At 37.2% G+C, this 43,681-nt stretch carries 37 protein-coding genes, 2 tRNA genes and 2 pseudogenes; 33 read left to right on the top strand and 8 right to left on the bottom strand.

The genetic code is table 11. The features are described from left to right. The 6 genes from LACPOB_RS13145 to LACPOB_RS0109880 all read left to right on the top strand — a co-directional run. On the top strand, positions 1-1,088 hold a 1,088-nt coding region (locus LACPOB_RS13145; protein ID WP_040533109.1), incomplete at its 5' end, for a lipid II flippase MurJ. Between the two features lie 115 nt (positions 1,089-1,203). Further along, the gene (locus LACPOB_RS0109860; protein WP_017868655.1) at positions 1,204-1,605 is read left to right on the top strand and encodes a hypothetical protein; all 402 of its coding nucleotides are present in this window, start codon (positions 1,204-1,206) and stop codon (positions 1,603-1,605) included. 210 nt (positions 1,606-1,815) lie between these two features. Next, entirely contained in the window at positions 1,816-4,398 is a 2,583-nt protein-coding gene (locus LACPOB_RS0109865; RefSeq protein WP_017868656.1) for a type I restriction-modification system subunit M, read from the top strand. After that, complete coding sequence (locus LACPOB_RS12775) at positions 4,398-5,639, top strand: restriction endonuclease subunit S (protein WP_017868657.1); 1,242 nt, start codon at positions 4,398-4,400, stop codon at positions 5,637-5,639. The genes LACPOB_RS0109865 and LACPOB_RS12775 overlap by 1 nt, the downstream gene beginning before the upstream one ends. Positions 5,640-5,686: 47 nt before the next feature. Next, positions 5,687-8,773: a type I restriction endonuclease subunit R gene (locus LACPOB_RS0109875; protein ID WP_017868658.1), complete on the top strand. Its 3,087-nt coding sequence runs from the start codon at positions 5,687-5,689 to the stop codon at positions 8,771-8,773. Between the two features lie 151 nt (positions 8,774-8,924). After that, a complete protein-coding gene (locus LACPOB_RS0109880) occupies positions 8,925-9,857 on the top strand; it encodes a site-specific integrase (protein ID WP_017868659.1) in 933 nt (310 codons plus the stop codon). On the opposite strand, the pseudogene LACPOB_RS12045 reads toward LACPOB_RS0109880, so the two are convergent. From LACPOB_RS12045 to LACPOB_RS0109895, 3 genes and pseudogenes are all read right to left on the bottom strand, one after another. Then, positions 9,854-10,363, bottom strand: a pseudogene (locus LACPOB_RS12045) (restriction endonuclease subunit S); the annotation flags it as partial. The gene LACPOB_RS0109880 and the pseudogene LACPOB_RS12045 overlap by 4 nt on opposite strands. Before the next feature lie 276 nt (positions 10,364-10,639). Next, a complete protein-coding gene (locus LACPOB_RS0109890; protein ID WP_017868661.1) occupies positions 10,640-11,479 on the bottom strand; it encodes an NAD(P)H-hydrate dehydratase in 840 nt (279 codons plus the stop codon). Between the two features lie 17 nt (positions 11,480-11,496). After that, the gene (locus tag LACPOB_RS0109895; RefSeq protein WP_017868662.1) at positions 11,497-12,393 is read right to left on the bottom strand and encodes an alpha/beta hydrolase family protein; all 897 of its coding nucleotides are present in this window, start codon (positions 12,391-12,393) and stop codon (positions 11,497-11,499) included. Between the two features lie 255 nt (positions 12,394-12,648). On the opposite strand from LACPOB_RS0109895, the gene LACPOB_RS0109900 reads away from it, so the two are divergent. The 5 genes from LACPOB_RS0109900 to LACPOB_RS0109920 all read left to right on the top strand — a co-directional run bounded on the left by LACPOB_RS0109900 (position 12,649) and on the right by LACPOB_RS0109920 (position 15,736). Further along, positions 12,649-12,733: transfer RNA gene (locus tag LACPOB_RS0109900), tRNA-Leu, on the top strand. A gap of 419 nt (positions 12,734-13,152) precedes the next feature. Next, on the top strand, positions 13,153-13,449 hold the full coding sequence (locus tag LACPOB_RS0109905; protein WP_017868663.1) for a hypothetical protein: 297 nt from the start codon (positions 13,153-13,155) through the stop codon (positions 13,447-13,449). Positions 13,450-13,538: 89 nt separating this feature from the next. Then, a complete protein-coding gene (locus LACPOB_RS0109910) occupies positions 13,539-13,988 on the top strand; it encodes a universal stress protein (RefSeq protein ID WP_017868664.1) in 450 nt (149 codons plus the stop codon). 63 nt (positions 13,989-14,051) lie between these two features. After that, a complete protein-coding gene (locus LACPOB_RS12050; protein ID WP_017868665.1) occupies positions 14,052-14,405 on the top strand; it encodes a hypothetical protein in 354 nt (117 codons plus the stop codon). A gap of 176 nt (positions 14,406-14,581) precedes the next feature. Next, positions 14,582-15,736, top strand: a complete 1,155-nt coding sequence (locus LACPOB_RS0109920; RefSeq protein ID WP_026142825.1) for a glycerate kinase family protein — start codon at positions 14,582-14,584, stop codon at positions 15,734-15,736. 202 nt (positions 15,737-15,938) lie between these two features. Here LACPOB_RS0109920 and LACPOB_RS0109925 read toward each other — a convergent pair whose 3' ends face one another. Beyond that, the gene (locus LACPOB_RS0109925; RefSeq protein ID WP_017868667.1) at positions 15,939-16,496 is read right to left on the bottom strand and encodes a nucleotidyltransferase family protein; all 558 of its coding nucleotides are present in this window, start codon (positions 16,494-16,496) and stop codon (positions 15,939-15,941) included. A 163-nt stretch (positions 16,497-16,659) separates the two neighbouring features. On the opposite strand from LACPOB_RS0109925, the gene LACPOB_RS0109930 reads away from it, so the two are divergent. Continuing rightward, complete coding sequence (locus tag LACPOB_RS0109930) at positions 16,660-17,859, top strand: acetate/propionate family kinase (protein WP_026142826.1); 1,200 nt, start codon at positions 16,660-16,662, stop codon at positions 17,857-17,859. A 161-nt stretch (positions 17,860-18,020) separates the two neighbouring features. Then, on the top strand, positions 18,021-18,224 hold the full coding sequence (locus LACPOB_RS0109935; RefSeq protein WP_017868669.1) for a hypothetical protein: 204 nt from the start codon (positions 18,021-18,023) through the stop codon (positions 18,222-18,224). A 161-nt stretch (positions 18,225-18,385) separates the two neighbouring features. Here LACPOB_RS0109935 and LACPOB_RS0109940 read toward each other — a convergent pair whose 3' ends face one another. After that, positions 18,386-19,120, bottom strand: a complete 735-nt coding sequence (locus tag LACPOB_RS0109940; RefSeq protein ID WP_017868670.1) for a deoxynucleoside kinase — start codon at positions 19,118-19,120, stop codon at positions 18,386-18,388. A gap of 323 nt (positions 19,121-19,443) precedes the next feature. Between LACPOB_RS0109940 and purB the strand changes: the two genes are divergently transcribed. The 11 genes from purB (at position 19,444) to LACPOB_RS0109995 (ending at position 31,578) form a co-directional block, all read left to right on the top strand. Further along, positions 19,444-20,739 (top strand): adenylosuccinate lyase, encoded by a 1,296-nt coding sequence (gene purB, locus LACPOB_RS0109945; RefSeq protein WP_017868671.1) that lies wholly within the window; start codon positions 19,444-19,446, stop codon positions 20,737-20,739. A gap of 129 nt (positions 20,740-20,868) precedes the next feature. Then, entirely contained in the window at positions 20,869-21,744 is an 876-nt protein-coding gene (locus tag LACPOB_RS0109950) for a LysR family transcriptional regulator (RefSeq protein ID WP_017868672.1), read from the top strand. Positions 21,745-21,950: 206 nt separating this feature from the next. Next, a complete protein-coding gene (locus LACPOB_RS0109955; protein ID WP_017868673.1) occupies positions 21,951-23,324 on the top strand; it encodes an MATE family efflux transporter in 1,374 nt (457 codons plus the stop codon). Between the two features lie 124 nt (positions 23,325-23,448). Then, positions 23,449-23,658 (top strand): hypothetical protein, encoded by a 210-nt coding sequence (locus tag LACPOB_RS0109960; protein WP_017868674.1) that lies wholly within the window; start codon positions 23,449-23,451, stop codon positions 23,656-23,658. A 47-nt stretch (positions 23,659-23,705) separates the two neighbouring features. Next, positions 23,706-23,776: transfer RNA gene (locus LACPOB_RS0109965), tRNA-Gly, on the top strand. Positions 23,777-24,203: 427 nt separating this feature from the next. Next, a complete protein-coding gene (gene argS, locus LACPOB_RS0109970) occupies positions 24,204-25,898 on the top strand; it encodes an arginine--tRNA ligase (protein ID WP_017868675.1) in 1,695 nt (564 codons plus the stop codon). Between the two features lie 300 nt (positions 25,899-26,198). Then, on the top strand, positions 26,199-26,912 hold the full coding sequence (locus LACPOB_RS0109975; protein ID WP_017868676.1) for a cyclic nucleotide-binding domain-containing protein: 714 nt from the start codon (positions 26,199-26,201) through the stop codon (positions 26,910-26,912). 129 nt (positions 26,913-27,041) lie between these two features. Beyond that, positions 27,042-27,497 (top strand): arginine repressor, encoded by a 456-nt coding sequence (locus LACPOB_RS0109980; protein ID WP_017868677.1) that lies wholly within the window; start codon positions 27,042-27,044, stop codon positions 27,495-27,497. 197 nt (positions 27,498-27,694) lie between these two features. Continuing rightward, a complete protein-coding gene (locus tag LACPOB_RS0109985; RefSeq protein WP_017868678.1) occupies positions 27,695-29,842 on the top strand; it encodes a PBP1A family penicillin-binding protein in 2,148 nt (715 codons plus the stop codon). Positions 29,843-29,930: 88 nt separating this feature from the next. Next, positions 29,931-30,269, top strand: coding sequence for a YlbF family regulator (locus tag LACPOB_RS0109990; protein WP_017868679.1), 339 nt, complete (start codon positions 29,931-29,933; stop codon positions 30,267-30,269). Between the two features lie 340 nt (positions 30,270-30,609). Further along, entirely contained in the window at positions 30,610-31,578 is a 969-nt protein-coding gene (locus LACPOB_RS0109995; RefSeq protein WP_017868680.1) for a 3'-5' exoribonuclease YhaM family protein, read from the top strand. A 66-nt stretch (positions 31,579-31,644) separates the two neighbouring features. Here the strand turns inward: LACPOB_RS0109995 and LACPOB_RS0110000 are convergent, their stop codons facing one another. From LACPOB_RS0110000 to LACPOB_RS0110010, 3 genes are all read right to left on the bottom strand, one after another. Further along, a complete protein-coding gene (locus LACPOB_RS0110000) occupies positions 31,645-32,565 on the bottom strand; it encodes a peptidylprolyl isomerase (protein WP_017868681.1) in 921 nt (306 codons plus the stop codon). A gap of 131 nt (positions 32,566-32,696) precedes the next feature. Continuing rightward, complete coding sequence (locus tag LACPOB_RS0110005; RefSeq protein WP_017868682.1) at positions 32,697-32,984, bottom strand: hypothetical protein; 288 nt, start codon at positions 32,982-32,984, stop codon at positions 32,697-32,699. 5 nt (positions 32,985-32,989) lie between these two features. Beyond that, the gene (locus tag LACPOB_RS0110010; protein ID WP_017868683.1) at positions 32,990-33,418 is read right to left on the bottom strand and encodes an HIT family protein; all 429 of its coding nucleotides are present in this window, start codon (positions 33,416-33,418) and stop codon (positions 32,990-32,992) included. A 314-nt stretch (positions 33,419-33,732) separates the two neighbouring features. On the opposite strand from LACPOB_RS0110010, the gene LACPOB_RS0110015 reads away from it, so the two are divergent. The 9 genes and pseudogenes from LACPOB_RS0110015 to LACPOB_RS0110055 all read left to right on the top strand — a co-directional run bounded on the left by LACPOB_RS0110015 (position 33,733) and on the right by LACPOB_RS0110055 (position 43,531). Next, positions 33,733-34,458: an ABC transporter ATP-binding protein gene (locus tag LACPOB_RS0110015; protein ID WP_017868684.1), complete on the top strand. Its 726-nt coding sequence runs from the start codon at positions 33,733-33,735 to the stop codon at positions 34,456-34,458. Between the two features lie 10 nt (positions 34,459-34,468). Next, positions 34,469-35,689, top strand: a complete 1,221-nt coding sequence (locus tag LACPOB_RS0110020) for an ABC transporter permease (protein WP_017868685.1) — start codon at positions 34,469-34,471, stop codon at positions 35,687-35,689. Positions 35,690-35,780: 91 nt separating this feature from the next. Further along, entirely contained in the window at positions 35,781-36,575 is a 795-nt protein-coding gene (locus LACPOB_RS0110025; protein ID WP_017868686.1) for a phosphotransferase family protein, read from the top strand. Between the two features lie 226 nt (positions 36,576-36,801). After that, positions 36,802-37,446, top strand: a complete 645-nt coding sequence (gene trmB, locus LACPOB_RS0110030; protein WP_017868687.1) for a tRNA (guanosine(46)-N7)-methyltransferase TrmB — start codon at positions 36,802-36,804, stop codon at positions 37,444-37,446. Positions 37,447-37,602: 156 nt separating this feature from the next. Continuing rightward, positions 37,603-37,923, top strand: coding sequence for a thioredoxin family protein (locus tag LACPOB_RS0110035; protein WP_017868688.1), 321 nt, complete (start codon positions 37,603-37,605; stop codon positions 37,921-37,923). Between the two features lie 32 nt (positions 37,924-37,955). After that, positions 37,956-38,598, top strand: a pseudogene (gene ytpR, locus LACPOB_RS12055) (YtpR family tRNA-binding protein). Between the two features lie 82 nt (positions 38,599-38,680). Beyond that, positions 38,681-41,176, top strand: a complete 2,496-nt coding sequence (locus LACPOB_RS0110045; RefSeq protein WP_017868691.1) for a DNA translocase FtsK — start codon at positions 38,681-38,683, stop codon at positions 41,174-41,176. An 86-nt stretch (positions 41,177-41,262) separates the two neighbouring features. Then, positions 41,263-42,594, top strand: a complete 1,332-nt coding sequence (gene murC, locus LACPOB_RS0110050) for a UDP-N-acetylmuramate--L-alanine ligase (RefSeq protein WP_017868692.1) — start codon at positions 41,263-41,265, stop codon at positions 42,592-42,594. Positions 42,595-42,829: 235 nt separating this feature from the next. Further along, positions 42,830-43,531, top strand: a complete 702-nt coding sequence (locus LACPOB_RS0110055) for a Bax inhibitor-1/YccA family protein (protein WP_017868693.1) — start codon at positions 42,830-42,832, stop codon at positions 43,529-43,531. Positions 43,532-43,681 lie beyond the last annotated feature (150 nt).

Consider the following 43,681-nt stretch of genomic DNA (forward strand, 5'->3'; position numbering starts at 1 on the left):
CATACCTGATCATGAAAATTATGAATGGGCACTATGAGTTAGGTGTAGTTCATTCGACGCTTGGGGCATTTTTTGGTGCGATCGGTGGGATCGTGTTGTTAGCTTTTTACTATCTGAAGCAAAGAAAAAAATATGACAGTTTAGCAGAGAATAGTGCAAACATACTTGAGGTTTCCGATGGACAGTTGATCAAGGAGATCATTTATCAGTCGATCCCGTTTATTTTCGTCAGCATTTCGATGACCCTATATAATTTGTTTGACCAGTATACTTTCCAACCGATCATGCAAAAGGTCACTGATTTCACCTTAGATAGTATCAACGCCCAGTATGCGTTATTTGCAGGTAATGCTAACAAATTAGTGATGATCATTGTTTCGCTAGCGATCGCGATGGCAACTACGGCGATCCCTTTGCTATCTGAGTCAGTAACTAAAGGCGACCAGAAAGGTACACGTGATCAGATCACTGATACCTTAGAGTTGTTCTTCTTTATCATGTTGCCTGCCGCACTGGGGATGGCTGCTGTGGCACGTCCGTTATATGTTTTGTTTTATTCCTACGAACATATGGGAATTTACGTCATGAGTGTTTCGGCTTATACTGCTTTGGCACTCGGGCTATTTTCGTTGATGTCTTCTGTCCTACAGGGGGTATATAGAAATAAGATCGCAATCAAATATACGGTCATCGGTTTAGTCATCAAACTGATCTTACAGTTCCCGATGACAGTTTGGCTGCATGGTTATGGTCCTGTCTTAGCAACGGGCATTGGAACAGGGATCTCAGGTGTTTTGATGATCCGTTATGCCTATTATGAATTTGGGTTAGACCTTGAGCGGCTACTTAAGAGTTTTAACCAAATGATGGTCTTTTCTTTAATCATGTTTGTCGTTGTCTTAGCAATTGTCTTTGGACTAGGGCTCTTCTTAAGTTCGTATAGTCGTTTAATGTCAGTCGTTGTTTTGGCCCTTGCCGTCTTAGGCGGTGCTTATGTGTATGCTTGGTTAGCATTGAAAACCAGAGTAGCAGATAAGGTACTCGGAGACAAAGCGGGTTCTTTAAGAAGAGTGTTACGCATTAATTAAATATAAATGAAGCGAGTTCTCTTTTAAATGGGACTTGCTTTTTTGATACAATGAATTTGAATTCTTTAATGTTTTTAGAAGTTAGCTATGGATTAAATTTATAAGGAGGAGCCAAATGGAACTTTATACGTATCAGGACTTCGAGAAAAAGAAAAGTGGTTTAAAGTTTGAAGAGGCAGACCAAATTTATAACGAATTAGTTGGTTTGATTGAAATTGCTGGTCCCAAGGTAGAAAATTATTGGTCAGATTTTTTGCAGGCGTCTGTGACATACGCAGCAATGCGTGGAAAATGGTTGTTATTGTCAAATGAACAACGAGCTGAGATCGATGATCAACGAACAAGTCAGCATGATAACGTCATTCATACGCTAAACTTAGTCAAACGTTATTTGGATGGGCATGACTTAGAAAGTAGCTGGTATGAAGAATTGACGTTTAACTCTGTGCAAGCGCGTAAAAGGATCGGTGACTTCGCTTGTTATGTGTCGTATGTATATGGGGTTAATGCTAGATGAGCATATCTGTATTCAGATTAAGTATTTAAATGAGCAATAGCAATTGTTGTTCTTGATTTAAGAAGCATCTCTGGCAAGATAAATACCAGAAGGTGCCTTTTTTGAACGAAATTCACTATTTTAGCTGATATCAAAATGCTAAAATAAAAAATAGGTGTATATTTTTATTTACATGAGAAATAATAGCTTGATACATGGAGGAAATACATAATGATTACTACTTCAGAAGAAATTAAACGTCGTTTATGGGACGGTGCTAATGATCTACGTGGTTCGATGGATGCTAGTCGCTATAAAGATTACATGTTAGGTCTGATGTTTTACAAATTTTTGAGTGATCAGACATTGGCAACATTTCGATCGACAGCAGGAGTTTCCAAAAGCGCAAATAATGTTCAGAAATACGAAGAGGCCTATCAACAACTAGGAGATACCTTGACTGGTATGATTCAAAAAGTTTTAGGTTATTATGTTTTACCAGAACATTTATATCAAACATGGGTCAAAGATATCAGAAACGGTGACTTTGAATTACAAAAGGTCATGGATAGCTTGAACTCTTTTGAGCGTAATATCGAGATCAAAGGCGATGCCGACGATTTTAAGGGTCTCTTTTCAACTTCCATCATTGATTTGACAGATTCAGCGTTAGGAAATGATTTAAATAAACGTAGTAAAAACATCAAAGACTTGATTTTGCTTTTTGCAGATCTGGATATGGTTGATTTGCAAAATGGCGATGTTTTGGGCGATGCTTACGAGTATTTGATCGGCCAATTCGCATCTAGTGCTGGCAAAAAGGCAGGAGAATTTTATACTCCTCGTCAAGTCAGTGAAGTTTTAGCACAGATCGTGGTTAAATCGTCAGACATTTCCTCAGTTTATGATCCCACAGTTGGTTCGGGTTCATTACTATTAACAGTGGGTAAGCATTTAAATAAGAATGCGCAACGTGACTTGCATTATTATGGCCAAGAATTCATTACGGAAACATATAATTTAACGCGGATGAATCTTCTGTTGCATGGTGTTCGACCAGAAAATATGGATATTAAAAATGGAAATACATTAGCTGAGGATTGGCCTGAAGATCCAGAAAGGCCAGAAGAAGGCGTACAATTCGATGCAGTCGTAATGAATCCACCTTACTCTGATTCTAAGTGGAATAAGCATGAAGATAAGCCGCTTAAAGTTAGTGATCCGCGTTTTGCTGATTTTGGGATTTTACCTCCAGATTCTAAAGGTGACTTTGCTTATTTGATGCATGGCTTATACCATTTAGGACAAAAAGGGACAATGGCGATCGTCTTACCTCATGGTGTCTTATTCCGTGGTGGTACAGAAGGACAGATCCGTAAGCGTTTGTTAGAGAAAAACTATATTGACGCGGTTATTGGCTTGCCTAGTAACATGTTTACAAATACCGGCATCCCAGTTTGTGTTATGATTTTAAAGAAAAATCGAGAATTGTCTGATCCAGTATTGTTGCTTGACTCATCGGAACATTTTGTAAAGATTGGTAAACAAAATGTTTTACGAGAAAAAGATATCGCACAAATCGTTGATACTTATGTTGATAAAACAGAAGTAACTGGTTACAGTCATTTAGCAAATCGAAAAGAAATCATTGAAAATGAATATAACTTAAATATCCCGCGTTATGTAGAAGCTATTGATAGTGAAATTCCTCAAGATGTTGATGGGCACCTGTTAGGTGGGATACCAATGAAAAATATTGCTGACTTGAAAGTTTTGAACTCGATCGTTAAAGATGTATTAGATAATGCTCTAACTCCATTACGTGAAGGCTATGTTGAATTGAATGAGTCAGTAGATGATTTGACAAAAGAAGTTTTAGCTGATGAGAGAGTTAAAAACAAGTCTGCTGAAGTTGAGGGTAAAGTTACCGAATATCTACAGAAATATTGGGGTAAACTAATTAGTGTCGACAGTGAAACAGAGCTAGAAGACTTACGTGACGAAATGTTGACAGAGATAAAACAAATATTGTCAAAGTTTGATTACCTAGATGCTTATGCTGGTTATCAAATTATTGCCGAAATTTGGAAAAATACCTTGTTCAATGATACAGAACTAATTGTGGGGATGGGCTTTTATACTGCTGGACGCACACGTGAGCCCAATATGGTCACCAAAGGTACAGGGCAAAAGAAACATGAAGAGCAAGACGGTTGGATTGGTGCGATCGTGCCAAATGATTTGATCGCTAAGAATTTATATTCTGAACTGGTTCAAAAAATCGCTGATAGTAAAGAGCAGTTAACTACAACAGAAAGTGAACTTAGCGAGTTAGTTGAGGCAGCTAAAGTTGAAGATAGTGACGAAAATAGTATTCTATATGATTCTATAAAGAAAAACAAAGATGATGAACCACAAGATTCTTTCGACAATAAAAAAATCAAAGCTGAACTTAAAGCGGCAGAAAAAGAGTCAGACGAATATCAACTGTTACACAAAGTTTCGACCTTAATGAAGCAAAAATCAAAGCTAAATACGGGGATAAAAAATCAAGAAAAAGAGCTCCAAAGTACTGTTTATGACCGAATCGAAAACTTGACTAATGAAGAAATAGATAATCTGGTTTATGAAAAGTGGTTCGGTGGTATTGAAACTAAAATACTTAATTTAGTCGAGGCTCCTTTGAAAGATGAATTGCAAATTCTAGAAACGTTAAATGCTCGTTATTCAACTACTTTATCTGATCTTGAAAAAGAAACTGAGCAAGTTGAAAGTGAATTTGAAAGTCTTTTAAGTGAATTGGTGGTGAAATAATGACCGAGAAGCGGAAAAATGTGCCTTATAGACGTTTTAAGGAGTTCGAAAATGCAGACGCTTGGGAACAGCGAAAGCTTGGAGATATCGTTTCATTTTTTTCTGGATTAACCTATACACCTAAAGATGTGGTTTCAAAACCAGGAACTTTCGTTTTACGATCTTCTAATGTTAAAGATAATACAATAATAAATGCTGATGACGTATACGTTAAATCTGAAGTTGTAAATTCGGACAATGTTCAAAAGGGCGATATTATCGTTGTTGTCCGTAATGGCTCACGTAATTTAATTGGTAAACATGCTGAAGTTAAAAAGGAAATGGCAAAGACTGTTATAGGAGCCTTTATGACAGGCGTTAGGTACGATACACCTAATTTTGTCAATGCACTATTTGATACAAAAATGTTTAATAGAGAAATTAGTAAAAATTTAGGAGCTACTATTAATCAAATAACTACTGGTAATTTTAAAAATATGCTTTTTAAATTTCCTACTGATAAAAATGAACAAGTTAAAATTGGAGAATTTTTTTCTCAATTGGATCACCTTATCACCCTTCATCAACGTAAGTATGATAAGTTAAAAAAATTAAAATCTGCTTATTTAACTGAAATGTTTACTGCGGAAGGAGAGCGTAAGCCGAAACGAAGATTTTCTGGATTTACTGATGATTGGGAACAGCGAAAGGTAAAGGACTTTGCAACATTTGCAAAAGGGAAAGGCTATTCTAAAAATGATTTGAGAAAAAAAGGTACTCCGATTATATTGTATGGAAGTTTATACACTAATTATCAAACTTCTATTTTTGGAGTAAGTACCTTTGTCAAAGAAAAAAGTAATTCTGTGTTTAGTAATGGAAATGAAGTTATAGTTCCAGGATCAGGCGAAACTGCCGAAGATATTGCACGCGCTTCTGTTATAAAAAAACCAGGAATTATAATAGGTGGGGATTTAAATATAATATATTCTTCTTCAAAAATTGATCCTGAGTTTTTAGCAATTTTGTTGTCAAATGGAGCCCCTCAAAAGGAATTGGCTAGAAAAGCACAAGGAAAATCAATTGTCCATATTCACAATTTAGATATTGAAAAAGTGAAAATTTTATTTCCTAAAATAGAGGAACAAAGAAAAATTTGTTACCTTCTACAAAGAATAGATCACCTTATCACCCTTCATCAGCAACAGTTAGAAAAGCTGAAAAATTTGAAACAAGCATACTTAAATGAGATGTTCGTTTAAATTTAGCGTAAGTATATTCGAAAGTTTTAAAAAAGGGGGACAATGAAGTGAGTGAAGTTGCTAAAGATGCTTCTGAAAGGACATTTCAACAAAACTTTGTTGAGGCCTTAGCTGAATATAAGTGGGATGCCACGGAAGAATTAAATGGTAATACGCATGAAGTTACAGTCGCTGATTTAATAAAAAATTGGCGAGTGCAATTGAACCGTATCAATGCTGATCAGTTGGAAGGTGTACCGCTAACGGACGAAGAATTCGATCAAGTGTTGGCTAAAGTTAGTCAGATCAGTAATAGCTACGAAGCTGCTAAGCTTCTGTCGATCGAAGAATCAACTGGGAAGATTGATGGGATATATAGAGACGACAATTTAAATGTTACTCGAAGGCAAATTACACTGACAATTTTTAAAAAGGCAGAAGTACGTGGGGGCGATTCTTCTTACCAAATTGCACGTGAAGTTAAAACACCTAATAATAATCGTTTTGACATTGTTTTGTTGATCAATGGTTTACCTTTGATCAACATTGAGCAAAAACGAACCGATAAAAATTTAGATGAAGCCTTTGGTCAGTTTAAACGATACTATCGAGATGGCGAATATAGCAATAATTTTATGGCTTTTTCTCAAATGATGGTGATCACTTCCGAAATTGAAACACGTTATTTTGCGACTCCGAAATCAGTTGATGATTTTAATCCCAGCTTTGTTTTTCACTGGGCAGATGAAGATAATCAACCAATTAATAATTGGAAAACAATTACTAAAACATTATTAAAAATTCCAATGGCACACCAAATGGTTGGTGATTATTTGGTGATCGATGAAGCTAATGATCAAGAAAATCAAAAGCATATGTTAATGCGACCTTATCAGGTTTATGCTTTACAAGCAATCGAGGCAGCTGCATTCGGACGAGATGATAAAGGTGTTGGACCTCACGGAGGTTTTATCTGGCATACTACTGGCTCAGGTAAAACCATCACTAGTTTTAAAACTGCTTTATTTCTCTCAACTCGTGGAGGTTTTGATAAGGTAGTTTTCTTAGTTGATCGGCGAGAACTTGATAGTAATACTTCTGATAGCTTTAAGGCATATTCTGCTTATGAATCAGTTGACGTTGATGATACTAATTCGACATATCAACTAAAAAAACAGTTACGGTCGTTAAGGACTGGAATTATTGTTACGACGACTTTTAAATTAAATTCATTAGTGAAAGAGCTTAATGAAAATCATGATCAGAGTTTGGCTGAAAAAAAGATGGTTTTTATTATTGACGAAGCTCATCGAACAACTATGGGCCAAATGATGGGTGACATCAAGTATTATTTCAGAAAATACGGTTTATTCTACGGGTTCACAGGCACGCCATTGTTTGAAGAAAATGATGTGAAGGGCAAAGTTAATAAAAAAAGCGAAGTTATTAATACGACAACAAAGCTTTTTGGTCCTGAATTACATCGTTATACGATCGAAGAGGCTATTAAAGATGGCAATGTTTTAGGCTTTCATGTGGATTATATTAATACTGGTGAATTTACAAGCTATGAAGATTTACGTGAACAAATAATCGAGCAACAGAAATTAGAACATCCAGACCTATCTGATCGCGAATTAGAACGTTCAGTTCAGGTTTTATCTGATTTACAGGTTGAACAACAAGCGGCTGAAGATGGTGTTTTGATCTATCAAGATGAGACGCATATTCCACGGGTAGTTACAGAAATTTTAGATAATTGGGAAAATCAATCGCAGTTAAAACAGTTCAACGGTATCTTAACAGTTGCTTATAAAAACAGAGTTATTGCATATTATCGCGAGTTTAAAAAACAACTGGAAAGTCGGGATAAGCAAATTAACGTCGCAATGACTTTTAGTTTTGGAAACGAAAATGATCCGGATAATGTTGCTCCTGAAGTAATCAATGAAATGTTTGCAGATTACGAGGCATTTACAGGATTACATTTTGAAGCTGGTAATCAAAAGCAGGGCGGAGATGGCTATTTTGAAGATTTAACAGAACGCGCAAAACGCGGAGGTAGTGGCAGAAATCTGAAAAATATTGATTTAGTTATTGTAGCTGATCAGTTATTGACCGGATATGATTCAAAAAGACTGAACACCTTGTATGTTGATCGTTCATTGGAACTTCAAGGATTGATCCAAGCTTATTCTAGGACTAACCGTGTTTTTGGCGCAGATAAAGAGTTTGGGACTATTATTAATTTTCAATACCCTAAAATCACGGAAAACACAGTGGATACTGCTTTGAAACTATATGGTAGTGGAGGAACAAGTAATAAAGCAATCGTTGATGTTTATAAAAATGCAGTTAAGAAGCTTGAACTCGCTGTAAAACAAATGAAACCAACCTTACCAGATCCGACAGATTGGCAGAAATTAAAAGATGACGAAACGGGAAAAGTAAATTTTCAAGAAAATTTCAAGGCTACTGCTGACAAAGTTAATACTGTTGAGCAATATTATGAGTTTAAGTGGGATGACGATGCTTTTGGTATCACAGAACATGAGTGGTTACAGTATGTTGGTGCATATAAGAACCTTTTTACAGGTGCTGGTCCAGATGATGCCCCACCAATTGAAATTAAACAACTTACTGGAAGAACCAAGTTATCTGGTACTCAGGTTATTGACGCAGCTCACATCTTGAATTTAATTGGTGATAGAGTTGAAACGAAAAATGGTATACAAACTGTCGACAATGAAACATTGAGGATCGTTTCGGAACAAATCCGAGAATTGAGTAATATGGGGCAAGATGACCAAGCTCAATTATTAAGAGAGTTTGTTGACGAAGAACTTGTTCCAGGGCATTTGTCAGGTGATATTAATTTTGATGATGCTTATGATGAATGGAAAAAGGGCTTAGAAGAAAAACAAGTTGATGAATTTGCACAGGAAAGAGGAATCGATTCAGAATTATTAAACCGTTCTGTTTCTGCCTTTTCTATTTCTGAACCAGATGTTGTACCTTATATCGATGAAATTACTAGCCGAGTTGATTTTAACAAAGCAACTGATAAGTCTGCTGGAAATATGTTAATGCATAATATAAAGTTGACTAAAGATCTTCCTAAGTGGATGGTGCAAATTAAACAAAAATATGATTGATTTAGAAAGAAGGCTGAGATATATTATCTCGGTCTTCTTTAATATAGAATCTTTTAATAAATATTGTTTGAACGTTGTGTGCTTGATAAAATCAGGTTAACAACTTGTCCTCCTTCACGAGCGTCAGCCACTTTAATAGGAGGAAAATACCATGGCAGATCCGACAGGAAAAAATGAGCTTTTTCATGTTTATTACGAACGATGGATTACTGTGTATAAGGAAGGGGCTATTCGTAAAGTTACGATGGCCAAATATTTAATGACCCATCAATGGTTAATAAAAATCGTACCTGATTTAAAAATTTGTGACTTGACTCGTATTGTTTACCAAAAATTATTAAATAAATATGCTGAGAAACATGAACGACAAACAACGATGGATTTTCACCATCAATTAAAGGGCGCTATTTTGGACGCAGTTGATGAAGGACTGATTGAACGTGATCCAACAAGGAAAGCAATTATTAAAGGAAAAACACCTCGGCATAAGAAGCCTAAGTATTTAAATCAGTATGAACTTCATACAGTCTTGGTAAATTTAAAACTTGGTCAAGAAATAAATTGGAACTGGTTCATTTTGCTAGTTGCTAAAACAGGAATGAGGTTTTCTGAGGCTTTAGCCTTAACTCCGCAAGATTTTGATTTTTCTCATCAGGTAGTTGTGGTCAATAAAACTTGGGATTATAAAGGGCAGGGCGGTTTCTTACCGACAAAAAATAAATCTTCTGCGCGTAAAGTGGAACTAGATTGGCAAACTGTGATCCAATTCTCACAATTAATTAAAGATATGCCAGAAGATGAACCTATCTTTGTACCACAAAATGTTAAAGTTTACAATTCAACTGTTAACGGTGTACTAAAAAGAGCGTGTAAAAGGGCAAACGTTCCGGTAATAACTATTCATGGTTTACGCCATACACATGCATCGTTATTACTCTTTGCAGGGGTTTCAATTGCGAGTGTTGCTAGAAGATTAGGGCATGCAAGTATGACAACTACGCAGAAAACATATCTTCATATTATTCAGGAATTAGAAAATCAGGACGTTGATTTAGTAATGAGGTCACTTTCAGGATTAAGTTAATTATTTGGTGAAAAAGGCTGACGCTGATGAAGGGTGATAAGGTGATCTAACTTTTCCATAATCTGTCCAATTTTAAACTGTTCCTTATATATTGGAACATAGTTTGTAAAATTCTCAACAGTAGTTTTGGAAATATTTAATTGAGACATACCTGCTCCCTGAGATTTAAAATATTTTTGATGAGCATTAATAAAATAGAAAAGAAACTCTGGAACAACAGTTTTATTTGACCTTAACAAAGCAACGCGCTGATTTAAAACAAATTTATTATCCTCTGGTATTAAAGCAACTCGGCCTAATAAATCACCATGTCCTACATCACTCAATACCATTACCAAATCATTTTTTTTAAGTGTCTCTTCAGTATCATGAACAAACTTTCCAGAATGTTTCAATCCCCCATTAATAGAAATTGAGTTTAAGTTAACAAGTTCAAACTTTCCGTAATTAAATTGACTACCTTCATGCGCTCTACCATTTTGATACACAGCCATTTCACTTAGGTCTCGCTGTTCCCAAGCGTTTGTTTTTTGAAGTTAATTATACGTGAAGATAATTGTTGCGCGTTATAATTATCTGTTACGTAAAGCAGTTACTGGAAGTAAGTCTGTCACATTGATAGATGGACGTCGTATTACAGATCTTGTAGAAAAATATAAAATACACATTACGCCTATATCAAGCTTTACACTAGATGATTATTATTTTGAGAAAAAATAGCCAATACAAAAAATGCCGACCTAAATCGTAGCCTAGGCCGACATTTTTAAATTCATATAACCTTACTTACTGTTTTCTTTCATAAATCTCTGCAACTGATCAATAATATCGGTTGGTAAGACAACATAAGCATTTTTGGCAAGTTGGTCAGCGATGGCACTATGCGTGTATAAAGCTGCGTCTAAAGCTGCTTTAGGATCTTCGCTAGCAAACTGTCCCATGAAAGCCGCAATGATACCAGTTAATGTGTCCCCCATCCCGCCTGTTGACATGTAAGGACCGCCGATAGGAAGGCGAGTGGTTTCTTGTTTTGGTGAATAGATCTCTGTGTGGTGTTTCTTTAATACCACGGTTGCACCAAGCTTCTCTTGTTTTTGTCGATTGTTTTCTTCAGATTGATCCGCGATTTTAATACCTGAAAGTCTTTGCCATTCCATTTCATGGGGTGTGAAAATAATATGAGTATCTGGCAAATTATCCTGCAGCTCTTTTTCTTGTGCTAATAGAGTGATCGCTGAACCATCGATGATCAAATATTGCTCTGGTTTGACATTTGCAAAAACACTTCTGATGATCGATAGAGAAGTCTGGTCAGTCCCCAATCCGGGTCCGATCACGATCGCATCGGCACCGGCTAAGACTGAATTGACTGTTCTTTCATCAGTGAAGTCGACAAACATTGCTTCTGGGACAACCGCGTGCAAAGCCGTTAGATTTTCTGGTGCAGTGGCACAGGTAACTAATCCTGCACCGGCGTGGACAGCAGCTGAGGTCGACATTAAAATTGCACCACCATATTGTTTGGTACCGCCGACTGTTACGATATGCCCATAATTACCTTTAAAGCTGTCGACTGGACGTTTGTTAATGACTGTGAGTATTTCTGAAGTTAAGTTTTTCAAAATATTACCTCCAATAATTAACTTAACAAAAAGTTTTTGATTGTTTCTATCGTTTGCTGGTGGATCTGCTTACGGTCAACACCAGGTGCATCTGAATACCAGAATGAATCGACCTTAGCGGGTTGTTTTTTTGCTGGTAAGAAGATAAAATGACCGACATTTGCGGGTAGCTCTTGATAAATAGCATCTGGTAAGAACTTATGATAAACACGCCCATTTTGATCGATCGGTGCGATCTTGTCACCACCAGGAGCAATGATCAAAGTTGGAATATCAACTTTTTTAGTTTGCTGTCTTGAGTTGACACCCGTTCCTAAAGCAGGGGATAAGGCAACGACTTTTTTAAAACGGTCATCTTTCAAATCTGTAGGGACTTCGGCTGGCTTTGCTTCAACCACTTTCTTGGTCAGCTTACCAAATTCTGGCATCTTTACCACTACATTTGCAGGTAAAGTTTCGTCTTCTTGCTTTTGAATCAAATTTTGGTCAACGTTTAATCCAGCAAGTGCCATTACCGAGTATGCTCCTAATGAAAAACCAATTGCGTAGATTCGTTCTTGATCTATTAAGGGGCCATATTGGCGAATTAGTTCTGATAATACGAAGGATAGATCTCGTGGTCGCTCCCAGTAACGTTTGAATTGTGCGGGGATAGGATCACTAAAAGTGTTTCCATAGTGGTCAGGTGACGCCACAATATACCCTTGTGCGGCCAATGGCATTGCTAACCAAGCTAAGCTGATCCGGTTACTGCCTGAGCCATGAGACATTAAAATTAGTGGATGTTTTTCACCTGAGTAATTTGCTGCATAATCCAAATTGAGTTCTTCTGGGTACCAAAGTGTAGTTTTTAATGGTCGATCTTCTCGAGAATGGTCCGTGAAATTGAGCGTTTGTGCGGTAACTTGCGACATTTTTTTCTCCCTTTCTGACAAAACTTCACTTTTAGTATAGCAAAAATAGCGATTGCAGACACGTTTAAACGGCTGATAAAAGGCAGTAAAAACAAAATTGTGGATTAGGTTTGACTCCTGTCAGCGGCATAGGAAGAAAAAACGTATAAATTAGCGCAACTAAAATATCTTTGGAGAATAATTACAAAAATAATAAAACCTCTTTTAATTTAGTGCAAATTATTGTATTATAGTTAGGTACTGATTTAAATCGACGCCACTGTGGCGGAATTGGCAGACGCGCAGCGTTCAGGTCGCTGTTTGGGTTATCCAAGTACAGGTTCGACTCCTGCCAGTGGCATAATAATTAGTCTGACCATCGTTTCAGTTGAAACGGTGGTTTTTTCTATCTGAAAATATGAGGTAATTTAAAGGATACCTAGAATAAATAAAAGTTAACTTTTTTAACCTTTTTTAAATTTATTCGAACAAATAAATGGTACTTTTATTTACTTTAGAAGCAATAATTGCTATACTTATAAGCAATTAGTATGTATTTATTCTGATATTTAATTTTTAAATAGTTAAAACAATGAACTTTGCTTTATTATGATTAAAAGTAAAAAGAGTTGATAATGAATTAGACTCGAAGTCTTCTTTTAAGCATAATATAAAACTTATCGTTGAAGGTTAAAATCATAAAGTTTGATTAATTTACCTAAATGGAGTATGATTCTGTGAAAACGCAATCATTAATGAGAGAGAAAGGACGTAAATCAGATGGCAAAAATAAATGCAATGTATTTGGTGGGAAGAGCTAAGATCTATCGGGACGAGGCTCAACGAGGGATTGAATTAGAATCACAGGGTGACGAAGAACGTGCTTTATTAGTTTGGAAGAGTTTAAAACGAGCATGTGAAGCAGAACTTGCTAGTTATGATGGAACAGATAATGATTATGCGCACTTCTTACATACAATTTCCGAGTATGTGCAAAATAATTCTGAGGTGATGTCTGGTTTAGAATTGATCAGGATCAGCAGCCGTGATTACCTGAAAGCTATGAGTGGGAAATAATAGGACATCTAATAAAATTAATGTTATACTTTCTTTAGTGGAATAGGTATTATCATAGTAATTTTTATATATAAAAGGGAGTGGCAACTGTGACAGAACAAGCATATAAAACCATCCTTGTACCAGTTGATGGTTCCGAGGCGGCAGAAAAAGCCTTGAAAAAGGCCGTAGAAGTTGCCAAGAGAAACCACGCACACTTAGATATTTTGAATGTGATCGATCTCAAGCAATTTTCAGTCAGTTTTGCTGGTATGTTAAATGCTAGTGGCGACGTAGTTTATAAGACATTTGAAGATGTTGATAAATATCTAGCTGAATTACAAAAGAGAGTTAAAGAGCAAGGCTTTGACGACGTTGATGTCCACGCTCGTTTTGGTTCTCCACGTACGGTAATTTCAAAAGATTTCCCGGAAGATCATCAAACTGATTTGATCATTATGGGACCTACTGGGTTAAATGCAGTTGAGCGTGTCTTTGTGGGCGCGGTCACTGATTATGTGATCAGAGCAGCTAGTTGTGATGTAATTATTGCGCGTTAATAGTTTAGCTATGTGAGTTAACAACTCAAGTAATGTTGGAGTCGAAAGGAGACAATTAATAAATTGAATTTCGGAGCAGCGTTGGTATATATTGCGTTGTTTATTCTCACGATCTACAACGTGCGGCGTAATTATCATTTGATGAAGTTGCGTTCCAATGCGAATATTCGTGAACCAGAAAAACTATCGCAAGATGAACAAAGTCAGTTAAAGGGCTTTAATTCTGATAAGCGAAAATGGTCTATTTTAAGCCAGGTATTTTTCTTTACTGCTTTATTCTTGGCTTTTAAAGGCACATTAGCCCAGTTGGCTTTTTTCATGGATCTTTATACTGTTTCAGTGATCTGTGTCAATAATATTGACATCGACATTGTTAAGCTATTGGGTCAATCTTCTGGTTCTCAATCAGAACAATAGAAAATAAAAATGCTTTCCCACTTGTCTTGTGGGAAGGCATTTTTCATATACAGGACAAAACAATCAGTTAAGATGCTTTGGCATTATACCGTGTTTTTGCGATAGATATCTTAAATAAACGGAAAGACTTGGGTTGTGCGACCCAACTAATAGGTGTTTTGGGGAAGGTGATTTACTTGAAATTTGTTATTGCGCCAGATTCATTTAAAGGAAGTTTAACCGCTAAAGAAGTTAGTATCGCGATAAAAAAAGGGATCACGAAAATTTATCCGAAAGCAGATGTGGAATTAGTCCCAATGGCGGACGGTGGAGAGGGGACTGTTCAAGCGTTAACTGACGCAACAAAAGGCAAATTTATCACTGAAATGGTGACAGATCCGCTAGGTAAGCCAGTCGAGGCTAGTTACGGTATTTTAGGAGATGGCCACACAGCTGTGATCGAAATGTCTGCCGCGAGTGGTCTTCAATTAGTTGATGAAAATTCACGTGATCCAATGAAAGCAACCACGTTCGGCACTGGCGAATTGATTTTAAGTGCATTAGACCAAGGTGTAACAAAGATAATTTTAGGAATTGGCGGCTCGGCTACTAATGATGGTGGAGCTGGAATGGCGCAGGCGTTAGGAGCTAAATTATTAGATCCCAAGGGTAATGAGCTTCCTTTAGGTGGTGGTTTTTTAGATCGATTAGATAGAATAGATGTTAGAGGTGTTGATCCACGAGTTAAGAAAACTAAAATTTTAATTGCTTCTGATGTGACTAATCCTTTAACTGGAAAAAATGGAGCAAGTGTTATATTTGGACCACAAAAAGGCGCAACAGTAGAGATGGTAGAGCAATTAGATCAAAACTTAAAACATTATACCGATATTATAGAAAAAGATTTAAATCTAGCAGTAAAAGAAATTCCAGGCGCAGGGGCTGCTGGTGGTTTAGGTGCGGGTCTAATAGCTTTTACTAATTCTCAAATGAAACATGGGATCGATATCGTTGTTGAATATAGTTTGCTCAAAAAAAGGGCACAGGGCGCTGATTTCGTATTTACAGGAGAAGGCGGGATCGATCATCAAACTAAATTTGGTAAAACTCCCTATGGTGTCGCGCAAGCAACTAAGCTTGTTGCACCAACAGCGCCGGTTATTGCCTTAGCGGGTAATATTGGGAAAAACATAGAGTCTTTGTATCAGTCTGATGCAATTGATGTTATCTTTTCTACACCGAGTGGTGCTAAGCCTTTAGACAAAGCAATCAAAGATAGTCCGCAAGATATTGAACTAGTAGCTGAAAATGTGGCGCGTTTGGTCAAGACAACTTTAGCTGCAAAAGAATAGCTTTAAGGAATTCATTTATAAACTAAAAAACCGGCGATTTATCCCATAAATGGTTTAAATCGCCGGTTCCTATAGGTGTTCCAAAAGATTGAAGCTTTACTGTAATGATGATCGCGTTATTCTGGTTCTTCTTTTTGCTATAACCAAGATAATGCGATCGTCGTTACAAATCAGCTTCAAAGCATCTTTTGTTGCACTTTTTTTAGAATTCAATTTTTAATTCAGGCCATTGATCTGCCCAGTTTTTATTATTGATCCGTTGGACATAACGCTGGTGCCCCGGTTGACCGTCACGGTAATCTGGCGTTGGCTTTAGATCCAAATTAAACAGATCTGTGAGGCCATAAGGAGCAATTATTTGATAGTTTTTGAGGTGATCTCTTTGAACCCCGATACTTGTGCAAGTTTCTGGAAAACCGGCAAGTGTTTTTTCAATTGAATCATAAAAATGAATATGACTGGCGTGACGTGCGGTTAGAGCAATGTTTTGCAGATTCCACAGATAAAGTGAATGATTCTGGTTGAGGATCTCTTGGGTAAATAAGTAATCTTCATATGATTGGCTGGGGTCATGGTAATAAACATCAATATCGCCAATTTTTAAAGAGAAATGACGTTCAGTCAATGTATTCCAGATCAAGTTGCGGATCGTACCGCCACAAATAGTTGCTTGACGAAGATGCATTTTTTCAAGGATCGTAAAAATTTCATTGATCTCGGCATTTTGGGAGATAATATTTAAAAATTTTTCTTCGTACACAATAAATTTCCTCCTGCGTAAAACTGATATATTGTACATTGTATTCGATTTTTTTAATCAATGCTATGTGTAATTTTTAGAATTTACCCTTGTAGAATTTCACAAGCGTTGTATAATTCATAGGTAAGCGCTTTATTCGAAAGAAATTTAGGGGAGTTAATTAATTATGGAAATATTAGCTGTTAATTCAGGAAGTTCAAGCTTCAAATTTAAACTATTTGTCATGCCAGAAGAAAAAGTGATCGCTTCTGGACAGATCGAACGGATCGGACAGGCTGGTTCTGTTACAACGATCAAACATAACCAGGGAGAAAAATTTCAACGTAAAGATAATATTAAAAATCATAAGCAGGCTGTCCAAATACTAATGGATTTATTGTTGGAATTAAAGATCATTCATAATTACTCTGAGATCGATGGAGTCGGTCATCGAGTGGTTGCTGGCGGTGAGTACTTCGATCATTCAGTTGTTGTAGATGATGATGTGATCGCTAAGATCCACAAAATAGCTGATATGGCACCGTTACATAACCCGGCTAATTTAGTCGGTATCGAAGCTTTTAAAAAGATTTTGCCACACGCAACTTCTGTTGTTGTATTTGATACGGCCTTTCACCAAACGATCCCAGAAGAAAACTTTATTTACAGTGTGCCTTATGAATGGTATGAAAAGTATGGGGTCAGAAGATATGGTGCCCATGGTACAAGTCATCGTTATGTCGCAGGCGAAGCAGCTAAATTGATGGGACGACCTTTAGAAGACTTGAAATTAGTCAGTTGTCATTTGGGTGCAGGTGGTTCGCTATGTGCTATCAAAAACGGAAAATCATTTGATACTTCAATGGGCTTTACACCTCTGACAGGGATCACAATGGCCACACGTTCTGGTGATGTTGACGTTTCGATGATTTCATATATGATGGATAAATTAGGCATTAATTCGATCACCGAAATGGTGTATATGCTAAATAAAGAATCAGGCCTCTTAGGCATTTCAGGTGTTTCACCTGATAGTCGTGATATTATGCAAGTTGCTCACGCAAATCATCGTGCACAGCTGTCGCTTGATATCATGATCAAAGATGTTGTGAAATACATTGGCCAATATGCATTTGAGATGGGCGGATTAGATGGTATTATCTTTACTGCTGGAGTCGGTGAAAATTCTGACGAGATCAGGGCTGCTATCATGGACCGTTTAGCATTCTTAGGTATCACGATCAATGAAGAAGAAAATCAAAAACGTGGTGAAACTGGTATTATTTCTGGTGATGATTCGAGTGTCACTGTAATGCGCATCCCAACGGATGAAGAAGTTATGATCGCCCGGGATGTTGTTAGCCTGACTCATAAAGAAGGCTAAAAATACTCTGGCCGAAAGTGTGATTAATAAGTGTTCAACATAGCTTGATAATTTCTTTGAAAATGTAATGTTATTGTAAACAAAAACTATTAACAAGTCTCCTAAAAAGTGGTAGATTATTCTGGTCTTAAGATAATAATTTATTTTTAGGAGGCTTTGTCATGGGCAATAAGCTTGATATTTTGCGCGATTATCAAGTAGCTGAGGCGGAAGCTGCAGAGTTGGATAATTTTTGTGCGAAAATTAAAAATTCTGATTTAGCTGCCGATTTTTTGAAGGTTTATGATGAGAAACGTCGAAGCGTAATTAATGAATGCCGTAATTTGCAGAATATTTTAGAAGCAATTGAAGCGGCGGAAGATTAACGAGATAGTTATTTGAAAAATAATAAAAACAATGGAGCTGGGACATAACTAGCTGTACGATTTTAAAATGGCCACCGATCTAATACCCATTTAATGGGATAGATTGGCGGCCTTTAAACGTGTTTCAAAACATCTTTTATCTCACGCACATTGTTTTTATTTTAATATTTTAACTTACGCTTTGCTTTAAGCTGTTCAAAATCAGCGGCTGAAATTTTATTTAATTCAACGAGTTTGCTTTCAATTTGATTCAAGACATGCCCACGGTCCGCTAAATTTTCCACGAAGTCGTACTTGTCGCCATCGATCATTAAAAAAGGTGAGATATCATATGATCTTGCCCAATCGCTATAGTAATCTAAGAGGTTATGATAATAATTCACTAAAGATGGATCGGTTTCGACTTGTTCAAACTCACGTCCTCTTTTTTTGATCCGTTTGATCATGGTTTCATACGAGACATTGATCATGACCATTAGATCTTCGGTCGGATCGTCACTGACATATTGTAATTCTGACAACATGTTAGATAAGAGTTCTTTGTAGATCGCGTATTCGATCTCAGTGGCATTTCCCATTGCGGTGTTCATTTTCATGAACATGGCATCTTCGTAGATGGAACGGTCTAAAATATTATTACTTTCTTTTTTAGCTTGTTTGATCATCTTGAAACGACGATTCAAAAAGAAAGTTTGCAGTAAATATGCGTAAGGATTTGAGACATTTTTTTCTCCGTTCGCTCTGCGTTTTGCGGCGATCTCATTTCCTCGGTAAAACAATGGCAAGACAGGGTTGTCTTCTACAGGTTCGTAGAAAGGCTTTGTGCCAAGTTCTTGCGCTAAGATTTCGGTCAAGCTAGATTTACCAGACCCGATAATTCCCGCTAAAGTGATCAAGCTGGGACAACTCCTTTGATATAAGTTCGGAAAAACATGGACCAGTTGATCTGTTGCTAATGGAAATTTTCTCGACAAAAGAAGATCCCTAATTGTTGTTCTTCCGTTTACGTTTTAATTAATATGCTTTTACTATTTTACATTGACCAGGAGGGCTTTTCAATCTTAAGATGAAAGTAGATGCGGAAACATAGTTTAGATCGATCAAATTAGATTGAGAAAAATTCAATAAAAACTGGTACGATTTATGTTTGAAATGTATAATTAGTCCAGTAAAGCTTAACGAAAATATCAAACATGCATAAATAAAGGAGAAAAAACGAATGATTTCAAGATATACACGTCCAGAAATGTCAGCTATTTGGAATGACCAAACTAAATATAATTGCTGGCTTGCTGTAGAAGTCGCCGCAGATGAGGGCTGGTCTAAGCTAGGTATGATCCCTGAAGATGATGTTAAGAAAATTCGCAACAATGCTTCTTTTAACGTGGAACGGATCGCTGAGATAGAAGCAAAAACACATCATGATGTGATTGCTTTTACACGTTGTGTTTCTGAATCATTGGGTGATGAAAAAAAGTGGGTCCATTATGGTTTAACTAGTACAGATGTAGTTGATACAGCTTATGGCTACCAGCTAAAACAAGTCAACGACCTCTTACGTGCCGACTTGAAGAAGTTCAAACAAATTATTGCTGATAAAGCTAATGAATATAAATATACTGTTATGATGGGACGTACACATGGGGTGCACGCTGAACCTACGACTTTTGGTTTAAAACTAGCACGTTGGTATTCAGAGATCAACCGTGATATTGAGCGTTTTGAACATGCTGCCAAAGGTGTTGAAGCTGGCAAAATTAGTGGCGCCGTTGGAAGTTTCGCAAATATCGATCCATCCATTGAAAAATATGTCTGTGATAAATTAGGTATCCGGGCTCAAGAAATTTCGAGTCAAGTCTTGCCCCGTGACTTGCATGCTGAATACGTTTCTGTGATGGGCTTGATCGCAACTAGCTTAGAAGAATTCGCTACGGAGATCCGTGGTTTGCAAAAAACGGAAACTCGTGAAGTAGAAGAGCATTTCAGTAAGGGACAAAAGGGCTCTTCGGCTATGCCGCATAAGCGTAACCCGATTGGTTCTGAAAACATTTGTGGTTTAGCACGTGTTGTCCGTGGTCATGTGATGACAGCCTATGAAGACGTTTCTTTATGGCATGAACGTGATATCTCACATTCATCAGCTGAGCGGATCATTTTGCCAGACACCACCATCCTGATAGATTATATGTTGAATAGGTTTGGTAATATCCTTAAAAACCTAACAGTTTTTCCTGAGACAATGAAGAAAAATATGGATAAAACATTTGGCTTGATCTATAGTGGCCGTGTGTTATTGAAATTGATAGATGCCGGGATGAGCCGTGAGGATGCTTACGATTTGATCCAGCCTAAGACTGCACGGTCTTGGGACGAGCAGATTTCATTTAGGACTTTGTTAGAAGAAGATCCAGAAATTACTGATAAATTAGACCAAGCTACTTTAGACGAAGCATTCGATTATCATTGGCATTTAAGACGAGTGGATGAGATCTTTGAGCGAGTAGGGTTAAAATAATTATTCAAAGTACACCCAGTGGGAATATTTAGTCGTTTCTTACAAATTATTTTTGTTGAAGTTATATCGTTTGACTAGCCCACAAAAGGGGTGTACTTTAACATTTAATGTGGGAAGGAGCAAGGGTCGATGACAGAGTTTGCCTATCAAGCATTTAGTGAAGTTGCCCGGCAAAAAACTTTTGTGGCTGCAGCAAAAACGTTGAACGTGACCCCATCGGCGATCAGTCATTCGATTGCTGGTTTTGAAAATGAGTTGGATTTTCCTTTGTTTATTCGTAATCGGACCGGTGTGACTTTGACACCAGATGGCGCCAAAATTTTACCGATCGTGCAGGAAATACTAAATACTGAAACCAAATTACATGAAGAGGCTGATCGAATCAAGGGGCTTAATTCTGGTAAGATCCGATTGGGTGCTTTTAGTAGCGTTTGTATCAATTGGTTACCTGATATCATTCGAACTTTTAGACAAGAGCATCCGCAGATCGATATCAGTATTGAGCAGGGTAACTTTAACAGGGTAACTGAACAAGTTCGCCTAGGCCGTATCGATATTGGCTTTTCTGCTTTGCCGATCGCTGAAAATTTGAATGTAGTACCACTACATGAAGATCAAATCTATTGTATTGCTCCAAGTGATTTCGTTCCACACAATGGACAAACGATCACTAAAGAAGACGTTAAAAATGAACGATTTATTTTGCAACAAATCGATTATGACCGTGAAACTAAAAGGGCGCTAGATGCTTATAATGTTTCGGTGAATTCGATCCAATATAGTATCGATGACGCTTCGATCATTGCGATGGTCGAAAGTGGGCTAGGTTTGGGGATCTTGCCTGAATTAGCTTTACAGAATTTATCGGGTAACGTGAGAGTCTATCCTTTTTCAAAATCGTTTAAACGTACGATCGCTGTTGTATCTCAAAGTGAGGAAAAACAGACTCCATCGACTCACGCTTTTTTGCAATTAGTACAAAGGTGGGTCAACGATCATTATTAAAAATAACGGTTATTATTTTGAATTTAAATAATTTGGTTTGGTTCAGTTGTGAGAAGAATTTTTTAGTCGAGCTGCAGCAAGCCGAACCCTGTGCCTAACTACTTTTGACATCAATTCGCAAAAAAACACGGTTTGATGCCCAAGGCGGTTAGTGCTCGAGTTCTCTTAGCTTGCCTGTGCTTTGTTTTTATAGGGGGGACCTTACAGTGAAAGAATTAACCAAAGGCAGTCCAATTAAATTGATCCTAACATTTGCGATACCACTGTTGATCGGTAATTTATTTCAACAGTTATATAGCTTGTCTGATACGATCATCGTTGGACAAACTTTAGGTGTGAATGCTTTGGCCGCCGTTGGTTCAACAGGTAGTATTCAATTTTTGATCATCGGATTTGCTCAGGGGATGACTGCAGGTTTGTCGATCATGACTGCGCAGTTTTTTGGTGCACATGATTACCGCAAAGTGCGCGAAAGTTTCGCAACTAGTATTGTGATCAGTTTGATAGTTACAGCTATCTTGACATTTTTAAGTGTTTATTTTATTCATGACATTTTGATGTTAATGAATACGCCTGCTGAAATTGAGGAAAATGCGCAGACTTTTAGTACCATTATTTTTGGTGGTATTGGGATCCAGATGGCTTATAACTTGTTGGCCAATATTATTAGAAGTCTTGGTGATAGTCGGACACCACTTTATTTCTTGATCATCGCAGCCGTGTTAAATGTTTTGTTGGAGTTGCTATTTATTATAGTCTTTCATTGGGGGGTTGCTGGTGCTGGTTTCGCTACATTAGTAGCGCAGTTGTTCTCAGTGTTGTTATGTGTGCTCTATATTATTAAGAAGATTCCATTATTACAGATTCACTGGTATGATTTTAAAAAGATCAACCTCAAAATGATCACAAGTCACTTAAATGTTGGCTTTCCAATGGCTTTCCAGTCGTCCATTATTGCGATCGGTTCGATCATGATCCAATCAGCCTTGAACTCCTTAGGTACGACAGCTGTTGCAGCTACGACAGCTTCTAGTAAGATCGACCAGATCGCTACTTTACCGATGAGTTCGTTCGGTGTTGCAATGGCAACTTATACCGCCCAGAACTATGGTGCTGCTGAGTATGGCCGTATTTTAAAAGGGGTTAAATCTGCAGTGACTATGTCAGTTGGCTTTAGTATTGCTGCTGGCTTATTAATGATTATTTTCGGACAGAATATGGTGACGATTTTCGTTGGTAACGCAAATCCCGGCGTTTTATCTTTGTCACAGATCTACTTTAATGTGAATGCTTCATTTTATCCATTACTAGCGGTCTTGTTTATTTTCCGGAATACTCTGCAAGGCTTAGGAAAAAGTATTGTGCCAACTTTGGCTGGGATCGCCGAACTTGCGATGCGGATCGGTGCAGCTTTATTCTTGGCAACAAGGTTCGGCTATGCTGGGGCATGTTTCGCTAGTCCATTAGCTTGGATCGGTTCATGTTTAGTTCTGATCACATCGTATGTTCAGTCAGTTAAAATGTTAAAGAGACGGCAAAAGGAAAAAGATGAGCAGTCTGATCTACTGACAGATAATTAAAACCACTTGCTTTTTTGAGTAAGTTTTGTTAATATGCAATTCGTGTTTATCGGAGCAAAGCAGTTTAGGTTATTTGACTACCGCTGTTTATTTTGCTTGAGATAAGTTGGTAAGGGGTGAAACAATGGAAACGACATTAAAAATCGGGGATCAAGTAAATTGCAAAAAATTTGGTTCATTAAAACATGATTTTGTTGGTACCATCGAAAAGATTTATGATAATTCAGCGATGGTTTCGATCGATAAGTTTGACAAAAGTGATAATGTGACAGTAACTGATTTTCATAATCGGGCGATCGTTCGTCTAGGTAACATGAAGAAAGTTTCTGCATAAAGATAGTGACAAGTTAGGGATGCTATGCTATACTAGTTCTTGTTGTTGCGGGTATAGTTTAGTGGTAAAATTCCAGCTTCCCAAGCTGATGTCGCGAGTTCGATTCTCGTTACCCGCTTGACGATGACATCTTCAACAATGAAGGTGTTTTTTTATCGTTTTATTTTTCTAATAAATACTAAATTTTTAATTGCTTCAATAATGAAGACTAGTAGGTAGGGGCAGCACAAAGCGAGTCTGGGTCGGTGGAAGCCAGATAGTGTAAGCTATTGAATCGTACCTTTTAGAAGTCGATCAAAAATATTTATGAGTGGATCATTAATCAATTAGAGTGGTACCGCGGGTTATCTCGTCTCTTGCAGTGTATTTGCAGGGGACTTTTTTTGTACCCTAAGTTAAAAGACGGCTAGGCAGTAACTGATTATTAGGGCCGTTTTGGCTAAGAAAACGCCAATTGGTACTTATTAACAACCCAAGTGAACTTTAAGTGACAGTGTGTTTGAACAAAGTGATTTTTAACAACTAAATAGCAGGAGGAAATTGTTATGGAACAAAAAAAATTAGTAGCACAAGCGATCGTTGATGCAACAGATGGGCAGCTATCATTGGACGAAGTTATGTCTAAGATCGAAGTGCCAAAATCTTATGACTTAGGGGACTATGCTTTTCCAGCATTTATTTTGTCCAAAGTTTATCGGAAAGCACCACAACAGATCGCCCCAGAATTAGTTGAAAAAATCGACCAAGATGGTTTTGATAAGGTAGAAGCAGTTGGACCTTACGTTAATTTTTTCTTAGACAAGAAATCTTTCAGCAAAAATGTTTTAGCCGCTATATTACAGAAAAAAGAAGGGTATGGTCAACAAGATCTAGGTCATGCTGGTAATGTGCCGATCGATATGTCTTCGCCTAATATTGCTAAACCAATGTCGATGGGCCACTTACGTTCAACTGTGATCGGCAATTCGTTAGCAGAACTCTTGAAAAAAGCAAACTATAATCCGATCAAAATCAATCATTTAGGTGATTGGGGCACGCAGTTCGGTAAATTGATCGAAGCATACAAGTTGTGGGGAAGTGAAGAAGAGGTTCGTAAAGACCCGATCAATACTTTATTGAAATACTATGTCCATTTTCATGAAGTAGACGAGAAACAACCGGAACTTGATGATGAGGCTCGTGCTTGGTTCAAAAAGCTAGAAAATGGTGATGAAGAAGCAACTAATTTATGGCAATGGTTCAGAGACGAATCACTTAAGTTCTTTAAGTCCATCTACCAAAAATTAGGTATTGATTTTGATTCATACAATGGTGAATCTTTTTATAATGATAAAATGGATGAGATCGTTGACTTATTGGAACAAAAAAACTTGCTTCAAGAAAGTCGCGGTGCTGAGATCGTTGACTTAGAAAAATATGGGTTAAACCCCGCTTTGATCAAAAAGACTGATGGGACTACTTTGTACATTACCCGTGACTTGGCTGCTGCTTTGTATAGATATCGGACTTACAATTTCGCACAATCCTTGTACGTTGTTGGTAATGAGCAGACGAACCATTTCAAGCAGTTAAAAGCTGTTTTAAAGGAAATGGGCTATGAGTGGGCTGACAATATTCATCATATCCCATTTGGTTTGATCACTTCAGGTGGTAAGAAGCTTTCAACACGGAAAGGCAACATCATTTTACTAGAAGACGTTTTGAATGATGCGGTTGACTTAGCTAAAAAACAAATTGCTGAAAAAAATCCTGATTTGCCAAATAAAGACCAGGTCGCTGAAGACGTGGGTGTGGGTGCAGTTATTTTTCATGATCTGAAAAACGAACGTTTGAATAACTTTGATTTTAACTTGGAAGAAGTTGTTCGTTTCGAAGGAGAAACTGGTCCATACGTACAATACTCTCACGCTCGTGCAATGAGTATTTTACGTAAAGCAGGTAATATTGACCTTGAAAATGCTCAGCTTGCCGGCTTGAATGATGAAGAGTCATGGGAAGTTGTTCGTCAATTATCCAATTTCCCTGCTATGGTCGGACGTGCAGTTGAAGAGTATGAGCCATCTGTGATTGCTAAATACTCGATTCGTCTGTCTAAGTCCTTCAATAAATATTATGCGCACACAAAGGTCTTAACTGATGATGACCAAAAAGATTCTCGTTTGGCAATGGTAGCTAGTGTCGCAATTGTCCTTAAGGAATCATTACGCTTATTAGGTGTTAATGCTCCAAACGAAATGTAATTTATCGGGTATTTGAACTAAAACTCATTTTCTACAATAAGGTTTTCACACTTACTGGAACTATTTCAGGAATGTGAAAACCTTTTTGTTTATGAATATATATTTATCAGGTTTTTATCTTTTTTTGATATCAAATTAAAATTTGCACAAAATAATATCACGGTGATATAATAATAGTATTTAATAAATCATAAAATAAAAATAAAAAAGATGCTTACTTTTATGCATTTTAGAAATAGTAGGGAGGCTTATAATCTGATGTAAACATGCCGCATATAACATCCGATTATAAAAATTAACATGAAAACAGCGACGAATTCATTATTAGAAAACGAAGTTAGTGATATTTTAGAAAATGTTTCTGAATTTGATTTAAGTGAGAAAAGGATACTGGGAGTAGATGGCGCTGTCTTAAGGTATAGGGCTGGTACCAAATTTGAAGTAAAATATGATGCTTTTGAAAGAAATCATATTTTATGGTTGATAGATGGTTCTTTGTTACTAGAAGATTTTTGTGCTAATGGTCAAGGTGCTTTTACATATTTGAAACATGGAATGTATTTTCCTTCAGATTTAGAATTACCCGAACAGCAAAGCTCATTTATAGTGGCTCACGCTTGCCAAAATTTGACTATTTTATCACTCCCTTTAAAAAGATTTGATTATTTAGAAAATACACATAGACATTTTATTAAAATTATTCATCAAAGCTTATTGAAAAAATATTTTTTGCAAAAAGTAATGCAACAACTTTGTTTGGAGGGTAAAATTTCGGAACGGATCAAAAACATTTTGATTTATTTTGCGAATGATTGTGGTAGCCAACTTGTCAACGGTGATGTTTTGTTACCAACCGTTTTAACTTATCGTATAATTGCATCTTTTGCTAATACGAGTACAGCGACTGTTTGTCAAACTATTAAAAAGTTCCGTGAAAATGGGATTTTGAATGCTAGATCACGTAAATTGATCATGAAAAAGACGTCTTTAGATCAACTGCTAGTACTAAATTAACCTTTTTAATTAGCATGATTCTGTTATAATAGTTGGTTGAGAAAGCCGGCGGTCGTTTAAGTTTGACTGTTGGCCTTTTAGACACTATTAATTTGCTATTAGAGTGAATGTGACATAAGGAAGGTCAGTATGAAAAAAGAAGACAGGCAACAAAAAATTGAACACTTGATCAAAAAAAATAAAATCACTAACCAAGAGGGTCTACTGCAAGCCTTAGAAGATGCGGGAATCCATGCGACTCAGGCCACAGTTTCTCGGGATATTCGCGAGATGAAAATTATTAAGCAAACAAAACCAGATGGATCCTCTTACTATGTTTTGTTAAAACAAGATTATTCAGATCCTAAACAACGAATCAAAGAAACAATCAGCGATATTGTCACAGATGTCACTAATGTCCAGTTTGTAAATATAGTTAAGACTACGCCACGTAATGCGAATGTTTTGGCAGCTTTGATCGATGATGATGAATTGTCAGGAATAGTTGGTACGCTAGCTGGCTATGATACAGTTGTTTTATTTAGTCCAGATAATGAAAGTGCGCAGAAAGTTACACGTTATTTCGTTGAAAACATTAGTAAATAAAAAGTACTATCTTTTACTGGTGATCAGAAATTCTACAATATTTTGACTGGTTTGTGGATGTTTATAGTTTGCAGAGCGGTCTTTTTAGTGTTTACAAGTGCTAAATCTTTTTTAAGAAGACGGATAACTGCTAATATCGGGTACAAATATGATAGGATATAAAAGACTAATAATATTGTATAAGAGGAAAAATAAATATGAATGATTCATCATTTTGGAATAATTTAAAGCAATGGCTTAAAAAATATTGGAGTATTTTTTGGCAGTGGCTGTGTGCAAAATGGAGTAGATTTCAGATTTGGCGATGGTTAATAATTGCCTTTTTAAGTATCTTTTTAGTTACGAGTATCTATCTGGTATATGTGGCTAAAACGACCGATGTTTCTGGCTTAAGGTCAGCATTACAGCAATCGACTGAGGTCTACGATGAAAAAAATCAAAAAGCTGGTTTTTTGTACTCGCAAAAGGGAACATGGGTGTCTAAAGATGATATATCAAAAAATGTTTCGAACGCCGTTTTGTCTAGCGAAGATCGTAATTTTTACCATGAATATGGTTTTTCGATCAAGGGTTTAGGACGGGCAGCATGGCTATTGGTCAAAAATAAAATTACTGGCGCTAATTATATTAGCGGTGGTGGTAGTACACTGACTCAGCAGTTGGTCAAAAATGCTTTCTTATCACAGGAACAGACTTTTACACGAAAAGCAAAAGAAATTTTTATTGCGATGCAAGTTGAAAATGATTATAGCAAAGACGACATTTTAACGATGTATTTAAATAATGCGTATTTTGGTAATGGTGTGTGGGGGGTTGAAGATGCTTCACAAAAATACTTTGGAGTGCATGCTAGTCAGTTAACAGTACCGCAAGGAGCTACTTTAGCTGCTATGTTGTCGAACCCGGGACAGTATAATCCAATCGATAATCCGCAAAAGGCGCGCCAAAAACGTAATGTAGTTTTGGAAACGATGGTTGAAAATGATAAAGTTTCGAGTACTGACGCTAAACAATACCAGGCAACAGGCATCGTTTTAAACGATACTTATGAATACAAGTCTGGCTACAAGTATCCATATTATTTTGATGCTGTGATCAATGAAGCTATTAATGATTATGGCTTGTCAGAATCAGAAATTATGAATAAAGGGTATAAGATCTATACGTCTTTAAATCAAAATCAACAAGAAAAAATGCAGTCTTCATTTGCCGACTCTTCATTGTTTCCAAGCGCAGCTAGCGATGGCACAAAAGCCCAAGCTGGTTCGATCGCAATGGATCCGCAAACTGGCGGAGTCAGTGCCGTAGTTGGAGGTCGTGATGGTAGTCATGTTTTCAGAGGATATAATCGTGGAACTGGTTTGATTCGTTCACCTGGTTCAACTATTAAGCCCTTAGCTGTGTATACACCGGCTATCGAAAATGGTTATCATTATGATTCGAAAGTCAAAGACAAATTACAGCCTTATGGTAAAAACGACTACACCCCACATAACTGGGATGATCAGTATGCCGGTGATATTCGGATGTACCAAGCATTAGCATTAAGTAAGAATACTTCGGCAGTCTGGTTACTTAATAAAATTGGCGTGAAAAAGGGATATAATTCTGTTAAAAAATTTGGGATACCGTTAGATAAGTCTGACGAAAACTTGAGTTTGGCCTTAGGTGGTTTGAAAAAAGGAGTCTCACCATATCAAATGGCAAGTGCCTACACAGCTTTCGCAAATTCAGGTGTCCGTAAAGATCCGCATTTTATTACGAAAATTGTGGATTCAGAAGGTAAAACAGTTGTTGATAAATCACACGTTAAATCAAAACGGGTCATGTCTAAAAAGACCGCTGAACAAATGACCAGTATGATGATGGATGTTTACGATAACGGGACTGGTCAATCTGCTAAACCATACGGCTATACTATCGCTGGTAAGACAGGATCGACTGAGAGTACCACTGCAGAAAATGGTAACGATGATGATAATGATAAGTGGTTTATCGGCTATACACCTGATGTTGTTATGGCAACTTGGATCGGCTTTGATTCTTCCAAATATTCGATCGCAAATGTGGGAGCCAACGCTGGCGCATCTTTGTTTAAGACTGAAATGGAAGGTGTTTTACCTTATACTGCACAGAATAAATTTGATATTAAATCATCCTCATCAAGGTATAATGATAGTGTGTCTGGTCAAGACGGTGATGGTTCTAAATCGTGGGATTCAGTCCAAAAAGCTGGAGAAAACATTCGGGATAAAATCAGTCAAGGTACTTCTGACTTGAAAGATAAAGCAAGTAGTGCGGCGCAAAAGGGTAAAGAATACATGGAAAGTATTTTGGGTCGTTGATAATTTTTGAAATCATCTAAGAAAAGCCTTTGGTCATCGATGATATAATGTTACAATATTTACTAGTACAAGCAAGGAGGACACTTACGTGATCAATATTTACGATTCAGCAAACAAGCTTGAACAAGATTTACGTCAGACTCAAGAATATCTTGATCTTTCGGCCGCAATGGCTAAACTTAAAGCAGAACCTGAGGCTTATGATTGCTTTAAGCGTGTGCAAGACGCACAAAAGAAGTTGCAAACGAAACAAATGCAAGGTGATCTTTCGGATGACGATGTCAACGAGATCAAGGCACTTGCTGAAGAAGCTCAAGGCTATGACAGCTTATCTAGTTTGATGGAAAAAGAACAAGCTATGAATGGTGTTTTTGAAGAAATCAACAAGATTATCTTTAAACCAGTTAGTGAATTGTATACTTTCTAAAAATTATTTTGAAGGAACTGGGACATAATTAGCTGTCCGATCCTAAAGGGGCCGTCGATCTAAACCATTTTAATGGGATAGATCGACGGCCCCTTAAACATGTTCCAAAAGATTAAAGCTATACTGTAACAATGATTGCGTTATTTTGATTCTTCGTTTCGCTACGATTCAAAATAACGCGATCATCGTTATCATCGTTTCAAATCGGCTTCAAAATATCTTTTGTCTCACTTTCTTTTTTCAATTAATTGCTGAGACTGGTAAAATAGACAAGGGACACTAAATATATATTAAATTTAGTTTTAAAAATTAACAAGTACTGCAAAACAGGAGGCAAATTTTGGAAACAAAAAAGATCTTTGACTATCAAGTTGATGACAACATGGCACTGTTTGTTTTGATCAAAGGTGCTGATGTAAGGATCGCAAAGAATGGCAAGAAATTTATTGCATTTAACTTCGCAGATCGTTCCGGTGAGATCAGTGCTAAATTCTGGGATGCTTCAGAAGAAGACGTAGCGCAATTTCAAGCTGGTAGGGTCGTGGCTTTACAAGGTAAGCGTGAAGTTTACCAACAAAACCCACAAATCAAAATTTTTAAAATGCGTTTAGCAAATGAAGATGAGCCTTCTGACCCACGACTTTATTTACAAAGTGCACCAGAATCTACACAAGATATGGAAAAAGAAATTGATGAAATTATTTTCGAGATCACGAACCCGACGTGGAACCGGATCGTGCGATATCTTTTGAAAAAATATCATGATCAATTTTTCAGTTTTCCAGCTGCTAAGAAAAACCACCATGATTTTGCGGGTGGATTAGCATTTCATACTTTATCGATCCTGCGCTTAGCTCATGCGGTCGTCAAGGAATATCCGGATATTAACGAATCTTTGTTATATGCAGGAGCAATCTTGCATGACTTAGGTAAGTCGTTGGAATTATCCGGTCCGGTTGCCACTGTGTATACTGTTCCTGGAAACTTGCTTGGTCATATCGTTTTGGTTGATGAAGAAATTGCCAATGCGTGTGAACAATTAGGAATCGATAAGATGTCTGAAGATGCTGTTTTATTACGCCATATGATCGTTTCTCATCATGGTTTGTTGGAATATGGTTCTCCAGTCCAACCACATCTAATGGAAGCTGAGATCTTGCATCATCTTGATGATTTAGATGCCTCGATCCAAATGATGCGAAAGGCACTTGACCATACTGAACCAGGAGACTACACTGAGCGCATTTTTGGTATGGATCGTCGGAATTTCTACCAACCGCAAGATAAAAGTAATAATAAAATCAATTAGCGATGAATAAAAAATACCGTAGCACTGGATTTTTCAGTACTACGGTATTTTTCATTAGTTAAATGATCACTGAGCGTTCTGAGTATTCTTAGACTTAGAATTATCAGGATTGATATAGTCAGCTAGGATGTCTTTTAAGTCATCGTCTTTAATGTTAACTTTACCATTTTTCAACTCTTTAGAGATGATCTTTTGCATATATGATTGGTCTTGCATCTTCTCGTTTAAGATCTGCTTTTTAAGTTCTGCTTTATGATCAGATATCTTGCCCTTACCAGGGTTCTTGATCGAGTAGATCACATGGTAACCATAACTTGTTTTGACTGGTTTTGTAGTGAATTTACCCTGCTTTAAGCCGAAAGCTGCTTTTTTGAAGTCACCAACTAAACTTGTGTCAGTGTTGTCAAATGCTGGTAGTTTACCACCATTGTTTTTAGTTTGATCATCAGTAGAATTCTTCTTAGCTAAGGCCTTAAAGTTCTTATAACTGCCATCTTTATTCAGGTTGTCGATAATATCTTCGGCTTTTTTCTTACCGTTGTCATCGCCCTTAAGTAAGATATGACCAACTGTAACCTTTGGTTGATAAGACTTCCATTGTTTCTTTAGATCCTTATTAGTGATTTTAGTATGATCTTTGACTGCTTCTTGCAACAAGAGAGAAGAACGTAATTGATCTTTATATGAAGCTTTGTCAAAACCGCTTTGTTGTAAAACAGAATCGAAGGATTTACCGTATTGTTTCTTGGCTGCGTTGTATTGCTTATCAACTTTTTTGTCAGAAACTTTCTTACCATAATCTCCTTCAAGCACTTTATTTAAGATCATTTGTTGTAGCTGTTGCTTCCCTTGAGAAGTCTTTTTCATGCTGTCATAATACTCACTTTCAGTGACTTTACCACCTGAAGTAGTAGCTACAGTTTTCGAGCATGCTGCCAAGCTAAAGGTCATCATGATTGCGGCTAAACCAGTTAACCATTTTTTCATTCCGTGAACACATCCGTTTCTGTAAGATTTAGGCCTCATTATTCACAAGACTAACGGTATTACTATAACACAGTTTGTTTTTCGTTAATATGTGCCTAGTTAAATTTAAATTAATTTAATTATCTTAAAAATTATTTCTGAAACTTTTCAACATCTTTAGTTAATTTTTTGAGTTGAGGTTCAATATCAGCTGTAAATTGGTTGATCTCAGTTTTGATCTCCTCGATAGTTCCCATGGTATTTTTTAATTCTGGACCCAAGTTTTTAGCTGAAACTACTGTGTTTTTTACGGCAGCTTTTAAGGAATTATCCTTAGCTAAGGTTTGAGCAGGTTTTTGCTGGCGTTTTTGTTTACGATACATAAGTAGTCCTAATAAGACGCTGCCACCTAAAATGGTAAAGACTTGTTCTTTTTTCATGTAATTCACTCCTCGATGTTTTTAGCAATGTTTTCAGCAATCTCTTGTAGCTGTTCGTTGCTATATTTATCTGAATTATCGGTAAAATGCATACTGAAGCCATCTTGGTCACTGTAACGAGGCACTAAGTGAATATGTGAGTGGAAGACCGACTGGTATGCCACCTTACCATTGTTGTTTAAGATATTCAGTCCGGCAATGTCTTTATTTGAATCACGTATTGCGCGCGCGATCTTAGGGATCCGTGAAAAAACAGCAGTTGCTAAGTCAGGATCGTATGCAAAAATATCTTTTACATGCTTGTTAGGCACGACCAAAGTATGTCCCGGGGTAACCTGCGATAAGTCTAGGAATGCAGTTACAATGTCGTCTTGGTACACTTTAGTACTAGGGATATCTCCATTAATAATTTTACAAAAAACACAATCTTCCATGTAATTGAGACCTTCTTTCAATGTATAGTATTAGTATTAAGTCCAGTATACACTACATCAGATTATTTTTAAGCCGTTGGAGGTCTAAAAATCTAATGTTATAATTCAACTATGATAACATGATGAATTACAACTTAAAGATAAGAAGTCAATTTGAGCCCATCTGCTATGACTTCTAAGTTAAGTGTGGTACTTTGTTAAATTAGTTAGTAAACATAAAGTACTAAAAGTGATCAGGAAATGTCAATTAAAATAACGACCATCGTTAAAATGCTGTTGGTATTTTAAGGTGGTGTCATGAGAGGAAGAAAAGAATGGCTTTAGAAGTGAATAATTTGGTAGGGGGATATTCGTCGATTTCTGTGTTAAAAGATATTTCATTTAAAGTCCCTAGCAATTCATTAGTGGGTCTGATCGGTCTAAACGGCGCTGGTAAATCGACGACGATCAATCATATTATTGGTTTATTAAAGCCGATGAAGGGGTCAATTGTTTTAAATGGGGTTTCTTTACAAGAAGATGCTGGTAGCTACAAGGAAAAAATTGCTTATATACCTGAAATACCGGTCTTATATGAAGAATTAACTTTAAAAGAACATATTGAGCTGACTATGATGGCTTATCAGTTAGATAAAAAAGTTGCCTGGGAAAAAGCCGATCGTTATCTTAAGATATTCAGGTTGGATAATAAATTAGATTGGTTTCCGATCAATTTTTCCAAAGGGATGAAACAAAAAGTAATGATCGTATGTGCGCTTTTGCCAGATGTTGACTTATTATTAGTGGATGAGCCGTTTTTAGGTTTAGATCCGCTGGCTACCAGAGACCTACTAAATCTGTTAGATGAAGAAAAAAGGGCAGGGACTGCGATTTTAATGTCAACACATGTTTTAACTACAGCCCAAGAAGTATGTGATAGTTTTGTGATGATCGATGAAGGCCAGATGTTAGCGTCAGGTACGTTGAGCGATCTGCAAGCACAAAGTAATCAGCCAAAATCTTCATTGTCCGATATTTATTTGAACATGACGGATAAGTGAGGCGGTAATTATGAATGAGATTTGGAAAAACAGACGTAGTTCATACCAGAAGATGTTACTAAAATATTTGCGCTATGTATTTAATGATCATTTTGTAATAGCACTATTGTTTTTATTCGGTGCTTTTGGATTGTCGTACTCTAATTTTTTAAAGTCTTTATCTGGTAGTGAAAATATGTGGTGGGCGCAGCCAGCTGTAATTTTGTTCTTGTTATTTATTTTACACACCAATCAAATTGCAACTTTTTTGCAAGAGCCAGATAAAGTCTTCTTGTTACCTCAAGAACACCAGATCAGAGGTTATCTAAAAAGTTCATGGTCATATAGTACTTTAGTCGCATTGACTGTCCAAGTGGCGTGCTATTTATTGCTGACACCGTTTTTATTATTTGCTGCAAAGATGAGTGGTTTAAACATAATTTTACTGGCTTTAACTCAGTTAGTTTTGACTGTGAACCGGACAGAGTCACAGATCACAGCTCTATTTTTGCCACAGAAACGTAGTGCTAAATTCGAAGCAGTATATTCTTGGTTGTTACCAGCGGTAGTTTTGATAGTTAGTGTATATTTGCCAACTTATATTGGCGCGATCATCGCTATTTTGATGTTAGTAATTATTAGTGAACATGATCGAAAACAACTGCCTGGTGCAATTTTTGACTGGCGGTATGCGATCGATCAAGAAGCAGCGCGTTTGGCGCGTTTATATCGCTTCTTTAACATGTTTACAGATGTGCGGACTGTTACGCCTAAACCGAAGAGAAGGCTCTATTTGGACCGCTTTTTACCCCAATACAGCACTGACTCTGAAGGATTTTTCAAGTATTTATTTTGGCGTGCTTTTGTCCGCAGCGGTGAATATAGCAATCTGTATTTACGCCTGACTCTTTTGTGTTTTATTATCTTGTTTTTTATTCACAATTTCTGGGGTGCTTTGTTGATCGCAGCTGTTTTTATTTATTTACTAGGCTTTCAGTTGATGCCTATTTTTGTCGTGTACGATGAAATTGTATTTATGCACACTTATCCTATAAATATACAAAAAAAGTTTATTGCATTTTCTAAAGTACTGTTTTCTCTACTTTTTGTTAGTGCGATGTTATTTTTTGTACCGATCGCTATTCAAGGTCCAGGATTGGTAAAAGTCTTATCTGCCTTGACTTTGTTAGTCGCTGAAAGCATCTTGATTGCAAGAATATACAGTAAAACGCGCCTTAGTAAAATGTCTTGACAGCGACGAAGTGAATTTGTAGACTTTATATAGTGATTGATTCTTAGAACAAGGATCGATAATTTCGAACTGAAAAAGGAGCGTTGCCAAGATGGATCTCGATTTAGAGAATGGCTGGCAGGTGCTCCCAATCGGTGGCGATACTGGGACAGCGTATATGGGAATCAAGCAAAAAGAGAAAGTCTTTTTGAAACGAAATCCATCACCATTTCTAGCGGCACTTTCACTAGAAGAGATCACACCTAAGTTGATCTGGTCAAAACGGATGCACACAGGCGATACTTTGACAGCACAGCAATGGATGAATGGTCGGTGTTTGGAACGCAACGAAATGCGTTCCAAGCAGGTGGTTTCTTTGATCCATCGCATTCATCATTCAGATCTTTTAAAGAAAATGCTGCAAAAAGTTGGTGGTGTACATTACACCCCTGAAAATTTTTTGACACTGTATTATCGGGGGAATTCTTCGGATCTTCTAGCACATCCGTTATTGCATAAATGTGCTAAGTTCCTTGAAAGTCATTTACCCGCATATGATACAAAAGATTATGAAGTCTCTCATGGCAACTTGAAATGTGAGAACTTTTTGTTGTCAGATTCGGGCCAGCTTTATCTTGTTGACTGGGAATCAGTGATGTTTGCTGACCCAGCAAAGGATCTTAGCATGATAATGTGCCGCTATGTCCCACGCGCAGATTGGAAGCAATGGTTAGAAAGCTATTTTGGAAAACAATTACCAGAGGCAATGGAGTTTCGTATTCAATGGTATACATTGATGAATCTCCTTTTGGATACAAAGTCAAACTATCGGCGTGGTCGTTTCCATGAAATGAACCAAGACATATTAAAAATAGAAAAGACATTTGAAATTTTTGAAAAGTTTTAAGTTTAAGTAAGATGCATTTATTATTGATGATGTTTTATCCTTTCGCTTGGTTGCGATAAGGCATAAGCATGATTTGTTTATTGATTGAAATTAAGGTCCCTTAGGGAGATATACCCCGAGGGATTTTTTTGCGGTATGACCAACTGTTGTTGGAGTAAAATTTTTAATTAAACTAAAAACAATTTAAAAAGATGCTTGCAAGTTTAACAATCAGACGGAGGATAAGATGAGATTAAAAAATAAACCTTGGGCTTTACCATTGATCGAAGCTAACCCACAATATGTTGTAACAGAGCCAGCAAAACTGCGTGGCAAATGGGATGAACGCTTCACGACAAAGCAGCCACTACTAATTGAGATCGGAATGGGGAAAGGTCGATTTATTACTGAAATGGCACGTCGTGATCCAAAACATAATTATGTTGGAATCGAAGTACAAACAACTGCGACTGGGATCGCATTAAAAAAACAACTAGAGCTAAAATTGCCTAATTTGCAATTAGTGAGTGGTGATGGCAATGATTTAACAGAAATGTTTGCACCTGCTGAAGTGGCTGGGATCTTTTTAAACTTTTCGGATCCGTGGCCAAAAAAACGCCATGCAAAACGACGCTTGACATATCAAACTTTTTTGAAACAATATCAGCAGGTTATGCAAAAAGATGGTACTTTGGAATTTAAGACCGATAATCGCGGATTATTTGAATATTCTTTGACATCAATGAATAACTATGGAATGGTCTTTGACCAAGTATGGTTAGATTTGCACGATTCGCCAGAAGCAGTTGATAACGTAATGACTGAGTATGAAGAAAAATTCAGCCAAAAAGGGCAACCGATCTTTAAATTAGCTGCCCATTTTACGTCCTAATTATTTTGAAGATAGAATGAAAAATTAAAGAAAAATCAAATATAGAAGAAGATAAACATTATAATATGAAATTGTGACCAAATATATTATAATTATATTGTTATGCGCTATTTAGTGATATAAGTTGAATTAGTAAATAGAAGGGGGACCTTGATCATGGAAATGTTACCTAAAATGAATTTACAAGAATTAGAAGAAAAATTGACAAATGGCAAATATGTGCTGTTCTTTACAGCAGATTGGTGTCCTGATTGTCGGTTTATTAAACCAGCTATGCCAGAAATTGAAAAAGATTTCTCTGATTATACGTTTATCCAAGTTGATCGTGATGAAAATATCGACCTCTGCCAAGAAATGACAGTAATGGGTATTCCAAGTTTTATCGTCTACGAAAAAGGTGAGGAAACAGCTCGTTTTGTCAATAAAGATCGCAAAACTAAAGAAGAAGTTGAAGACTTTTTAACTGCTGCTAAGTAATTTGTTGAGATAAGGGAGATAGAATTTCGATTATGCTGATTGCAAGCTATAATTTTTCACAAACTGGGGATGTCTTAATGGTTGTTTTAAATCAGGACACTACCTCAGAAATGCACGAAAAAAAAAAGTGATATTGTACGAATTTATGATGAAAAAACTGATCAAACACTAGGCTTTAATTTCTTTCAGGTTTCGACTTATGTCTCGGACTTGAATGCTAATGGCCAAGTTAAGTTAACTACAAAACAAGTAGCGCAGTTAAATCAAGCACTTTCTGCAGCAGGCTTTAAACCTGAACTTGTTGTAGACGATAAGCCTGGCTTTGTTGTGGGCTACGTGGAAGAAATGGCTGAGCATCCTGATTCAGATCATTTGCATATTTTAAAGGTATTGGTGGACAATGACGAACATTTGCAGATCGTATGTGGTGCACCTAATATTGCTGCTGGGCAAACAGTTGTGATCGCTAAGGTGGGTGCAATGATGCCAAATGGTGCGATTATCTGGCCAGGTAAGTTACGTGGAAAAGATAGTTTTGGGATGGTTTGCTCTGCGCGTGAGTTAGGCTTGCCAAATGCGCCTCAAAAACGCGGTATTCTTGAATTACCTGTTTCTGAATATCAAGTAGGGCAACCGTTTGATTTTAAGCAAGCTGCCAGCTTGTTTGCAAAGTAGTAAAAGTTTGTAATAGCCGGGTAGGGAGCGTTAAGTTTAGGAGCAAACTACTCGATTTTTTTATTGATTGGAAGATAGTCTTATGAATCATTATGATGGTCCAGCTTTTTACCGGCTTAAAAGCTTGCAAAAAAACAAAGCGACCTTATCTAAAAAAGTAAATAGAAAAAAAGATATCAGTGTTCATAAGTCTGATCAGGTCACCAGACAAAAAGAACGGACAAAAAAAGACTTTGATGCAAGACAAGGCATTAGTTCACGCCCATTTCGTCCGTCTTATGTTCCGCCGTCCCTCTTGAATTTGGTTCGTTTTGATCCATCTGCTAAAGTGGTGGTTTCATATGAACGGTTATGTCAGGAATTACACAAAGAAGTGGATGACTATTACTGGTTAGATTTTGAAACAGAAACCGACCTTGATGAGGTTGATCTGACTATACCAGCTGTTGATCATGCTAATGATCAAGTTGACCAAGTTGAAGAAATACCCGAAACTGATCAACCGGATCAAGAAGAAGTTGCTGATGATACATTAAATACAGAAACCTTCCTACCTTCAAGTCAACTAGAAATAGCTGAAAACGCTACGGATTCAGCGCAGTCGGAATTAGAAAAACAGAAACAAACATTAGTTCAAGGTACTGCACTAAAAGCTATGACCACAGACCAGTCAGGCACTCAAATGACTGATCAAACTGAAATTGAACACGAAAAAGCGCCAGTTCATCTTACTCAAAGTTTTTCAGATAGCACTTTAGATGATGACGAGCGGATTAGTGGAGCAAATATTTCAAACGATGATCCGAGCGAAAAAACTGCAACGCAAAATGCAACTCAAAAACAAAAAAATTTGGCATCTGTTTTTGATGAATCAACTAATAACGATAGCATTATAGAAACAGATGATTCGGTAGATGAACCTGAGGAAGTTGCAAAAAAGGACGAAGAGCATTTTGAAAGTAAAGAATTTAAGGTTGAAAAAAATAGTGTAGATCAATCTTCACAGAATACAGAAAATTTGCCACAAAATTCACGTGCTTTGAATCGCTCTTTAGCTGATATTATCGATTTTGAACAAAACGACCAACGTGATCTTTCTTTATTTAAAGAAAAAAATCAGACTCAAGATGGGACAGACGGCGAAGCTTTAACAGAGAAAAATACTTATCAATTTCCAGACATATCTTTGTTGCCTGAACCAGTGGTCGAAGACGATCCGCAAATGGATGAATGGGTTTTGTCAGAAGCTGATGTTTTAAATGAAACTTTACAAGCTTTTCATGTTGATGGAACGGTCAAAGATTGGACGGTCGGTCCGACAGTGACACAATTTGAGATCACTTTAGGCCGCGGAGTAAAAGTCAATAAAGTTACTAATTTGACGGATGACTTGAAACTAGCCTTAGCAGCCAAAGATATTCGAATCGAAGCGCCGATCCCGGGTAAAAGTAGTATAGGAATCGAGATACCAAATAAGAAATCTCGTCCGGTAATGCTGCGGGAAGTTTTGCAGTCTAGCGCGTTTCAATCGGCACGTTCACCATTGACAGTCGCTTTAGGTGTCGATCTTTTTGGTAAGCCACAGGTTACTAATTTGAAAAAAATGCCACACGGCCTGATCGCTGGTGCGACTGGTTCTGGTAAATCAGTCTTTATCAATAGCTTGTTAGTTTCGATCCTTTATAAGGCTAAGCCATCTGAAGTTAAACTGTTGTTGATCGATCCCAAAGCAGTTGAAATGGCACCATATCAAAATATTCCGCATCTCTTAGCGCCAGTTGTTTCTGATCCTAAGTCAGCTGCGGCAGCTCTAAAATGGGTCGTAAAAGAAATGGATGAACGATATGAACGTTTAGCCGCAAGTGGAGCGCGTAACATTGATAGTTTTAATGAAAAAGCGGTGGCTGCTGGAGACTTTGGATTAAAAATGCCATATATCGTGATCGTGATCGATGAGTTAGCTGACTTGATGATGGTTGCTGCTTCTGAGGTTCAAGATTATATCGCACGTATCACGGCCAAGGCACGCGCTGCAGGGATTCACTTGTTGATTGCTACACAGCGCCCAAGTGTCGATGTTGTGACCGGAACTATCAAGAATAATATTCCGACACGTGTGGCCTTTATGGTCGCCAGTCAGGTCGATTCACGTACGATCTTGGATTCCTCCGGAGCTGAACGCCTATTAGGTAAGGGTGATATGCTTTATCTTGGTAATGGTGCTGGTCAACCAATTCGTTTGCAAGGAACATTTATTGACGAAGAGGTCGATCGTATCACTGATTTCGTACGTACTCAGGGTCAGCCAGAATTTGCTTTTGACCCGGATGGCCTTAAAGAAAAAGCAATCGAATCAGAGAATGAAGACGAGTTGATGCCACAAGTCTTAGATTACATTGTTAATGAAGAGGCGATCTCGACTTCTAAATTACAACGAGTCTTTTCTGTAGGCTATAATCGTGCTGCAAGTATTGTTGAAGACCTTGAAGCTAAAAGATATATTTCTGAAGCAAAAGGCTCAAAACCGCGGGACGTCTTTTTGACTCCAGAAGGATTGGCTAAATTAAGAGAAAGTTAAGTTGTTTGAAATATCAAAGTTAGATACAATTCTTAGTGAATATGGTAGACTAATAAAAGTGGAGAATAGAAAAGAGGATATTTGTAATGAATATGGATACTACCTATTTTTTCGTTGGTATTAAAGGTACTGGTATGAGTGCTTTAGCCTTGATCTTACATGATAAGGGTTGCAAAGTCCTTGGGTCAGACATTGATAAATACACCTTTACTCAACGGGGATTAGAACAAGAGGGAATTGAGATCCTATCTTTTGATAGTGAAAATATTCAACCTGGTATGACGGTCGTTGCTGGCAATGCTTTTGATGACCAACAAGTTGAAATAGCACAAGCAAAAAAAATTGGATTAGAAGTCTTGACTTATCCAGAAGTCGTAGAAATGTTGGTCACTGAAACTACGGGGGTCGCAGTGGCAGGTGCTCACGGTAAAACGAGCACAACTGGGCTATTATCGCATGTTTTAAGTAGTGTTGCACCAACTAGTTTCTTAGTTGGTGATGGTACAGGTAAAGGCACTCCAGACGCACGTTTTTTTGTGTTTGAGGCCGACGAATACCGGCGCCATTTTGTCGCTTACCATCCAGACTATACGATCATGACCAATATTGATTTTGATCATCCGGACTATTTTACAGGCATTGATGATGTTTGTCAGGCTTTTCAGACATTAGCCGATCAAACAAATAAAGCAATTTTTGCCTGGGGTGGAGATGAAAATTTACGTAAGATCCACTCAGATCTACCGGTTTATTTTTATGGGACTGAAGATGATAATGATTTTCAGGCTAAAAATATTAAGCGTTCGACTAGTGGTTCTACTTTTGATGTTTATTTCAAGGGCCAATCATTAGGAACCTATGAAACTCATATGTTTGGCGAACACAATATTTTAAATAGTTTAGCAGTGATCGCTGTTTCATATATCGAATCGATCGATCAGCACGAGGTTCAAAAGCATTTGTTGACCTTTAAGGGTGTTAAGCGCCGCTTTACTGAAAAAAAGGTAGAGGATATGATCATCATTGATGATTATGCGCACCATCCACACGAAATTAAGGCTACGATCGATGCAGCACGACAACAGTATCCTGATAAGGAGATCATTGCAGTTTTTCAGCCGCATACATTTAGTCGTACGATCGCATTAATGGATGAATTTGCTGAAACACTAAATTTAGCTGATAAAGTTTATTTAACTGAGATATTTAGTTCTATTCGTGAAAAGGCGGGAAATGTGACTGCTGCAGATCTTGGACAAAAAATCACTAAGGGTGGAGAGATCTTAAGTGTCGAAAATATGTCACCACTGTTAGATTTTCACGACGGCGTGGTTGTTTTCATGGGCGCAGGCGATATTCAAAAATATGAAATGTCTTATGAACGCTTATTAAGTGAAGTTAAATTACGCAAAAATTGATTTTATAAGAGTGAAACATAAAGATGCTTCGGTTTTTTGGGGCATGTCTAAGAGCCGTCGACCTATCCCATAAGTGGTTAGATCGCCGGTTTTTTTAGAATAACACAGTTATTTATGGTCTAGCTTTTTGGGTACCTCGATAAAATTGCTTACGATCTTTTGGTATGTTATGATAACTTCATTAGAGAGCATCAAACGATTTCAATTATCTAATTAATTAGGAGAGGACGATCAAATGAATAATTCGAATCAAGGTTATGTGACTAGCCAGAATGGTTTAAATAGTTTCTTAACTAAAATGTATGGGTTTATGGCAGGCGCTGTTGCATTTTCTGCAGTGATCGCATATTTATGTGCGACAACATTCCAAATGCAGGTTCTCAGCTTTTTTGGCCAACATCGTTTTGCCTTTTTCGCCTTATTTGCAGTCCAATTAGCCATGGTTTTTGGAGTATCTTTTAAACCGGGACGTTCGGCGGCATCCAGTATCACATTACTTTTTGCTTTTGCCGGGATCGAAGGACTATTTTTAAGTACGATATTAATGGTCTATGATATTTCACATGTCACGATGGCATTTGTCGCAGCTGCCGCTGACTTTGTCGTTTTAGCAATTTTTGGGGCTACGACTAAAAAAGACCTTTCGGGGATCGGTAGTCAAGCACTCGCAGCGCTGATCGCTTTACTAATTGTAACTGTTATTAATATCTTTTTGCAAAGCCCAATGATCAGTTATGTCTTTTCATTCATCGGTGTTATTATCTTTACGATTTTAACTGCCTGGGACTCACAGAATTTTAAAAATATGTATTTGCAATTTGGTGATCAAGTCAATTCAACTTCTTTAGCAGTTTCTGGTGCTTTGCAGTTGTACCTTGACTTTATCAACATCTTTATTCAATTAGTTACGATCTTTTCCGGTGGTAACAGAAACTAGAAAAAATATTTTTGAAGGTGCTTCGCTAGTGTGCGGGCATCTTTTTTTGAGCTATTTCTAAAGGTTGAAAGTTAAATAATACAAAAAAGCCCCGAATTTTCGGGGTTTTTTCTGTATAAAATAGACATGAATTGCTCCATATCTGTATAA

The organism is Ligilactobacillus pobuzihii E100301 = KCTC 13174 (genome assembly GCF_000349725.1).
GTDB classification, from domain to species: Bacteria; Bacillota; Bacilli; order Lactobacillales; family Lactobacillaceae; genus Ligilactobacillus; species Ligilactobacillus pobuzihii.

Coding starts and splice junctions, on each gene's coding strand:
- LACPOB_RS0109860 (WP_017868655.1), top strand. CDS start 1,204: ATGGAACTTTATACGTATCAGGACTTCGAGAAAAAGAAAAGTGGTTTA.
- LACPOB_RS0109865 (WP_017868656.1), top strand. CDS start 1,816: ATGATTACTACTTCAGAAGAAATTAAACGTCGTTTATGGGACGGTGCT.
- LACPOB_RS12775 (WP_017868657.1), top strand. CDS start 4,398: ATGACCGAGAAGCGGAAAAATGTGCCTTATAGACGTTTTAAGGAGTTC.
- LACPOB_RS0109880 (WP_017868659.1), top strand. CDS start 8,925: ATGGCAGATCCGACAGGAAAAAATGAGCTTTTTCATGTTTATTACGAA.
- LACPOB_RS0109895 (WP_017868662.1), bottom strand. CDS start 12,393: ATGTCGCAAGTTACCGCACAAACGCTCAATTTCACGGACCATTCTCGA.
- LACPOB_RS0109905 (WP_017868663.1), top strand. CDS start 13,153: ATGGCAAAAATAAATGCAATGTATTTGGTGGGAAGAGCTAAGATCTAT.
- LACPOB_RS0109935 (WP_017868669.1), top strand. CDS start 18,021: ATGGGCAATAAGCTTGATATTTTGCGCGATTATCAAGTAGCTGAGGCG.
- purB (WP_017868671.1), top strand. CDS start 19,444: ATGATTTCAAGATATACACGTCCAGAAATGTCAGCTATTTGGAATGAC.
- LACPOB_RS0109950 (WP_017868672.1), top strand. CDS start 20,869: ATGACAGAGTTTGCCTATCAAGCATTTAGTGAAGTTGCCCGGCAAAAA.
- LACPOB_RS0109960 (WP_017868674.1), top strand. CDS start 23,449: ATGGAAACGACATTAAAAATCGGGGATCAAGTAAATTGCAAAAAATTT.
- argS (WP_017868675.1), top strand. CDS start 24,204: ATGGAACAAAAAAAATTAGTAGCACAAGCGATCGTTGATGCAACAGAT.
- LACPOB_RS0109975 (WP_017868676.1), top strand. CDS start 26,199: ATGAAAACAGCGACGAATTCATTATTAGAAAACGAAGTTAGTGATATT.
- LACPOB_RS0109980 (WP_017868677.1), top strand. CDS start 27,042: ATGAAAAAAGAAGACAGGCAACAAAAAATTGAACACTTGATCAAAAAA.
- LACPOB_RS0109985 (WP_017868678.1), top strand. CDS start 27,695: ATGAATGATTCATCATTTTGGAATAATTTAAAGCAATGGCTTAAAAAA.
- LACPOB_RS0110000 (WP_017868681.1), bottom strand. CDS start 32,565: ATGAAAAAATGGTTAACTGGTTTAGCCGCAATCATGATGACCTTTAGC.
- LACPOB_RS0110005 (WP_017868682.1), bottom strand. CDS start 32,984: ATGAAAAAAGAACAAGTCTTTACCATTTTAGGTGGCAGCGTCTTATTA.
- LACPOB_RS0110010 (WP_017868683.1), bottom strand. CDS start 33,418: ATGGAAGATTGTGTTTTTTGTAAAATTATTAATGGAGATATCCCTAGT.
- LACPOB_RS0110015 (WP_017868684.1), top strand. CDS start 33,733: ATGGCTTTAGAAGTGAATAATTTGGTAGGGGGATATTCGTCGATTTCT.
- LACPOB_RS0110020 (WP_017868685.1), top strand. CDS start 34,469: ATGAATGAGATTTGGAAAAACAGACGTAGTTCATACCAGAAGATGTTA.
- LACPOB_RS0110025 (WP_017868686.1), top strand. CDS start 35,781: ATGGATCTCGATTTAGAGAATGGCTGGCAGGTGCTCCCAATCGGTGGC.
- trmB (WP_017868687.1), top strand. CDS start 36,802: ATGAGATTAAAAAATAAACCTTGGGCTTTACCATTGATCGAAGCTAAC.
- LACPOB_RS0110035 (WP_017868688.1), top strand. CDS start 37,603: ATGGAAATGTTACCTAAAATGAATTTACAAGAATTAGAAGAAAAATTG.
- LACPOB_RS0110045 (WP_017868691.1), top strand. CDS start 38,681: ATGAATCATTATGATGGTCCAGCTTTTTACCGGCTTAAAAGCTTGCAA.
- murC (WP_017868692.1), top strand. CDS start 41,263: ATGAATATGGATACTACCTATTTTTTCGTTGGTATTAAAGGTACTGGT.
- LACPOB_RS0110055 (WP_017868693.1), top strand. CDS start 42,830: ATGAATAATTCGAATCAAGGTTATGTGACTAGCCAGAATGGTTTAAAT.